The organism is Bacteroides fragilis (assembly GCF_019583405.1).
GTDB classification, from domain to species: Bacteria; Bacteroidota; Bacteroidia; order Bacteroidales; family Bacteroidaceae; genus Bacteroides; species Bacteroides fragilis_B.
This window is the reverse complement of the sequence record NZ_SZUU01000004.1, coordinates 1-57,671: the sequence shown is the minus strand read 5'-3', so window position 1 is coordinate 57,671 and position 57,671 is coordinate 1. Positions and strand designations below refer to the sequence as shown.

Here is a 57,671-nt window from a genome sequence, read left to right as displayed (position 1 = left end):
CGTATCAACTCCCCCCGAAGGAAAAACATATAATTTACTTACTGAAATTATAGGCAACAACTGCTCAAAACGCTTTTGAAAATAATTTGAAGGAAGAACTATTAATTTCGATTTCTTCAATAAAGGAATAACCATTTTTTGTAAATATGAAGCTAAACTCGACTGAGTTAACAAGTCTTCGCCATGTACATTAAAAACCAACGGCAACGAACGAAAAAAGTCTACTATTCTCAAAGGGATAGCTGCATGTGTGATCAAATGTACATATACATAATCATATCGTACAAAAAGGAGTCGAAATATAATGCAAACATAAAAGACAAAATATTTCAAGCACTTTTCACAGAGTCCATTGCTACGTCCAGCTATTACAATCCGTTCAACGTTCCAAGAAGGAGCAAACTCCTTCAAACCATCCACAAAATCCTTAACAAAAGTTCCAAAAACAGGATCCTTCAACGAAGGATACATATTAGAAATAACAAGAATCTTTCTCATTTATTTTTTATCTTATAATATTGCAAAGAATTCATCACGGCGATAAAAAAATTAGCAGTACCTGAATAGATAATATGCCCTGATATACAAGATGCTGAAAACAACAAGACATTAGTAAAAAATACAACTTTAGCAAAAGGATATTCAGCATTTTTATAATAAACAAGGCTACGAATCAGAACATAGGCATAAAAACTATAAACAATAGCAACCCCTAGTATTCCATAATTAAGTAGTGTATCATAGAAATCTCTTTCAACAGTAACACCACCTCCCATACCTAATAATAAAACCTCCCATGGAGAATTGTAAAACATTTCCTTATTTAGATCCCAAAAATAATCACGACCACTATATATAACTGCATTCAAATCTCCTTCTTCTAAAATATAACTCCATCGTTGCAAAGAACCAATATAATCTAATATATAATATATCATATATATTACTATAAATACAATGATACAACTAAAGAAGATCTTAACTAACTTATGTTTCATCCCGGCTTTATGTGACTGATACAGTCTTGGAATAACCAGCAAAGATATAAATATAGATATTAAACCTGTTTTTGTACCAATCAGTACCCCAACAAGTAAAGAACAAAAACATAAAAGGACATACTTCCAGGTTACTTTTTTGCTCTTTATGAATGAAAAAAAGAGTATTAAAGGGACTAATAGCAAAACTACTCCTGATAAATCGTTTCCTGCATAAAAAAAGCCTCGATAGGTGAAAGTGCCTCCATATTGTTTATATCCGACCCCTAACGGCCCTAAAGCGATATTAATAAAAATAATAGCAAAACTGAAATATATAATTGACTTAATACGATGAAAAATATAATTAGACGGAAATATACGGAAAAGCCTTACGAAATAGATAAAATATATAATAGTAACTACAAACTTCATCAAATGAGTAAATGACTCACCTATAAAGAAATTTTGTATATCATAAAAAAAAGTATAATGAAAAAGTAAAATTGCAATATATCCACAAATAACATATGCGACTTTTACAAAAAAAATATTATTGAACAGACGACATAAAATTAATATTAATAATACATTTTTCACCAATAAAGAAACGGGTATATTAATTCCATTCTCTAAAAAATATCCATTTACACAATCAAATAATAAGAGATAAGTTGATAAAAGGAATATCATCCTATCGGCAAATGAAAACAGAATATAATCCTCCTTATTTGTCATTTACAATTTTCTTTGTTTGCCAATGCATAACCCAATAAGCCAATCCCCAAAATAAAATAGTAGTTATAGGCAAACCATAAAGTCCCATAATTCTTAAAAAGAAACTTGCAGTAGAAGTTATTAGTGCACACGATATTAAACTTGTGATTAAAAGGATATTTATTCTATTACAAGCCTTTGGAATTATACTAGCAGAATTAAATAACATAAAAAAAAGTGTACTGATTCCTAATAGTAAATACATAACAAAAGAGGTACTATACTCATCACTAGCTATAATCTTCAAAAAGAAATTACCTAAAAAGCACAATAACACACAGAACAAAACAAAAACACAAACAATAACTTTCACATTGTAATAATAAGTTTTTCGACACCATCCGAAGTCTCTTCGATAAATAGCAGCGGCATAACTTCCCCACAAAGGATTAAAAACACTCTGAAATATTGCAACTCCCAATGTATATAACTTAGTGTACATACTATAATCTGCGGCAATTTTAACTCCAAGAACTGCACTTGCTATTATAGTTCCTGCGTTCTGCAAGAAACTTGAAGATAACTGTAAGCCCATGAACTTCACACCAACTTTAAATAATTCAGCATTACATTTATAAAGATCTTTCCAATGAACCTTAAAACGAAACCATTTATGCCTTAATACAAAATACAGAGTTCCACAAAAAGAAAAAAATGTATTAACAACAAAATATGCCATTGAAATAAATACTATTGAAACATGACACAACGAAAGTATATATATAATTAAAACAGTAAAAATGGCCTGCAAAGAAGTAAATAATGCACTAAAATGTGATTCTTGAAAAGTAAAATATAAAGAATTACCAATAGTAAGAGGGATGGTAAATATAAAAATGATTTGAACCATTATTAAAATTTGGACACCTATAGCCTGTAGTTCAAGATTATTGGTCTTAAACAAAACTTCCAAAGGAATGTATGGGAATAAACATAGTAACAAAATGGTCAATACTACGGCAAGTAACAAAAAGAAGTAGAACACTGAATAAAAGTATTTTTGAGAATTAATACTTTCCCCTTTTTCTTCTACCAATAATAAACTAATCTTATTTCTTAACGCGTTAATAATACCAAAATCTCCTGTAACGACTATAGCTGCTACAGAAGTAATAGCCGCCCATACGCCAAATGCTTCTTTAGAGTAATAGCGTACTAAAATCATAACAACTATTAATCGGCAAATCGCATCTAATCCTGTGGCTCCTAGTACAGAGCACATGCCTTTTAGCAAGTTTTTATTTTGTTCTGTTCTAATAGCATTATGTATATAACGTCCCAATAACATACTGGCATTTTTAAAATATAAATATTTTTTATTGAATAATTAGTAAAAAACGGATATTAACTTTATGGCAACTCTTAATGGAAATTGGCAAATGCGACGTAATAATCTCGGAGAATCTGCAGGTTCTAAGGAGATAGTATCCAATCCATTAATATTATTCAATTCTTTCTTTGAAATGTATCTACCATATATTTCACCAGCTCTACGATAAGTTTGCAGCGTTCTAAATAAAAACGATTCAGGATATTTTTGGGAGATAAACGTACCATACGTTTCAAATTCACTAAACCCTAATAAAACGTTAGAATCTATTGCAGATACTATTTTTTCCCAATAATGATATCCCAAAAGTTCCTCATTAGACTCAATTGTAGCCACTAAATCCTTCATATATTCAACCTTCACCATCATATATTCAGCTATAAAAGAACTTGATATCTCTTTTTTAAAGCCGATCAATCTCATTAAAGTAAAAAAATACGGTTCATGATATTCATCTTTCAGACAAAACAAAACACGTTCTTGTTCAAAAAAAGAAATATGCCTAACTGGAATGGTATCAGCATCCCATATTAGATAATATTCTCTACTATATGACGAGATTGCAAAAGCTATTTTTAAAAATTGCTGGAAATACCATCCACTTTTGCTTAGTAGAAAAGGTTTATGCAAAGACAAATATTTCATCAAGTTATCTTTAGACAAACCTTCAATTAATTCATCTTCATCTATCAAAAAAACATTATTACACTTCTTTAATAAGCGTTTAAAAAAAACAAAATAATTTCTCTTGGTAATCAAATATATTTTATATGCATCAAAAAAGGAAGATATTCTCTCAACAGTTGTTTGCACTATAAAAAGATCCTTTACTCCAACACATATTATAACATCGTATTTTTTTTTCATAAAGTAGCTTTTAAATTAAAAGAATATCCTATATATTTTCTGTCTCACTTTACACAATAAATCTACTTGTTCAGGATTAAGGATATATCCAGCATCTTTACAAGAAACAGTTACGTTTTCCAAAATAATATCATTCATTTTAGCGAATATATTAAACTCATTCAAGACCTTTTTCTTTTCTTCTAAAATCACAGAAAGCTTATTTTGATAATAATTGCCTTTAATATATAAATTAATTTTTTGTGCAGTTAAATCAACAGAAGACATATCTATTTCTTCATAAGCAGCTTCTGAAAAATAATTAGATAAGTCAGGAGCTCCCCAATAAAAAGGGAAAGCTTCACATAAATAGGCATCAGCAATCTTCTCGGTCCAATATCCTTTTTCTCGACAGTTCTCGAAAGCCAACACGTACTTATATTTTGAATAGATATCATATTTATCTATAACAAAATCAAAGCCTTCACCATAAATATCCAAAAGATCTGGTATTATTGATTTTAATTTCAATAAAAAATCCAATCGCTGACGATGTCCTCGAGTCAATGTTTTATTTGAAGTAATCACCGCAACTTTATTCTTTTTATCACAAGTTACTCTTTGTTGTAAAGTATCATAATCTAAGAAATTGTCTTTATCCCAAGCTTTTAAATCAAAATCAAATTTAGAGCCTACCATCCACGGCAATAATGGAAATGAAGAAATGGTATTTCCTTTATAACGAGAAAAATTTCTAAATGAAACAATATTACCAAATTGATTAATATATTTAGAGCTATATAACTTAACAGAAGCCGGCTCACAAATACATAAAAAAGTATTTTCTTTTCCACATTTAACAGGAATATCCTCTAAAATAGAATCAATGACAAATAAACAATCACAGTCTTCACTACCCGAGTTTAAGATAAACTCACAATTCCCCCATTTAGGAATTTGCTTGGGAAAATGTTTTATTAAAGGGTGGGTAGTAGCACTATATACTGCAACTTTCCAAATCTGTTCCATAACTCTAAACTATATATAAAAATTCCGTTAACTCTTTTTCTATCTTCAGAACATCTGCAAAATAACATTTCTCATATTTCCATAATTGAACATTTTTTCTCGAAATATCCGGATTAAAAAACTGCATTTTCTTTGTATGTCTTCCTCTATTTACTCCTACAAAATCACATAATTGGGCACTTGTATTATCATAATCAAAAATACCATCCTCAAATTTCACTCTTAAAATAGACGAATGATCTTCTATTAAGTCTCTTTCTTTATCCCTTAAACGATGGAAACGATATAGCTTAATAAATTTATCAACATCTTCTGGAATCCATCCTTCATGCCAATATTTCTTATTCAATAGGTATAAATCTCTGGGGTCTCTATCCACAACCACAACCTTCAAATTATCAATGAATATCATGTAATCTTCTATATTTGTAGGAGGTACCAGTCTGTCTAATACCAGATGTGTACATTCATTAGAATCATCAACAATATCAAAAATTTTATTATATAACTTTCTTGTTTCCTGTAAAAACAACGATGAATCAACAGAAAGTCTCATAGACTGCCTAATTGTTCTATCAACATATTCATAATCACCGTTAAATTTTACAATTTTATTTAGATTTCTCTGTATTATGTTAGGAAGATAATACAAAAGAATTTTTTTTATATATGGTTCACGCCTTACATGCTCAGGCCAAAATCCATTCCAGTCAACCTCTGTAATTGCAGAGATATAATCTTTTAACAAAGGATATATATCACATCCCAATGTATTTTTATACGATTTACGAATATCACTACACAATTTATCAAAACGATCAAAAGATTCAGCTATATGGAAACCGCTATAATGACTTATATTATGATATAAATCATAAATACCATCAACGTCATAACTCAATGTAAACTCAAAATCTCCTGTTGATTTTACATTTTCAAATTCTTTAAAAAAATCTGTAATAAAGGAAGAGCCTGTTCCTCCATGTCCTGTACAAGTTACAATTTGCCGCATTTCATTTTTTCTCTAAGAATAATACACCCTAACAATTTGAAAACATACATATACTTTCTATGTTTAAGAAAGATTTTAAGACAATTGACGAATCTCTTTTTCGAAATTAAATCATCGGAATTTCTAACCAAATTATTAATCCAACAATAAAGATTCATTAATTTAAAATTAACTAAAGGACGATCGTGAGGAGATATTCTCATCTTTTGACGTACATAATTTATCAATTTTATTCTTTGAAAATAATCGTTAAATTGGCTTACTTGCCCATCATGATAATAATAATCCATATATGGTTTTGTAATAATAGCTAAATTCCCCAGATCAAAAGCATCTAAAAGAAAAGCAACATCACAATATTTTCCACCTTTATCTTCTGCAAATCTCATATTATCAGCAATAGATTTTGAATATATGTAAGACGGAAAGGGAGGAATCCAATTTCCTACTGCATACATCTGAAAAAGTTCTTTAGCTTCTTTCAATCGCATTATTTTCTCTTTTCCCTTATACTTAGAATAACATATTCTACCTTTTTTTATAATTCTTGCATTTGTGGCAATAAAAGCTAATGAATGATCCTTTTTTATTATGTTAAGCATTGTCCTAATCATATCAGGATGCATTACATCATCATCATGAAATATCATAAAATATTCACTACGGACTTCTGACAAAACTTTATTCCAGTGTTCTATTAAACCATATTCTCTTTCTCTTTTCCGATAAATAATATTAGATTGATTTAAATATAGAGATTCTACCATTTCTTTCGTTTCATTGTTTGTAGAGTTATCAGAAACAATGATTGGAAAATTAGAGATGGTCTGATTTAGTACAGAATTTAATGCCAGTTTTAATAAATGAGGACGATTACGAGTAATCAAAAACAATGAAAAAGTATCCATATCTTATTTCAGTATATATTGGATTGTATCTTCTGGTTTGTATAACTGATCAGTGTATGCAATCACAATAAATGGAACACTATCTATATTTATAAACTCATGTGCTATATGTGGAGGGACAAACACGGTAACAGGCTCTTGATCATTCAAATAAATTTCCTTTTTTTCATTAGTCCGAATATCTTCAAGTTTTAAAACAGCACTTCCCTCAACCAAAGTAAACCATTCAATCGCTCTATTATGATAATGTCCTCCACGAGATTCCCCTGATATGGCACTCACGATGTATATTTCACCTGTATAATTAGGTAATGAATTTTCTTTTCCATCAATTATCTTTAAAAACCATCCCCTATTATCTGAAATTTTTTTTCGAGAGATTATCTTGATTTTAGATTCTATATTTATACTACTCATGATATATATCTGTTATCTTAATTATAGGAGAATAATGTATAGCCTTGTAAAGTTTGGCATCATTCAATGAGAGTGATAATATATCATTGTCTCTTCTTAATTCTTTCCCAAACATGTGTTCATCTACATCTACACAAAAAGCATTGAAAAGTTCTTCTATGAATTCCCTTATTGTAGCTGTCTGACCACCACCAATATTGTATATTCCACTTACTACTTCACCTTCAATACATTTAAAAATAGCCTCTATCACTTCTTCTATAAACACATACTGTCGAATCTGAGAACCAGAAGAAAACCGAGGTTGCTCAACTTTATTACATTTTTTTCTCTCTCTCAGATAATTAACAACATAAGGTAATAATCTTGTTCCAACTTCATCTCTTGAGAAGAGATTAGGTAAAACAAAGTGATATTTTCTAAAAACGAAATTTGCATTATGTATATAATGTGTAAAAAGCCGTTTAGAAAGGACATAATCATTAGTTACAGGAAGACAAGAATGCAAAAGTTCATCTTCATTAAATGATTTATACATTTCATCATTACATCCAATCTCCATATAAGTTCCAAAAGATACAAAAGTCCCCAGATAATTATGCTCATTCAATAATAAACAGAGTTTTATAGGTACCAGCAAATTCATTGTATACATTGTATTTGCCGCTATTGGCACTGCTGCTTGTACACCCGCTCCCGCTGCATATATAATAACATCTGAATCTAATAACTCCGTAATACAAATGGCATCCTCTAAAAGATTTTTCCTTATAAATACATCAGGAGTAAATGCTACAGGAGAACTCTTACCGATAACCTGAATAAAATAGCCAACTTTTTTCAAAACAGTTCCAATGCTATTCGAAAGCATTCCACTTCCTCCTCCTATAATAGTTATTTTCATCGGATATACTTTTCTATTTGCTCCACACAAACTTTATACATTTCTTCTTTTTGATATCTTTTATACCAATCTACAGTCAATCTTACTGTTTGATCAATATTCATTCTTGGCTCCCAGCCCAGTTGGAATTTCACTTTAGAAATATCCAGCATTAATAAATCAGCCTCATGTAAAGCATTCGGGTCAGACAAATCCCTTAATTCACCACATCCAAAACTCTCCACGACTCTACTAGCAACATCCCATACGGTAGAAATAGATTCTGCTCTAGGACCAAAATTCCAACCTTCACAATATTGAGTCGGCTCATCCCACATTTTCTGTGCAAGAAGCATATATCCACTCAGAGGTTCAAGTACATGTTGCCAAGGGCGAATTGCTTTAGGACTTCGAATATCAACAGTCTTTCCTGATTCTAACGCTTTTATACAATCTGGAATTATGCGGTCTAATGCCCAATCACCACCACCAATTACATTTCCTGCACGTACACTAGCGATGCTTTTACCATGCTTCTTGTACTGTTTAGGATGAAAAAAAGAGCGACGCCAGGAAGCAATCGCTATTTCAGCAGCTCCTTTACTACTTGAATAAGGATCGTATCCCCCCATCGGTTCATTTTCACGATATCCCCAAATTTGTTCTTTATTCTCATAACATTTGTCCGTAGTTATCATTACTCCTACTTTAACACTATTTGTTACGCGAATGGCTTCAAGTATATGAATCGTTCCCATTACATTTGTTTCATATGTTTCAACAGGAATATTATAACTGAGACGTACCAATGGTTGGGCTGCCAAATGGAAGACTATTTCAGGTTGGTATTCTTGAAAGATACCTTTCATACTTTCGCCATCACAAATATCGGCACGAATATCCGCCTTAATTTTTTGTCCTATACCAGAAAGAACATAGTTATCTCGTTCTGTAATAGGATCCAAACTGACACCTACCACTTCAGCACCTAATTCGTATAACCAAATAGAAAGCCATGAACCTTTGAAACCAGTATGGCCGGTAACAAGAACCCGTTTTCCTCTATAGAAGTTATTAAATACATCTACACTCATATACTACCAAACTTTCCAAGGGGCTTTCCCATTATTCCACATTTCATTCAGTTCTATATTATCCCTTAACATATCCATCGGCTTCCAAAAGCCACAGTGTTTATAAGCATACATTTTACCATCGCGGGCAATCGATTCTAACGGCTGTTTTTCAAAGACGATAGAATCATCATTAGCAGGTATATAATCAAAGACTTTTGGTTCACAAACGAAAAAGCCTGCATTTATCCAGTTTCCATCACCATCCGGTTTTTCCAAGAATGATTTCACCATATTCGTCTCACTAGATATATCTAATAAGCCAAATTTTCCGTGAGGTTTATAAGCTGTAAGAGAAAGAATTGCTTTTGATTCTTTGTGCACTTTTATCGTATCAGATATATCAAGATCTGCAACACCATCACCATAAGTCAACAAAAAACATTCATTTCCTACATATTTCTGGATGCGTTTTACACGTCCTCCAGTCATTGTATTCACCCCAGTATCTACCATAGTTACTTTCCAGTTCTCTGAATGATTATCTAAAATAGTAGTACTATTATTAGATAGATCAACTGTCATATCACAATTATGACGAAAATAGTTCGCAAAATATTCTTTTATGACATATTGTTTATAGCCACAGCAAATAATAAATTCATTAATACCATAATAACTATAAATTTTCATAATATGCCAAAGTATTGGCTTTCCCCCAATTTCCACCATTGGCTTAGGTATCAAATTAGTAGCCTCACTTAAACGAGAACCGAACCCTCCTGCTAAAATAACAGCTTTCATAGATTAGTAATATTTTTATAAGAAAAAAATGCCTCTTTCATCACCTCAAAGAACCTCTCAATATCCTCCACATCAATCTCTCCCAACGCACAAAGCCGGAATGTATTCGTTGTGGAAATCTTACCCGGGTAGATCGTAAAGCCACGTTCATAGCAGTAATCATGAACCTTATCAAAATCCCAGAGGGGATCATCAGGATACAATACAGAAACAACAAGACCCGACTGCCATTCACGTTTGATCGCATACTGAAGACCAAGCTCTTGCAAACCTTTATGGATGGCTTCAAAGACCCGCTTGTGACGGGCGAATTTAGCCTCTTCACCTACTGCAAAATATTCATCAAGAGCCTGACGGGCAGCGTAAACGGTTTGAACAGGAGGAGTAAAATGCATCTCACCAGTCTTCTCAAAGTAATCGTATTGTAAATAGAGGTTACAATAGTAGGAGCGTTTCGGATAATCTCTTGAAGAACGTATCAGGGATTCATCACCTATGATAAAGGAAAGACCCGTCATGGCCTGAAGGCCTTTCTGAGCCGAAGCCATACAAAAGTCAACATTATCCTTCCCGATATCAAAAGGAATCATACCCAGGGAGGAAGTGGTGTCGACAACAAAAACGGCACCGTGCGCATGGGCTATTTTTCCGATCTCACGAATGGGATTCAAGATACCCGTACCCGTTTCATGGTGCGTGGTATAGACCAAAGCGATGTCCGGATTGTCGGAAAGCGTCTTTTCGATTACCGACAGGTCGGGAAGTTCGTAAACGGAAAACTTCAAATCGATATGGGGAAGACCGTAATATTCACAGACTTCCACCGCACGGGTGCTGTAGGCACCGTTATTGACCACCAGAACTTTCTTATCCGCAGGAAGAAGAGAGTTCAGGCAGATATCGATATTGATCGTACCCGAACCGCAAAACAGGACGGCCGTATGTTTGGAGAGGTCTCCATGCGCAACGCGGACCAGGTCGTCACGTAACTGTTTCATCATACCCGCAAACTCTTTCTCACGCGGACAGATATCGGGAACAACCTGCGCCAGCTTCACCGTATCCGTCGTGGTGGCGGGACCCGGATTCAAAAGGATCTTTCTTTCGATATTCATGAATGCGTATCTTTTAAAAATGCCATAAAATGCTCTTTATTCTCTATCGGAGTAGTCGTAGGACGACCCAGATCATCACGCGAATCGATCCGGACCTTAATTTCAAGAAGAACCGGGCCGGACAGGCCGGACAGCTTCTCAAGAGCACATGAAAGCCCTTCCTTGTCGAAGGCAGTCAGTACATGCGCATAACCGCAACCTTTCGCTATCGAGGCGATATCCAGTCGGAAACCGAGCGTGGGTTGACCGCCGACAGATTCATGGGCACCGTTGTTGAAAAGGACGTGCCTGTAATTCTTGGGAGAGAGGTCGCCGATATTGCTGACAGCGCCCATATGCATGATAAAGGCACCGTCACCGTCAAGACAGTAGACACGGCGGTCAGGCTTCTCAAGGGCAATCCCCAGGGCGATGGAAGAACTGTGACCCATGGAACCCACAGTTAGGAAATCCCTTGCGTGCCCCTGCCCTTTCGATTCACGGTACTCGAAAAGCTCACGGGAGAGCTTACCCGTGGTGGAAACCACAATGTCATTGTCCCCGAGGTGGTCGACAACCTGCATTAGCGCCTCCTCACGGGACAGAGGATAGTCATTCAAGGCTTCCTGACGCAGTTTATATTTTCCAAACGTATCTTTACGGATGACAATCGCATGGGGAATCGACCGGCTCTTAGCCGAGACAACCGCGTCATGGATCTGCGCCAGGGCCTCGTCTTCATCCGTATCCAGAATTACAAAAGGAATTTTCATGGCTTTCAGAAGATCAAGGGTAACCTCGCCCTGCTTCTTATGCTGGGGTTCGTCTTTCGTGCCGGGCTCACCGCGCCAGCCGACCAGCAAAAGAAGAGGAAGGCTGTACACTTTCTCGTCCGCAAGGGACAAGAGGGGATTCACCGTATTTCCCAGACCGGAGTTCTGCATATAAACCACAGGAACGTTGCCAGAAGCCATATAATAACCGCAGGCAATGCCCACCGCGGAACCTTCATTGGCGGCGATGATATGCTTACCACGCGGGGCATGATCCGTGATATAGGCGCAAATATTCTTCAAAAGGGAATCGGGAACACCCGTAAAGAAGTCAACACCGTGATGAAGGAACGTATCGTATATCTTTTCTACACTTACCATAACCGTCTGATTTATTTAGTGCCCGGAATCAATTCCAGAATTTCCTTGATAGGCATACAAAGCGGACGGACCTCCTCGGCGCGCTCGTTTTCAAGGATGGTCCTGGCCACGTTCATCATGGCCGGGTAAGCGGCACGGAGAAGGTGGTTGGCGTAAATGACTACGTTGGCACCCCATGCGTGAAGTTCGGATTCGTGCACATGGTCATAAGTCGTCGGAACAACAACAATGGGAACATGGGCGTATTCTTTGCGGAAAGTCCGGCAGAACTCACGGATATCCTCACCCGACTTATCCTTGCTGTGGATCATGATGCCGTCCGCACCAGCCTGTACATAGGCATAAGCACGTTCGAGGGCATCACTCATGGGTTTGCCGGCAATAAGGCTTTCGATACGCGCGATGATCATAAAGTCACCGGTGACCTGGGCATTCTTCCCTGCTCTGATCTTATCGCAGAAACCCTCGATACTATCCTGAGTCTGGATAGCGTCAGTACCAAAAAGAGAATTCTTCTTCAGACCGACTTTATCTTCAATGATTACCGCAGAAATGCCGTGACGTTCCAGAGTGCGCACAGTAAAGACAAAGTGTTCGATCTTGCCACCCGTGTCACCATCAAAAATAATAGGCTTGGTGGTACATTCAAGGATATTGTTCAGATCCTGTAAACGGGTGGTAAGGTCGACCGCTTCAATATCCGGTTTACCCTTACTCGTGGAGTCGGTCAGACTGCTGGACCACATGCCGTCAAAGACCTCGCGCTTATCACCCTTCTGGACTTCAAGATTCTCAATAATCAGACCGCAAAGGCCGTCGTGGGCCTCCAGGATACGGACCACAGGCTTGGCCTGGATCAGGCGGCGGAGGGACTTAAGACGTACGTCAGGGGTAGTCCCGATCGCCTTGATATCCTTGTCGAGCGAGGAGGAGTTGATGCCCCGGGTATAAGGGATCTCAATAACCTTGCCCCCCTGAGCGTTCATCACCTCAAAAACCTGTTCGCGCACCTCGCGCAACGGGCCCGTTTTCCAGTCGTCACCGTGGATGATATAGTCAGGCTTGAGTTTTTCCAGATTCGGAACATAGCTCCAATCCTCCTGGGGAACAACTTCGCAAACCCCTTTGATATTCTCAACAACCTCCTTACGCTGATCATAGGTAAGGTAAGGGAGGCGTTTGTGTTCGGCGATGGCCTTGTCCGTCAGCAGACCGACGATGACATCACCGTATTTAGTAGCTTCATGAATAATATGGATCAGCCCCGGATGCATGATATCCGCGGTCATACCGACATAGATTTTCTTGTTCATATATGGAAAAGATTTGTTTTTAACAATAGCGGATGATGTGCTCCTCAGCATACGAAAGGTCGGCTTCATCATCGATTTCATACCATTTAAGCCCCTCCACCCTGAGCACACGGACAGGGGAAACGGAACGGGACATGCGGAGCAGTTCGTATTCGTAACCCAGTTTAGGCTGGGACTTCAGGATGGTCGCATAATCGGCGCACATCCGGCGGTAGAAAGTATTGGAAAGTTTGTGGATGCCGACCAGCTCGCCTTTTGCCTCAAGGGCGTCCTTGTCTACCGAACAGGAAGTAAGGATGTGATTGCAGTCATATTCCACATAATACTGATCCTGGAACTTGGTCAGAGAGGAGACAAGCATCACATCCGGGAATTCGTCATCCAGCAGCGAAAGGATGGCCTTGCGTTCAAAAACAAGGTCCGATTCAAGCAGCAGGAAACTGTCATCGCCTATCACGTCACGCGTATTGTACAGAGTGTACATACTGTTAGTATCGGCATAGCGGGGACTGAAACAGGTCTCTATCTGGGGGAAATCCGCCTGAAGGGCTTCATAAGCCTCTTTTTTATAACCCGTACCGAGGATGATACGTTCGATACCGCAGGAAAGAAGGGTTTCGATAGAGCGGATAATCATAGGTTTTCCACCAACCTCCACAAAACCTTTGGGCACAAGCTCGGTATAATGCCCGAAGCGGGTACCAAGACCGGCAGCCATGATCATTGCTGTTTTAATCATGAATTTCAGAGGGAATTAATATAAGTGAATTCAATTGTTGCTTGAAATAACAGTAAATCGCAAAAATCGACAGGACAGAAACAAATCCTGAAAAAAGGGCAGTACGCATCAGCATGACAGTCCAGGAAATGTCAGCAGAAACGAAGTTCTTGACCATAAACACACCCGTAGTGCCCAGATAGCCGAAAGAATCGGCCAAATAAATAATAAAAACAGCTGTACTAACCACCCTAAGGGAAGCAATCAGACGTTCTATCAGGTAAGTGAAAGGAATATACCCCATATACAGACCAAGACCGGAAAGAATCATCCACCAAATAGGAGAAAGAAAACCGTACACATAAAGCAATGTGGAAAAAACCATTAAGGAACCGCCTGTGACGGCAATGCAATAAATGATATTAAGAGCCAAACGGTTATTACGGACAAACACAATCAGGAACATCAGTACAAGGACAAAAACGGCAATGGGAACCTCTGTCTGAGTAAAGATCATTGCACCCTCAATATGGAGCTCCTTCCAAATATCGGCAGCGAAAGAGTCACGAAGTTCACGGAACACGGTCAGGGCACCGTAAAAAACAACCAGCATGCAGATTCCCCAAAAGAATTGCCTCAAAAATTTACGCCTGTCCTTACCATCCATCGGAGCACGTTTGGTACGCTGTATGATATCTTGCTCATTGGGAGGCGGGATCTGATTGAGAAGCCAACTGCAAAGCAACATAACAGGGTATACCAACAAACCGGTGGTAAAAGGCATCCAATATTCCGACACATGCAAATTATCCATCACGAATTGTCCCAAGGTTTTCACCAAACCGGAAGAGACTATCAAAGCAACGCTCAGCCCGACATTCAATATTTCACTGATACGACGGCCTTCGATATAGCTAAAAATGACACCCCAGATCATACCCAGGGGAAGACCGCTCAGAAAAATAGAACACACCTTCAAAGGAACCGGAAGAAGTGCAAAACCCAACAAAGCCACTTCGGAGAAAGTAAGCAGCCCTATTATATAATAGATGCGGTGACCCGCTTTCATCGAAGACAGAATACGAACACCGATGAACTTGGAAAGGGCGTAGCCGATAATCTCAGAAAGGACATACAGGATTTTGACATCGAATCCCCAAAGAATCTCACCTTCATAAATGGCTGCGGTAAATGGCTTACGGTAGGCATAGGCACAAGTATAAACCAGAAAAATCAAAACGCTGGCATAGAGAGCCAAAACGTAAAGCGGAGAACGGGAAAGAAGGGAACGAATCATTCGTGTAGTTCGCTGTACGGATAAGGATTAGCTTCCAAACTCTTTAAATGCTCCACCATCTCAAACTCTTCCCTCGTCAATTCCCGCTCCTTCCAACCGTCTATTATTGCGTGTGCCTCCGCTGCCAGCTCTTCGTCAAAGACCTCGGCGTAACAGGCTACCAACAAACGGCATTTCAAAAGCGAGGCGGGAAGTGTATCCAAGATATCCCAACTACGATCGAGAACCGACTGGATTTTATCTTCCTTATCACCGTGATTATAAATGGTAGCATTATAGCCGGTCAACAAAGCGATACAAAGAGAAGCTTCCTCTTCAAGAGTACGTCCGTGTGAACCGAAAAGATGCTCACAACGATGATACACATCCGTATTTAACTGACGGAAACGGTCGGAGTAGATGGGTTCGCCATCCAGACCTAAATGGAGAAGTTCGTGCGAAACAGCGCACAAAGAATCGATTTCTGATTGCAAAGACAACATGGTGATTTATTTACGTATTGGAATATGCACCACAGAGGGCACAGAGTTCACTGAGTTTTTAATTCTTTATTAGTTCGATTAAAGAGGGATGAATGAAAGCAGTGGCAACTGCCATAACCCCCTGGATGGAAACCACCACACGGCGGTCACCTTTGATACGGACAAACTCACCCTCGACACCCTCAAAGATGCCACCGGTGACACGGACACGGTCTCCCTTCTTCATGGAAACGGCGGAAGGGTCCAGATAAACAACCTGTTCATCGTAATTACCGGCAACAGCAATAAAACTACGCATCTGGACTTCAGGAATGGTAATGGGCTGACGAGTCTCACGGTCCATGATATAACGAATAGGAAGAGAAGAGCCGACAGTGGATTTCATTTCGTCAACCTCACTGCGGGTGGCATAAACAAAAACCAGGTTGTGAACAACAGGAACCAGTTTGCGGATCTTACGCTCACCACGGAATACGTATTCGTAGCGCATGGGAAGAAAATTCTTCACTCCACGGGAGTCCAGGTATTCCTTAAAGGCAAGCTCACGGCTATAGGTGATACGAAGGGCGTACCAGGATTTATCAATGCTGTTGTTCACGAAAGGATATGATTGGGGGACACCGGGGTAGTGAAATACCTTCCGGTCAAGTTTGCTAATTCTATTATTTGCCTTGCAGCGTATATCATTTCATCAGGTACTCCCCTATCGCAGAAGAGACGGTTTGAAAAGGGATTCAGAGCAAAAAAGACCATCTTCATAAAGAAGCAGGGAATTTTTGATCTTAGATTTTGTAAACAAGCGTATTATGAAGCAGAAATGTTTCAATAGACGTTCGTTTAAAAACACATGATTTTTGTATATAAATCAGAAGAGGGCAGAAAACAAAATCAGACAGATAATAAGCCGTTTTTTATTAATTCATAAACACCTATTGCTTAGCATATTAAGACAACGATCAAAAGAGCAAAATCATTTTTTTTATTAAACATTTTGTAGTTCTAAAAATACCCTCTATCTTTGCGTTCAATTAAACGAACGTTTATTGAAACACTTATCTTTTTAGCCAATACAACATTGTATATCAAATAATTAAATTATAGAAGAGTATTCATTTCCCCTTTAATTTCACATTTACTTGTTCACTGACAGATTCCTTTCTACCTTTGCAACATATTAACTTCATTTAAATATTAACTAAATAAATCATCCAATGAAGGAAGAAAATGTATTATCTCAAGTCATGAACAAAAGTGTAAAAAAACGCCAATAAGAAAACACAATCAGCTATAACAGAAATAGTTATAGAAACAAGAGGAAGAAAAAAGGGAGTACCGATACAAGGGATTATCTCCAACAATGAAGGGATCATAAAAGCGTTGATAAGATCCTATATCATAGATGCAAAGCTACAAAACATCAATACATGTCAGGCTTCACTAACACGCTACATTTATGAAAAAGAGCTCTTCGGAAAACTCAGAGACGGAGTATTTAAACCACTGGATTATAGCACAATCAAGACTTATATAAATAACCTGTGGAAAGAGGTAGAAAAGGAAAATACGAAACCGAAGATCAAGCGCCGAAATACATACAATGAATTTTATTGAACCGGAGTACGTCCAGACCGACTTATCTTTGAGGCAACAATCTATTTATTAACCTTTTAAATCATAGGAATATGAAAAAGAGAAAAAGACATGCCTCACAAAGCGAATCACTGAGACTGAAATGGAAAAGACGCATCATCTTCGAAAAAGGATACACAGAGTCCTGTGCAGAATGGATGGCGGAACGATTGGAAGCGTTATTAGATCATATGCTATACGGGCATGCGACGGTGGCTTACCGAAAACAGGACGGAAGTTTCCGGATGGTAAAGGCAACACTGATCCACTACGAGACGGAGTTCCGCAAAAAGTACGATCCGATGGCTGTGGAAGGTGCCGTAGTCTACTGGAATGTGGACGAACAGCGGTGGACAACGTTTCAGGTGGAGAACTTTATGGAATGGAGACCGACAGTATAGATCGAACACCACAGATTACACGGATTTTCACAGATGAATTATTTATATTTTGAGGAATCAAGTGAAAACGTCTTTGGGAATCCGGGGTAATTCGGTATAAAAGTATTACGGATAAAAAAACAACTAATCTAAAAAAACAATGGCAATAGCATACGACGGAATCAACTATTTCCCGGTAGGCGTAAACTTCATGGAAGAGAACGCAATGGAAGTGATAGAGGCAAAATACGGAATAAAGGGGGCGGCAATCGTACTGAAGCTGCTTTGTAAAATATACAAGGAGGGATACTTCATCCGTTGGGATGAAGAACAGTGCCTGATCTTTGCCAACAAGGCGGGAAGGGAAGTGCAGGTAGCTGAGGTACAGGGGATCATCGAAATTCTCTTCATCAAAGGAATATTGGACAGAAACAGTTATCTGGAAAACGGAATACTGACTTCGGCAAACATACAGAAGGTATGGATGGAGGCGACAAAGCGAAGAAAAAGGGATCTGAAAGCATTACCCTATCTGCTGGTGAAAGACTTGACTCAGCAGGAAGATGAAGCGGCGGAAGGTGAAAATGTAACCGTTAATCCGGGAAATGTAGTACATGATGTAGCCGTTAACGCAAAAAATGCATGCAATTCCGGACAAAGTAAAGTAAAAGAAAATAAAGCAGAGGAAAATAAAGAATTTCCCCCCTCAGCTCCCCCCAAGGGGAAGGAGGAAGAAAGGAAGGAGGATTCTGCTTCTCTCCCGATACCGGGATACGCTTTCAATACGATGACGCACAATTATCCGGGACTGACGGACACACTAAAAAGATTGGGAATAAACGAAGTGAGCGAAGTAAACGCCATTCTCAGGCTGTCGGACTATGGAAGAAAGGGAACAACGGTGTGGCGGCTGATTGCCAACACTTGCTGGAGTGACATTGGGGCGAAAGGAAGGTATCTGATTGCGGCACTGAATAAGGCAAAAAGGAAATAAACGGATAGTGCAAGATCTCTGTTTATAGTTGATAAAAAAGCAAGTATATCAGTTATAGCCCGCAAAGACCTTCAGTAAGGCTAAGAAGTGAAGATCGAACTTAACAAACTGAAAAACAAGATATTCAAAGTACAAAATATCTGTCAGTAAAAGCTTTGTTTTAACACAGAGTTAAAGTTCGTTTTTCGTCTGCAAATAACAAATTCTTTAAATGCAAAAGACTTGTTATTTGCAGACAAGAACAAAACCATCGGAAAATGGCATTAACAATGTTAACGGGCAAAAGGCATAAGATATCCTCTCCCACTGTACATAGTTATATTGTTATTTACCTCTTCCAGCAGATGCAATCCGCCAGATGATCATTAATAAATCCGGAGGCCTGCAAGTGGGCGTAACAAATCGTAGTTCCGAAGAATTTAAATCCCCGTTTTTTCATATCCTTGCTCATGGCATCAGATTCGGGAGATGATACCGGAATCTCACTTAATGACTGAAAACTGTTGACTATTGGTTTTCTGTCGGGAAAGAATGACAGTGTATAGTTATAAAAACTACCGAACTCCTTTTGTACGGCGAGAAATGACCTTGCATTTGTGATTGTCGATTTGATTTTCAGACGGTTTTTCACAATGCCATCAAAGTGCATCAACCGTTCAACATCTTCATCGGTCATTTGTGCCACCGACTCAGCATCGAAATTGCAAAAGGCTTTGCGATACCCCTCACGCTTCTTAAGGATGGTTATCCAACTCAAGCCGGCCTGAGCACTCTCCAATACAAGAAACTCAAACAGCGTCTTGTCATCGGTCACCAATTTTCCCCACTCTTGATCATGGTACTTCACATACAGTTCGTCACTCCCGCACCAACCGCAACGTCCGTTTATTATATCTTGCATAATTATGATAGTTATAGTACAATACAAACTTACAGAAATCTCTGGAATAAACAAACCATATTTGTGATATTTACAAATTGAAACTGGCAAGTTGAACCTGCGAAATTTGAATTATATACTTTGCGTGTTATCCTCCAACTCCCGACTGAGTTTGCTTTCCAACTCTTCAATGGAAGGCAACCCTGACTTAATATCTTTGGGCAACGCTTTCCCCAATTCATAATCGGAAATGCCTATCGGCTTATGCACATCACGCAGGGCGTATTCCGCCATGATGCGGTTCTTGTTCTGGCAAAGGAGCAACCCGATGGTCTGGTTGTCTCCTGCCCGGCAAAGGATGTCATCCACCGCCGAACAATAGAAGTTCAACTTACCGATATATTCGGGTTGGAACTCTCCCCGCTTCAATTCCACAACTAAATACCTGTGCATAAATGCGTTGTACATCAATATATCGATATAAAAGTCATTGCCGGACACCTCTATGTGGTATTGTCTGCCCATGAAGGCAAACCCGGCTCCCATCTCGACAAGGAACTTCTCGATATGTTTTACCAAGCCCAACTCCACATCCCGTTCGTCATACTCGTCCGTGAATGTAAACATATCGAAGATGTAGGGGTCTTTCAATGTCTCTTTCACTTGCTTGGCTTGAATTTCGGGGAGAGTGGTATCGAAGTTATGAGCCAGTGCCCCGTGGGCATGGTAGTAATCCTGATTGATGGCTTCAATCAGAAAATTGCGCCCCCAACCATTTTTCAGACTTTGAATCATATACCAGTTACGTGCTTTGAGGTCTTTTACTTTTTGCATCAATACGATGTTGTGCGACCAACTCAAATGCGTGACAGGAAGGCATAAAGGAACATCATCCAAATACGAAACAGGCTGTTTCGTATTTGTAAGTTGCTGGTTATACTCATTGTAGATCACTTCTCGTTTCCAAGGCGTATGAATGCCCGGACATCCCACCCATATCGGTATAAAAGCCTCGAAGTCCCGGTAATATCTTTCTAAAATGTGCGCAAATAGTATTTTGTATCTCAGACAATGGCAATTATTTTTTTCAGTATATACCCCTCACTTCCGGTTTTTTTCGTACTTTTACAGCTTGTTGGAAAGTTATGCACTTCCGGCATCTGAGAACAGATAAAAAGAAAAAACAATATATAAAATGAATCACAAATGGAATTATCGACCCATTACACAAGAACAGGCAGAGACAAGCCGGGCACTGGCTCAGGAACTGGGTATTAGCCCGGTCCTGGGACAACTTTTGGTGCAAAGGGGAATTACAAAGGCACAGGATGCCAAGAAATTCTTCCGTCCACAATTGCCCGATTTGCATGATCCATTCCTGATGAAGGATATGGACATAGCAGTGGAACGCCTGAACATGGCAATGGGAAAGAAAGAGCGCATTCTGATTTATGGAGATTACGATGTGGACGGTACCACCGCTGTGGCACTGGTCTACAAGTTCATTCAACAGTTCTACTCGAACCTTGACTATTACATCCCCGACCGTTACAACGAAGGATACGGAATTTCCAAAAAAGGAGTTGACTATGCCGCAGAGACAGGAGTAGGACTTATCATTGTGCTGGACTGCGGAATTAAAGCAGTGGAGGAGATTACGTATGCCAAAGAGAAGGGAATTGACTTCATCATCTGCGACCATCATGTACCGGACGATGTATTGCCGCCGGCCGTTGCCATTCTGAATGCCAAACGACTGGATAATACATACCCATACACCCATCTTTCGGGATGTGGCGTGGGGTTCAAATTCATGCAGGCTTTTGCCATCAGTAACGGCATCGAGTTTCATCATCTGATTCCGTTGCTCGACCTGACCGCTGTAAGCATTGCATCGGATATTGTACCGATCATGGGCGAAAACCGTATCTTAGCCTATCATGGACTGAAACAGCTGAACAGCAATCCGAGCGTAGGGCTGAAAGCGATTATCGATGTATGCGGATTATCGGAGAAAGAAATTACGGTGAGCGACATTGTATTCAAAATAGGTCCGCGTATCAACGCTTCCGGACGTATACAGAACGGGAAAGAGGCTGTAGACCTGTTGATTGAGAAGGATTTCTCGGCAGCACTTGAGAAAGCCGGACAAATCAACCAATACAATGAAACCCGGAAGGATCTGGATAAAAGCATGACGGAAGAGGCCAATAAGATTGTAGCCGAGCTGGAAGGATTAGTGGATCGCCGTTCGATAGTGCTTTACAATGAAGACTGGCATAAAGGAGTGATCGGAATCGTAGCCTCACGGTTGACAGAAATTTACTACCGTCCGGCAGTGGTATTGACGCGGACAGATGACATGGCGACAGGTTCGGCACGTTCGGTATCCGGCTTCGATGTTTACAAAGCTATCGAGCATTGCCGCGACTTGCTCGAAAACTTCGGAGGGCATACCTATGCTGCCGGACTCTCGATGAAAGTGGAAAATGTACAGGCATTCACCGAACGATTCGAAAGTTTCGTGTCGGAACACATACTGCCTGAACAGACCAGTGCAGTGATCGACATCGATGCCGAAATAGACTTTAAAGACATCACTCCGAAATTCTTTAATGAATTGAAGCGATTCAACCCGTTCGGTCCCGACAACCAGAAACCAGTGTTCTGCACACACCACGTGTACGATTATGGAACAAGCAAAGTGGTCGGACGCGATCAGGAACATATCAAGCTGGAACTGGTAGATAACAAATCGAACAACGTGATGAACGGAATCGCTTTCGGACAAAGTTCGCACGTAAGATACATCAAAACCAAACGCTCATTTGATATCTGCTACACCATTGAGGAGAACACCCACAAACGAGGGGAAGTACAGTTGCAGATTGAAGATATCATGCCGATAGAGTGACTTACCAAGAGATTTTAAAACAATACTGGGGTTATGATTCCTTCCGCGATTTGCAGGAGGACATCATAACCAGCATTGGCAATGGCAAAGACACACTGGGACTGATGCCCACCGGAGGCGGAAAGTCAATCACCTTTCAGGTTCCTGCCCTTGCCAAAGAGGGATTGTGCATTGTCATCACTCCACTGATCGCCTTAATGAAAGATCAGGTGCAGAACCTGAAAAAACGCGGAATCAAAGCGGTAGCCATCTATTCCGGAATGACACGGCAAGAGATTGTAGTGGCATTAGAGAACTGTATCTTCGGAGACTATAAGTTTCTCTATATCTCTCCCGAACGGCTGGATACGGAAATTTTCCGGGCCAAACTCCGGTCAATGAAAATCAGCATGATCACCGTGGACGAAAGCCATTGCATCTCGCAATGGGGATATGACTTTCGTCCGGCCTACCTGAAAATAGCAGATATCAGAGAACTGGTGCCGGATGCTCCGGTGCTGGCACTGACCGCTACCGCCACCCCCGAAGTGGTGAAAGACATACAGGAACGTCTCCACTTCCGCCGGGAAAATGTATTCCGTATGAGTTTCGAACGGAAAAACTTGGCATACATTGTCCGCTCCACCGATAATAAAAACGGAGAATTGCTTCACATCCTGAACCGGATACAGGGCAGTGCAATCGTATACGTACGCAGTCGGCGGAAAACCAAAGAGACCACCGAGCTACTGGTAAATGAAGGAATCACTGCCGACTTTTATCATGCAGGATTAGACAATGCAACCAAAGATCTCCGCCAGAAACGATGGCAAAACGGTGAGAGCCGGGTGATAGTAGCCACCAATGCGTTTGGTATGGGTATTGACAAACCGGATGTACGCATCGTGATCCATCTGGACCTCCCCGACTCCCCCGAAGCTTATTTCCAGGAAGCCGGACGAGCAGGGCGTGACGGTCAGAAAGCATACGCAGTCATACTCTACGCAAAATCGGATAAAACGACACTCAACAAACGCATTGCGGATACTTTCCCGGATAAGGATTATATAAAAGATGTGTACGAACATCTGCAATACCACTATCAAATGGCGATGGGCGACGGACTGGGATGCATGTATGACTTCAGTCTGGAAGAGTTTTGCCGCAAATTCAAATACTTCCCCGTACCTGCCGACAGTGCTCTGAAGATACTCACACAGGCCGGATACCTGGAATATACCGACGAACAGGACAATGCTTCACGAATCATCTTCACGATCCGCCGGGATGAGTTGTATAAACTCCGCGAGATGGGTGAGCCTGCGGAGAAACTGATACAGATGATCCTTCGCTCCTACACGGGTGTTTTTACAGATTACGCCTACATCAGCGAACAAACGCTGTCGGTACGCACAGGACTGACCCGGCAGCAGATTTACGACTTGCTGGTGATGCTGAGCAAGCGCCGTATCGTCGACTACATTCCGCATAAAAAGACACCTTACATTATATATACGCGCGAACGGGTAGATTTGCATTATCTGCAGATTCCCCGGGCGGTATACGAAGAAAGGAAAGAGCGCTACGAGAAACGTATTCATGCCATGGTGGAGTATGTTACTTCAGAGAATGTCTGCCGCAGCCGGATGTTGCTCCGCTACTTCGGAGAGAAGAACGAACACAACTGCGGACAATGTGATGTCTGCCTCAGCCACCGCACACAACCGGACGTGCCACAAAGCAGCTTCGACGAATTAAAGGAACAAATAACGACCCTGCTGAAAGAACACCCGATGACTCCGGCAGAGATAGCTTCGCACATAAATACAGATAAAGAACAGTTGGGCGAAGTGGTACGGTTTATGCTGGACGAGGGCTTGCTAAGTTCAGAGAACGGGTTGCTCACCGAAAAAACTTCCTGAAAAGCAGTAAGGGTATGTGATGAAATTACTACATTTGCAACCAAACTAAAAAAACATCGATCATGCCAAACTTCTTTAAATCTTTTTTCTCAGGTAAAACAGAAAACCCTGAGGGGGAAAAACAGAAAAACGCCAAAAAGAACTTTGAGATATTTAAATATGACGGCCTGCGTGCTCAACGTATGGGACGCCCGGACTATGCCATTAAATGCTTCAACGAAGCTCTGGCCATCGAAGAGGATTTCGAAACACTGAACTATCTGAGCCAGATTTACATGCAGACCGGAGAGTTCGTGAAAGCACATGAACTGCTGGAACGTATGATTGCATTGGAACCGGAACTGACGAGCACGTACCTGACGCTGGCCAATCTGTGCTTCATGCAAGAAAATTATCAGGAAATGGCCGATGCTGCCCAGAAGGCCATCGCATTGGAAGAGGGTAACGCAATGGCACACTACCTGTTAGGTAAAGCCAATCATGGATTGGATAACGGAATAATGACCATTGCCCATCTGACAAAGGCCATTGTGCTGAAAGATGATTTCACGGAAGCCCGGCTGCTTCGTGCCGAAGCACTGTACAAAATGCAGCAATTCGCAGAGGCTATGGAAGATATTGAAGCCATACTTGCGCAGAATCCGGACGAAGAAGCTGCCCTCCTGTTACGTGGCAAAATAAAAGAAGCCACCGGAAAGCAGGAAGAAGCCGAAAACGATTACCTCAGTGTGACGGAAATGAACCCTTTCAACGAACAAGCTTACCTATATCTGGGACAACTATTTATCACACAGAAGAAATTGACAGCTGCTATTGAGTTGTTTGACGAAGCTATCGAGCTGAATCCGAACTTTGCTGCGGCCTACCACGAAAGAGGACGTGCCAAACTGCTGAACGGTGACAAAGAAGGCTCAGTAGAAGATATGAAGAAATCGCTGGAACTGAACCCGAAAGAGGGGGAGAACCTGAACGGACAGTTCAATAATCAGCAGGCAGAGACTACTCCAAACGTATTGGGATTGTAATCCGCCCGCTGCATAGGACGGTTTAATACTGCAAAAGCAAGAAAACATGAAAAAAAAGTGGCTTTTTGCTTGCATTTAAAAGAAAAGTATTACTTTTGTCCCCTGAAACAAAGAAATAAAGCAAAACGTTATGAACGTATTCACTTTTACATATTACTTCTTTTTTTACTTTTACTTTAGCCAGAAAGTAGAGCGGGAGTTTGTATGTATCAAGTGACAGGGTGCTTAAGAACTGAGATTAAGAGAAACTAATAATATGAATCCCGCTCCGACATGGACGCGGGATTTTTTTATACCATATACTCAATTAGGAATGAAAAGAATAGCAATTCAAGGAACACTGGGCTCGTATCACGATATAGCCGCACACAAGTACTTCGAAGGAGAAGAGATAGAATTAATCTGTTGCGCCAACTTTGAAGATGTGTTTGCTGCCATCCGGAAAGATAGTCAGACAATCGGGATGCTGGCCATTGAAAACACGATTGCAGGAAGCCTGCTGCACAACAACGAACTGTTGCGCCAAAGCGGCACGCAAATTATCGGCGAATACAAATTACGCATTTCGCACAGCTTCGTTTGCCTGCCCGAAGAGGACTGGAATGACATCACCGAAGTGAACTCACACCCGATCGCCCTGATGCAATGCCGGGAATTCCTGAACCAACACCCGCGTATCAAAGTGGTAGAAGCCGAAGATACAGCCTTGAGTGCTGAAATCATCAAACGGGAAAACCTGAAAGGACATGCCGCCATCTGTTCCCGTGCCGCCGCCGAACGGTACGGAATGAAAGTACTACAAGAAGGCATAGAAACGAACAAACACAATTTCACCCGTTTTCTGGTAGTGGCAGATCCATGGCAGGTGGACGAGATACGAAAACAAAACACCGTTCTCAACAAAGCAAACATCGTTTTCACTCTCCCCCACTCCGAAGGAAGCCTCTCACAGGTTCTGTCTATCTTATCTTTTTATAATATCAACTTAACAAAAATACAATCGCTCCCTATCATCGGACGGGAATGGGAATACCAGTTCTACGTAGATGTGGCTTTCAACGATTATCTGAGATACAAACAATCGATTACAGCAATCACTCCATTGACGAAAGAACTTAAAATATTAGGCGAATATGCAGAAGGAAAATCAAACGTATAAGGTAGCGCCGGCCGACAGACTGGGCGGTGTAAGCGAATACTACTTTTCGAAGAAACTGAAAGAAGTGGCACGGATGAATGCAGAAGGTAAAGACGTAATCAGCCTGGGAATCGGAAGCCCGGACATGCCCCCTTCGGAGCAGACCATCGAAACGCTGTGTAACAATGCTCACGACCCGAACGGACACGGCTATCAACCGTATGTGGGCATACCGGAACTTCGCAAGGGTTTTGCCGACTGGTATAAACGCTGGTATGGAGTGGAACTGAATCCGGCAACAGAAATTCAGCCGCTGATCGGATCGAAAGAAGGCATCTTGCACGTGACACTCGCTTTTGTCAATCCGGGCGAACAGGTACTGGTACCCAATCCGGGATATCCCACCTACACTTCGTTAAGCAAAATACTGGGTGCCGAGGTGGTGAACTATAACCTCAAAGAAGAGGACGGATGGATGCCGGACTTCGATGAACTGGAAAAGATGGATCTGAGCCGCGTGAAACTGATGTGGACCAACTATCCGAATATGCCGACCGGTGCCAATGCCACACCGGAACTTTACGAACGCCTGGTGGAGTTTGCCCGCCGCAAGAACATCGTGATTGTGAACGACAATCCGTACAGCTTTATCCTGAACGATAAGCCGATCAGTATCCTGAGTGTGCCGGGTGCCAAAGAATGCTGTATCGAATTCAACTCTATGAGTAAAAGTCACAATATGCCGGGATGGCGTATCGGTATGTTAGCTTCGAACGCAGAGTTTGTACAATGGATTCTGAAGGTGAAAAGCAACATCGACAGCGGAATGTTCCGTGCCATGCAACTGGCAGCTGCCAAAGCACTCGAAGCGGATTCGACCTGGTACGAAGGCAACAATATAAACTATCGGAACCGTCGCCACCTGGCCGGAGAGATTATGAAAACGTTAGGATGCACGTACGACGAAAAGCAGGTGGGCATGTTTCTCTGGGGAAAAATCCCCGCAAGTTGCGCCGATGTAGAAGAACTGACAGAGAAAGTGCTACAGGAGGCATGCGTCTTCATCACTCCGGGATTTATTTTCGGAAGCAACGGAGCGAGATACATCCGCATCTCTCTCTGCTGCAAAGACGCCAAGTTGGCAGAAGCACTGGAAAGAATCAAATTAATAATGAAATAACAACTAAACGAATTAGATCGATATGGAACTCGAATCAATCTTATTGCCGGGTGTGGAAGATAAACGCCCGATGGTGATAGCCGGCCCTTGCAGTGCCGAAACAGAAGAGCAAGTAATGTCAACCGCCACACAACTGGCAGCCAAAGGAGTAAAAATCTTCCGTGCGGGAATCTGGAAACCGCGCACCAAACCGGGAGGTTTCGAAGGTATCGGCGTAGAAGGCCTCGCCTGGCTGAAAGAGGTGAAGAAAGAGACCGGCATGTACGTATCTACCGAAGTGGCTACAGCCAAGCACGTATACGAATGCCTGAAAGCGGGCATCGACGTGTTGTGGGTAGGTGCCCGTACCACCGCCAATCCGTTTGCCGTACAGGAAATAGCAGACGCACTGAAAGGTGTAGACATCCCTGTGCTGGTGAAGAACCCGGTAAATCCGGATCTGGAATTATGGATCGGTGCTCTGGAACGTATCAACAACGCCGGACTGAAACGTCTGGGAGCCATTCATCGCGGCTTCAGCAGCTACGACAAGAAGCTATACCGCAACCTGCCGCAATGGCACATTCCTATCGAGTTGCGCCGCCGCATCCCCGAACTGCCTATCTTCTGCGACCCGAGCCACATCGGAGGAAAGCGCGAACTGGTAGCTCCTCTCTGCCAGCAGGCTATGGACCTGAACTTTGACGGATTGATTGTAGAAAGCCATTGCAACCCGGACTGTGCATGGAGCGACGCTTCACAACAAGTAACTCCGGACGTACTGGACTACATCCTCAACCTGCTCGTCATCCGTAAAGAGACACAGACAACGGAGAACCTGAACGTACTGCGTAAACAGATTGACGAATGCGATGATAACATCATACAGGAATTGGCAAAACGTATGCGCGTAGCACGCGAAATCGGTACTTACAAAAAAGAACACGACATCACAGTGCTTCAGACCGGACGTTATAACGAGATTCTTGAGAAACGCGGTGCTCAGGGCGAACAGTGCGGCATGAGTGCAGAGTTTGTGAAAGTGATCTTCGAAGCCATCCACGAAGAATCGGTTCGTCAACAGATGGAGATTATCAATAAATAGCAAATCATTCATATTATGCGAATTCTAATTTTGGGAGCCGGCAAGATGGGCTCCTTCTTTACTGACATACTAAGTTTCCAGCACGAGACGGCCGTGTTCGACGTCAACCCGCATCAGCTTCGGTTTGTGTACAACACGTATCGCTTCACAACATTGGAGGAGATCAAGGAGTTCGAACCGGAACTGGTGATCAATGCTGCCACAGTGAAGTATACGCTGGACGCTTTCCGCAAAATTCTGCCTGTTTTGCCCAAAGACTGTATCCTGAGTGATATCGCTTCGGTGAAAACCGGACTGAAGAAGTTCTACGAAGAAAGCGGATTCCGTTATGTCTCCACTCACCCGATGTTCGGCCCTACTTTTGCCAGCCTGAGCAATCTGAGCAGCGAAAGCGCCATCATCATCAGTGAGAGCGATCATTTGGGGAAAGTATTCTTTAAAGACTTATACAACAGCCTGAACCTGAATATTTTTGAGTATACCTTCGACGAGCATGATGAAACAGTGGCTTACTCCTTGTCCATCCCGTTTGTTTCGACGTTTGTTTTCGCAGCTGTTATGAAACATCAGGAGGCACCGGGAACCACATTCAAGAAGCACATGGCTATTGCAAAAGGGCTTTTGAGCGAAGATGATTACTTATTGCAGGAAATCCTGTTCAATCCGCGCACACCGTCACAGGTAGAGAACATCCGCACAGAGCTGAAACAACTGCTTGAGATCATCACCAACAAAGATGCGGAGGGAATGAAAAAGTACCTGACGAAGATACGGGAAAAGATTAAATAAGGAGCCGTGCCAAAACTCTTTTTACCACAGATTACACGGATTATCACAGAATAAGAATATGGATAGTCAATAACTTAAAAATCACTCTATGTTACTCTGTGTCCTCTGTGGTGGGTTCGACACACGCTCAAATTTACATCTAAATGTGATTGAGGGGGGCAGGAAGAGAGAATTAACTCTTCTTGCTCCCCTTCTTACTTTTTTTACGTTAAGGGCAATAGCTACTGTTGTATTCTAAAAAGACGTTCCATAATAAGTTTAGGTTAGTTCCGTGATTAAACAATTTATCCAATTCTTGAAATACCATATCTGAAGTTTCAATGCAGTCGCCACCGTCGGAATAATATACCACACGACTTTCTATCTCGTTTTTCTCATTTAATATGAGATGCTTAACAGCCACATACGTATTGGAGCCATACTCTATGGAATAAATACCTATATTCAAAATCTTCTTATCCGATAAGCGTTCTATTTCAGCCTGTAACCACGTGGGATTTCCAACACCGCCAAGCATCACTCCGGTTATTTTAAGCTCTTTATCTCCCAATCGATTGGTCCATAACAAAACAGACTCGGAATTATCATATGCTTTCCGAACCTTTTCGGAAGTTACCTTGGCACCAGTACTTGTATAATACTCAATATTTTGCACAACTTTGTCACCCAATATTCCGGCATATTGAACGGCAACATATATATTGTTTTTATACTTGTAAGAATAGGCACTCATTATCAATTGAAGATAGTAAGAGCTGCTTCCGGATTCCTTACGAACAATATCATTTACTTTATCTTGTAACCAAGCCGGTTTGTTTTCACTGCTCCAATTTTCATAACAACCACCATCGGCATCCTCATTACTACATGCCATAACAAGCGTAATGCCTACCATTAAACAAAACAAATACTTTTTCATAATCATCAATTATTTGTGCGAATCAACAGTTGAATAGAGCAAACTACTACCTTTTTCAACCTTCTATTCTTCTTCATCCTCTTTCGGTCTTATTTTCCACGTTCCGGTGGCCTTGTCATAAAACTCGGTTGTGTATACATAGCCTTTTCCCTTATCGAAATGACTTTCATACCGTTCGAAAGGCACCCAATCTTTTTTATCAAAGTCCCATGTGTAGTGGGTTTCATCCGAATAATCGAAAGGCAAATCCATGCGCTTGACTTTTTTTGTATAACCGGCAAAAATATCAAATTCGTTTAGCGTATTATATCTTTCCTTTACCTTGATACTGTCTCCTTTGGTATATTCTATATCTGCCCAGTCGTTTTCCCATTTGTTTTTATCCCGGTTCCACTTAAGGGTGCTTTCCGATGTAGAGTCTGCCGCAGCATAGGATTTATATAAACGGTTAGGGATGCGCACCTCATTTTTCCAATAATAAGTGGTTTCTTGTTTCTCATTCGGAAGGTATGCAAACTCCGATGCCTTCTCCGGCATCCACTTGCTCTTCCAATAACGAAACGATTCCGACGTTTCTATAGGATAAGGTTCATAAACAGTTTTATTCTGTATGCTGTCATTCTCATCGTAAGAGATGGTATAATAAGTACGCTTCTCCCAATCTTTCTGATAATCATCGTCCCAAACATACTTCTTTTCGGATGTTATCTTCCCACTGGGAGAGTACGTCCATACAGTTTTATACTGCCCCACCCAATGGTCCTTACTCCAATCGTAACTTATCTCCGAAAGCACACGCCCCTTATCATCATAAGTCCACTCCATATTATCGCAGCCATTCCAACCCTCCCCGTAAGAGTTTTGATAGTATTGTGACTGGATTTTATTGCCCCATTCATCGTAATCATATACATACTTCGTCCATTGTTCCCAATCGTTTTTCTCTTCATCCCAATCATAAGAAAGAGTCAGGACAAGTCGGTCTTTCTCGTTATAGGTCTTCACATACTTTTCTTTGTCCTCCAATTCACCTTTATAATAGGAGTCTGTTTGTGACATGGCTACCTTTCCGGTAGGCGTATACTTCAACCGGGCAGTCCGCTGATTAACGAACTTTCCGGCTTCCTTGTTCCATAGATAATAATCAATTCTCTGTGTTCCGTCATCCGTATAAGTTACATCATACATCAACCCTCCGCCTCCAAGCATGCTCTTTATACTCTCCAATCCTGCCATGCTTTCCAAAGCTTCCGGGTTTATCACTTTGTGTACAGAGGTGCGTTGTCGGTTGTCATACTTATATTCGGCATGCAACACGGAAGCCGTGTCGGCAACCGAAACATCCACCCCGCAGATTCTTCCTTCGGAGTCCAGCCTGATGTTTTGCCGCATATAAGGGCGGTTATCTTTGTCTTCATACATATAGGTGTATTCACAACCGGAGCGGGAATATTTAATACATACATATTGCCTTTGCACGAGCAACTCATCTTTAAGTTCATCATCCTCCACGAGAATTCCTATCGTGCCATCGGCAGACTCTATCCTCTCACCTATTCTCCAATAAGATTCGGTCATTATCAAAACAGGCTTCTCTTTCTTATAGGTGATAGCACTTCTGCCTACAAGATTCAAAGTACCGTTAGTTGCCCTGTATGTCCGTGAGGAATCAGGCATATCGTTCACGTTCAAACAATTCACCACCGCAAAGGTATCGCATTTGGTAGTACCGAGATCCAAACGCATGGTAGTAGTAAATACACTATCCTTTCTTTCCGCCTCATCAAAATAATGCAGGCTTTTTGCCATCAACTTCGGATAGTCATTGTCATTTGTCAGCTTCTTGTGCTGCCACACCTGCTCTTCTTTCAGCCTACCATTGGCATAAATGTATTTTTTCTCCTGAAACGTTTCCCAATCGTTGTCATATTTATCCCACATGCCTATAACCACTTTTTCGGGTTTACCGTCCTGATTATTGACATGGTGAAGACGCAACACATGCCCTAATGCATAATAATCGATAGTTCCGTCTGCCTTATAGTGAGGATCGAGCAGGTTGGACAAATAGTGATAGCCCTCTGTCATTTGAAATATATCGGGAGCAAATTGAGCGCGTATAGCAGATACCGGAAGTACTGATAAAAGAACAAACAGTATCAGACTGCGAAACAGGAATAGGTTACGTAATTGGTTTGTTATTTTCTTCTGCATAAAGAATTATATTGTAGTTTGTACAAAGATAAATCTTTTTTAGAAAGGGCAAGAACCTGTTCTAATTTTCTTCAATGATAATCTTATCTCGACGATTTTAACTATTTCCCTGAATGCCTCTTGATGTCCCTAAGGTATACCGATCAGGAAGAAGCAAAATGTCAAAATGATAATAAGAAACGCTCAGTTTTCATTCTTTAGTCCCGAGGGAAAGGCAAGAAGGAAAAAACGGCTCTAATTCATTTTTCCTCCGATCCGATTGATCGCATTTATCGATATAAGAAGCATATTGAGCAGAAAAGAGCTCTTCCTGTATCATATTATCCACTCAGGAGTGACGAGAGTACCTTTCTGGCAGAAAAGGAAGTTCCGGGACGGGCAAGCAACCAGAGAGAAAAACAGGGAAAACCAGGATCTTAAACGGAACAATATATGTAATTATGAAAAACATATAGAGATATTTGAAAAAGAAGTAATCATTTTCGGAAAATGCTTACGTCTTTCGGAGCAAATGCAACCGTCTTTTTCGGAAAACAAAGGCTCTTTTCACCCCGGACAAAGGCTCTGTCCCCTCAAAAGCCCGGCTCTCCAACCGAAAAAGCCCGCCGATTTCCTTTTTCTTCCTCCCGTTGGATCAAAAACAATCGGGCATCCGCCAGACAAAAGCCTTATTGGCTGACTTTTTAATGCAAAACAATCCGTATTTGCGACATAAAGCAAATATCCGATAAATCGGCACGGCTTGCCGAATCCACTGAAAAGCCATTTGATTATCCAAGAAATATCACGTACATTTGCATCCGCAAGGAGATAAAACAATGATAGACCAGGCAACCATAGACCGTATACTCGATGCCGCACAAATCGTAGAAGTGGTTTCGGATTTCGTCACGCTGCGCAAACGCGGTGTGAACTACGTGGGACTTTGCCCTTTCCATAACGAGAAAACACCCTCGTTCAGCGTGTCTCCCTCAAAGGGACTTTGCAAATGCTTCAGTTGCGGTAAGGGCGGCAACGCGGTGCACTTTATCATGGAGCACGAACAGATGTCCTACCCCGAAGCACTCCGCTATCTGGCCAAGAAATATAATATAGAAATCAAGGAACGGGAGCTGACCAATGAAGAGAAAGAGGTGCAGAGCAACCGAGAAAGTATGTTCATTGTCAACAACTTCGCCCGCGACTATTTCCAGAACATCCTGAAAAACCACGTAGACGGACGCAGCATCGGACTGGCTTACTTCCGCCAGCGAGGCTTCCGTGATGATATTATCGACAAATTCCAACTGGGGTTCAGCACCGAAGGGCGTGACGCTCTGGCACAGGAGGCGATGCGCAAAGGCTTCAAAAAAGAGTTTCTCGTAAAGACGGGGCTTTGCTATGAGACGGATGACCATAAACTGCGTGACCGCTTCTGGGGACGCGTCATGTTCCCGGTCCACACGCTTTCGGGCAAAGTGGTTGCGTTCGGCGGGCGTGTGCTCAGTACGGAAAACAAGAAACTCGCCAAGTATGTTAACTCTCCGGAGTCGGAAATTTATCATAAAAGCAACGAACTTTACGGCATCTACTTTGCCAAACAGGCCATCGTAAAGCAGGACCGCTGCTTCCTTGTGGAAGGATATACAGACGTGATCTCGATGCACCAGTCGGGGGTGGAAAACGTAGTGGCCTCTTCCGGTACGTCCCTGACACCGGGACAGATCCGGCTGATTCACCGTTTCACCAACAATATCACCGTGCTCTATGACGGCGACATGGCGGGAATCAAAGCGTCGATCCGGGGTATAGACATGTTGCTCGAAGAGGGAATGAACATCAAAGTATGCCTCTTGCCCGACGGTGACGACCCGGACTCTTTTGCAAGGAAACACAACGCTACGGAATTCCAGAACTTTATACAGGAACACGAAACGGACTTTATACGTTTCAAGGCACAACTCCTGATGGAGGATGCGGGCAAAGATCCGATGAAACGGGCGGAACTGATAAACGACATCGTACGCAGCATCGCGGTCATTCCGGAAGCCATCGTCAGGGATGTTTATATCAAAGAGTGCGGACAGTTATTGCGGATAGAAGACAAACTGTTGGTTTCGGAAGTGGCCAAGCGCCGTGAACTTCAGGCCGAGAAAGGGAATAAACCGGCCGTCGCCAACCATGCTCCGGTACCGGAAGCAGGCGAGATACCCCCTCCATTTCCGCCGGAAGAGGCAGAAATCGATACCTACCAGTCGTTTATCCCCCAGGAGGGCAAAGAGGGACAGGAGTTCTACAAATACGAACGCCTTATCATCCAGATGATCATCCGCTACGGCGAAAGGGTGATGTGCAACCTAACGGATGAAGAGGGGAACGAAGTACCGGTCACAGTGGTGGAGTATGTCATCAACGACCTGAAAGAAGACGAACTGGCTTTCCATAACCCGCTGCACCGCCGTATCCTCTCGGAAGCCGCCGAACATATCCGCAAACAGGAGTTCGCCTCCGAACGTTTCTTTGTGGCGCACCCCGATCCGGCTATCAGCACAATAGCCACCGAACTGGCAAGCGACCGGTATCAACTGAGTAAATATCACTCGAAAACACAAAAGCTGGTAACGGACGAAGAGCGTTTGTACGAGATGGTCCCGATGCTGATGATCAACTTCAAGAATGCCATCGTGGCAGAAGAACTGAAACACATCATGTATGCGCTGCAAGATCCTGCGATAGCCAATGACAACGCTCAATGTGACGCCGTCATGCAACGGTATAAGGAGATGAAGGAAATACAGAACTTGATGGCCAAACGCCTGGGCGACCGGGTGGTGTTGCGCTGACCACATCCGGTTATGCACCGTCATCGCTTTCTTAAAGAAGCGGATACACATACAGTTTGTAACAAAAAAGAGGGTGCGTCGAAAAAATGTGAGTCTCGACACACCCTCTTGATGTATCAGTAAACCTTCACTTGTCAGAAGTAGACAAAGGGCTTCAGTTCATTTCCTTGCTTATCTACCGGATAAAGAGCTCCTTCCTTTACCAACTGATCAGACATTTTCCGGATCATCTCTTTACACTTATCGGGATACGCAGAAGATAGTTCATTCCTTTCTTCAGGATCATCCTTCAGATTGTAAAGCAGAGCCTTCGGTTGTTGCGGGGTCTCGGGAAGATAATAATAAATCAGTTTCCAGTCCCCCATACGATATGTCGTAAAGTAGTTGCCACGGTGAGCATGCGGAAAGTGCATCAAGAAAGACTCGGGACGCCTCCGGTTTACCTTACCGCTTAATTGCTTTTTGAGGTCGAATCCATCTATCGCATAGCCCTGAGGAGCTTTACATCCGGCCACGGCCAGCACTGTCGGATAAATATCCATTATTGTCCCCAACTGTGTCTGCATACCTCCCGCTTCAATCGGTAAACGCTTCTGCACTTTACTCTCTTTCTCAGGCTTTGCCCATCCCGCAATAAAAGGAACACGCATGCCTCCCTCGAACTCCGTACCTTTTTTCCCTCTCAACGGAGCAGAAGAGCCATATCCGCATTCATCGCCCAGAGGGGCGTCGCCACCATTATCTCCTAAAAAGAAGATCAAGGTATTTTCGGCAATTCCCAACTTCTCAAGTTGGTCCATAATATCCCCCAAGGATTTATCCATGCCTTCTATTAAAGTAGCAAACGCCCTTGCCTGTTCGCTCTTATCCGGATCGGTATACCGTGACAAAAAGCGTTTATCTGCCTGAAAAGGCGCATGGACCGCATAATGAGCCATATTCAGATAAAAAGGACGCTTTTCTTCTACCGCCTTGGTTATCTCCCGGTTCGCTTCTATCGTCAGAGCCTCACTTAGAAAGATGTCCGTCCCATGATACTTTTCCAGGTCGGGAACCGCCCTTGCCTTTTGCCCCTTGATATGCCCATATCCCCATTCGCCATAATAGCTGCCGGGATGTCCTATGCCGGAACCGGCGATATTTACATCAAAACCAAGATGCAGCGGATTCTCTCCTTCGCTACCCATACAACCAAAATGTGCCTTTCCGACATGGATGGTTTTATACCCGGCCTGCTGCAAAACTTTCGGCATAGTGGGCATATCTTCCCTGAGACCTTTCCAGTTCCATTCGGGTGGCCCGAAAGGAGTCCGGTTATTACTTTCGGCATTAATCCAGTTGGTGACACCGTGCCTTGTCGCATTTTGTCCGGTCATAATTGAAGCTCTGGAAGGGGAACTTACACTTTGCGCATAAAAAGTAGAAAAACAAATACCTTGTTTAGCCAGTCTTTCCATATTCGGAGTATGATACCAGTCATTCAGGGGATGGCGCGTCGGCTGCCCATTTTCATCTGTCAGAAAGGGGACGGAAGTATCCATCAGTCCCATATCATCAACCAGAAAAACAATAATATTCGGACGTTCCTGAGCCACTCCGCAAATGGAATATGCCAAGCCGCCTAACACACAAATTTCTTTAAAAGCTCGATTTGTTTTCATTACATACTTTTTTATTTATGGAATATATCCTCGATATCAGTCATCCGGCCTCACCACCCCGGGTTCTGCTCTAATGCCGGATTCAATGATACCTCACGAAGCGGCAATGGGAAGAGATAGTGTTTCGAAACATCAAATGTACGACTTTCAGCTTTCTGCACCAACAAAAAGCCGTTCTTATCCAAAGTTACGTCTTTTCCCGGTATAGTTGTCGGATAGAGCGCCGAGTCAAACTTCGCACCCAAGATGGCTACCGGTAATTCCGATTCGGCTGTTTTCCAGCGGATAATGTCATCGTAACGGAACGATTCGGCAGCCAGTTCCACCCTGCGTTCCCGGCGGATCTCTTCGCGCATGCTCAAACCGTGCTGTTCTACAAAAGCATTGGTCAAGGCAGGCAATTGGTCGGGATGACCTTCGAAACGGGCACGGAGCCGGTTGACGGAAAGGTTCAGGTCGGCATCCGAGATCTTATCTTCCAGTTCAAAACAGGCCTCAGCATAGATAAGCAACACTTCGGCATAACGAATCAGTATTTCATCAATCCGCGACTTCATATTCGAGTAAGATTCTTCGTCACCATACTTCTTGAACATGTATCCGGTACGTGTCTGGCTCGAAAGGTTGGGTACAAACGGTTTTCCCAAGAACGGATCTCCCGGTTTCCAAAGAGTAAGTGCCATACGCGGGTCGCGGTTCTCAAACTCCTTACCGGCAGGCAGATATTCTACTTTATAAGCAGACTTCTCCACAGGAAGCCCGTCTTTACAGAGAAATGCATCGGCCAGCACTTTGGTAGGGGTGTGAGAGGGATCGGCTATCGTAGCGCGGATACGGGAATTGTATGTATCAGCCTCAGCAGAATAACGATATGAAAGAATGTGCTCGTCTGAGTCTTCTCCGGGCAGCAGGAACAGATCGCGGTAATCTTTATACAAAGAATATTCTTTCGTGTCAATCAGCCGTTTACTGGCTTCTTTGGCTATCTGAAGATATTTCTTATACTCTCCGTCACCGTGGAACTTATTTCTCGTGCCGCAATAGAGCGCCACACGGGCAAGCATTGCCTGGGCGGCTCCCTTGGTCAGTCGTCCCACGTCGGTAGACAATTTGCTTTTCAGCGGAATGTGGGTCTCCGCAAATTCAAGGTCTTCGATGATACCTGCAATCACTTGTTCTTTAGGAGTGCGGGGGCCCATCAATTCTTCCGAGTCCATATCGAGCGTGCTCAGTACATAGGGAACATCGCCAAAACGCTTCACTAAATTAAAATAGAAATAGGCTCTGAAGAACCGGGCTTCACCGGCATAACGGTTCTTGACGGCATCCGAAACTTCGGCATTCTGATAATTCTCCAGAAAATTATTGGCATTCCGGATTTGCTTATACGCCGCAGTCCAGATAGCATCTGTATTGCCCGGACTCTGAGTTCCCGAACTGACTTGATTGCTCACGTTAGCAAAACCGTCCGCACTCTGGTTATCTAATGTATACGAACGATTCATATTCTGATAAAACACATTGGTGGCCAGTCTCAAATCGCTTTCCGACTTCCAGAAGCTGGCAGGTGAAAGATTGGTTTTAGGTTCCCGATCCAGGAAATCGCTACAGCCACACAATACGATTGCAGTCAGCAACCAAAGATATATAGTTTTCATCTTCATAATTCAAGAATTAAAATGTCACGTTTAGTCCAAATGAAAAGTTTCTCATGATAGGATATACATATCCGTCTACATTAGACAGCTCCGGATCGAAGTTATCGTTCAGTTTGCTATACTCACAAAGGTTATCGCCGCTAAAATAGACTCTCAAGCGCTGGATACCCCATGATTTGGTCAGTTTCGGATCTATCGTATATCCCAGTTGCAGATTTTTCAGACGTACGTAAGCCGCATTCTGCAACCAGTGGTCGGAAATCTGATAGTTATGATTGGCCCCGGCATAATAGCGCGGAAAGGCTGCATTCGGATTCTCCGGAGTCCAATAGTCATTGTGCATCTTATAGGAGAAGTTATTCCAAGTAGCATAATAGGGATTCATCACCTCACTCGACAAATAAAAATTTCTTTTGCCTACACCCTGGAACAGTATTCCCAGATCGAACCCTTTCCATGCCGCAGTCAGATTCAATCCAAAGGTGTACCGCGGAGTGGTGGTGCCCAGATATTCCAGATCGTTAGGAGCTGAAATCTTTCCATCTCCGTCTTTATCAACATACTTAATATCACCTACACCGGTAATAGATTTATTATAAGCAGCCGAATTCTTAACTTCCTCTTCAGACGTGAAATATCCGTCGGTGCGGTATCCGAAGATTGACCCCAGAGAATATCCCTGAACTTTCTGATTGACACCGGCCACAAATCCGTTATACTCCACTCCGTAATCGACGAGCTTATCTTTCTGATCGGATAAGTTGAAACGGGCACTATAGGAAAAGTCTTTAATCCGGTCTTGCCAGCCTACGGTCACTTCCCAACCCTTCACTTCAAGTTCTCCATAATTGCCGGTAGGCACATCGACTCCAATCACACTCGGAACCTCGACATTGACCAGCATGTCCTTGTTCCGTTTGATGAAATATTCTCCGGTCACTGTCAGACGGTTTCTGAGAAACGCCATGTCTACCGCAAAATTATTCATTTCTACCGTTTCCCAGGTTCTTGTCTCCGATGGTAGTTTGGAAATGACGGCCCACTGTCCGAGTTCCGACTTAAACGGATAGTACCCCTTAATATTATAACTGGCAATATGGTCATACATTCCTAACCCGTTCTGGTTTCCCAACTGTCCCCAGGAAACACGGAGCTTCAGGTTATCGAAAATGCGCTGATTCTTCATGAACTTCTCTTCCGTAATTCGCCAGCCGACCGAAGCGGAAGGAAATACGCCCCATCTGTGCTTTTTTGAAAAACGTGAAGAAGCGTCCGCACGGAAGTTGGCCTCAACCAGATATTTGGAAGCAAACGCATAATTCATACGCATGAATCCTGAAACCAATGCCCATTCATTTTCATCGGCACCATTCGACCATCCGTCCGTATCACCCAGATTAAGCGCAGGCAGTTCATTTCCTATGATATTGGTACGTTTTCCCTGAAGATCTTCATACAGATTCTCTTCTGCCGACCATCCTCCAAGAACATTAATATCGTGTTTTCCAAATACACCTTTGTATTCGGCAATCAGTTGCCCGGTCAGATATTGTCGATGGGAATTGTTCTGCGTTACAGAGTTCGGGCTTTTTTGTCCAAAAGCAGTCGAGATTAAACCTTCCACACCATATTTTCCATAAGCTCTACGCCATTCCTTTTTTTGTCCGTCAAGAATATTCGCACCTCCGACGGCCCGTAGAGAAAGACCTTTCACCGGTTTATACTCTAAAGTAAATACTCCTTCAATCCGTTGATTACGGGTACGCCCTTCACCGCCTTCTTTCAAGGCCTGAATCGGATTCAACTGCATTCGGTGGCGGGAATAATTCCCATTCGGATCATAAATAGGCATATTGGGACCAGCCTGTATAAAAGTGATATAAGGAATTGACCACGAACCTTCGGCAGCATGATAGAGGTTTACTCCCCGTGAATAGCTGATACGGCTATCAAACGACAGCTTGTTCTTTATTAATTCAACACTGATATTTGAGCGGAGATTAATACGGTCATAATTGTCAGGACCATATTCAGAAAACATTCCATTCTGATCAAGCCAGCCGATGGAAAAGAGATACTTCAAACGATCAGATGCTTTCGAAATAGTTAAGTTATGGGTCTGCTGAAAACTATGATCCATCATCAAACCAATCCAGTCCACATCCGAAGTATATATCCACTCTTTACCGTTAGGAATAGCAATGGTATTGGGATCTTTAATAGCATCAATTGCTTTCTGTGAAAAAGGAGCGGCCAATCCGGCATTGGCAAATGCAACGTTGGATAATGATGCATGATCCAATCCCGTATTGCTTTCAGGTAAACGCGTAGGAGAATTAAAAGAAAAATTACCGGTATACTCTACCTTCACCTTCTCCGAAGCCCCCTTTTTAGTAGTCACCAATACCACTCCCTCGGCAGCACGTGCACCATAAATAGCAGCAGAAGCGGCATCTTTCAATATTGAAATGGTTTCAATATCCTGTGGATTTACCACATTAATATCTCCCGGCATACCGTCGATAATCACTAAAGCACCGGCGCTATTGATGGAAGTGTTCCCACGTATCTTGAAAGAGGCAAACTCTCCGGGCTTTCCGGTACCCGAACTGACAGTCAGCCCCGATACTGTTCCCTGAAGTGCATCCGTGGCACTACGGATGGGACGGTTTTCAATGACATCCGACTCGATGGTCTCAACAGCACCTGTCAGGTTTACTTTCTTCTGCGTACCGTAACCCACGACAACAACTTCGTCCAGCAACTCGGCATCTTCTTTCATCTTTATCTTCAGAGTCTTGCCGGGAATCACTTTGACTTCTTGTTTGGCATATCCGATATACGAGATGACAAGTATGGCTCCCGGAGATACATCCAACGAAAAGCCGCCGTTGAGATCTGTTATAATTCCGTTGGTAGTGCCCTTCTCAAGTATACTGGCACCTATGATGGGCTCACCCGCCATGTCGGTAATCTTCCCTTTCACCGGAATTTTGTCTTCCTGCTGTACGATTATCGTATTCCGGGGACTGTGCTTGTCGGACAAGATGATGTGTGTTCCTTCCATCTCGTACAAGACTTGATTTCCAAGCAGCTGATTCAGGACCTCCGATACGGGTTTCTCTGAAACATGGATTGATGCGTGTCTTTTCACATCGACAGCATTCGAGTACATAAACAGGTAATCTGTCTGACGTTCTATCTCATTCAGTATTTCCTCTAAAGGGACATTCGTTTTTTTAATGGACACTCTTGCATTCTGAGAATTGACAGTACCTGCCATGGCACCGAATACACAAAAGAAAAGTAAGAATGTAGTGACTCTCATAGTTTTAAATAATGGTTTGATTGACGAATTTTTAGGTACATAAAAATCCGTGCAACGAGTATTTTTCATATCTTTGCTTTATAAATTCATTTAATATTTTTCTTTTTCAGGTAAAAGAAGAATGTTTCTCCTTTAGGCTGGTAGGTATTGCAGTACTTACCGGCCTTTTGTTTCAATCAGATTTAAGCGGTATTCTTCATAGGCAGTATTCTTATTAAAGGTTCAACAATTTATTTAATGGTAAATGTATTCTTCTCATCATCCCGGACGTACTTAAAGTTCACGTCCCTCTGCAAAACACGTAATGCATATTCTATTCCGTCGGACAAGCGGAACTTGACAGTAAGTACCGGATTGTCTACTTTGGCGGCATCAAATCCTATCCCGACACCATAATACTTTTCAAACTCTCGCAGTATTTCAGTAAACCGTTTACTCTTAAAACAAATCAGTCCTTCACGCCAACGGTAAGTATCAAAATCAGTAATTTTTTCGACAGTCATTTTGCCCCCTTTAAGTACGGCTTTGTACGAAGGACGCAGCGTTAACTGGGAATTGCCTGCTTTCACACGGACACTTCCCTCTATCAAGGCTGTCTCAAACTCCTTGGTACCCGAATAGGCTTCTACATAAAACCGGGTGCCGAGTACTTCAATCTGTTCTTTTTCGGAAGTATGTACCACAAAGGGTTTCTTTGCATCATGCGTTACCTCAAAATAGGCTTCGCCGTCTATCTCTACGTCACGTCTTTTATCTGCAAAGTTTTGCGGATACTCAATTCGGGTATTGGAGTTAAGCCAGACACGGCTACCGTCGGGAAGAGTGATGTTCGCCATCTGTCCCTTCAAAGTGCTGACCACACTTCTCGATTCTGTTTGGGAGGGTCGGTTAAGCCAAAAATACGTTGTCCCCAAGGCAATCAGCAGAACAGCCGCCACCTTCAGGCATTCAAAACCGATTCTACGGATCATCCGTCGTCGCCCGGCCTGCTTTTGGACAGAAACGGCCCGCTCCTTCAGAATAATCGTATCGAAGAATTTCCTCTCCCGAAGATATTCCTTCCAGTTTTCTTCAGAAGCTTCAATATACTGGCGGATCTTCTTTTCTTCTTCAGGACCGGCATCCCCGTTAAAGTAGCGATATAATATTTCTTTTTCTATTTTCATAGGTCTGTTTTTATCTGCATTCATCTTAATAACACGCAAACAGATTACCTCCCTAGTAAAAAAGTTCTTTTTTTATGGGCAGTACCTTCTTCAGATACCCGGAATACATTTTTCTGAATGTTTTTTTAAGTGAGGAAGTCATATAAGAAAGGGAACAAGACCAGATAGTCCTTCAGAGCTACACGAAGCTCTTTGGTGGCTTTGGAGATATGAAATTCAACGCCTTTTACAGTCATTCCCATTATCTCGGCTATTTCTTTGTGGGATTTATTTTCGTAACGGCTCAGAACAAAAATCCGGGCGGTATTGGCGGACAGACGGGAAATCACATGATCGATAATGTTCTGCACCTCTCCGGCAAATAAAGCACTGGGTTCACAGGCATCCAAAGTGGCGATACGATTGGACAACTCCCATTCTGAATGAGAACTGACGCGATCGGACACTTCATTGACCAATTGTAAATGGCGGAGATGATTAAGGCACTTATTCTTTACGACCGTAAGGACATAGGCAGAAGGATTGATCTCAGAAGAGATCTTAAGACGGTTTTCCCAATAGGACATTAAAGCCTCCATAACGATATCTTCGGCTACGATCTCGTCACGCGTATAAGTCCATGCAAACCGGATAAACCGTTGCTGATTCTCGGAAAAGAATTTATTGAACCGGATTAAGTCACTGGAATTGGAGGGCATACGCTGGAAATACAAATTAATTCATTCAGCGCAAAAATAAAAAACAAAAGCTATATAAACAAACTTAAATACTAATAAATTCAGCGCGATTGCCCCTATATACCAATAATATACTACACCAGACTTATCTCTGACGAATCAGATTCATAAACTCTTCGCGGGTTTTAGCCTGGTTGAAAGCACCTGTAAAATCGGAAGTAGTAGTTACAGAATTTTGTTTCTCAACACCACGCATCTGCATACACATGTGTTTGGCTTCAACGACAACCATCACTCCCAATGGATTGAGGGTTTCCTGAATGCACTCTTTAATCTGGAGCGTCATGCGCTCCTGCACTTGCAACCGGTGAGAGAAAATATCTACCACCCGGGCTATCTTGCTAAGTCCGGTGATATAACCGTTAGGAATATAAGCCACATGCGCTTTGCCGTAGAAAGGCAGCATGTGATGTTCGCAAAGAGAGAAGAAATCGATATCTTTCACAATCACCATCTGGCTGTATTCTTCCTGAAACTTAGCCGAACGAAGCACTTCATGCGGATCCATGTGATAACCTTTGGTCAGAGTCAACATAGCTTTAGCAACACGTTCGGGGGTCTTCAGTAAACCTTCCCGTTCGGCATCCTCACCTAAAAGAGTGATAATACTGCGATAATGCTTCTTTAAATCCTCCAAAGCCGGAGAGTTGATTTCTTCTTTTTCTAACATAATTACAGAGGGATATTGATTTGATCTTTAACAATAGAGACTTCCTTAAACACACCGGTTGCTTTCAGCTTGCGCATCATGGCATCAGCTTCTTCGATACTACGAAAATCGCCTACCCTGCACAACCAGCGTGGAGGATTGAAAGGGGTATAAACAGAAAGTTCCGGAAAATACTCCTTCACCCGAGAGCCTACGTTGTGCGCCTCGTTCTTGGCCTGACGAGTATTATTACCGGCATAAATCTGTATCCGATATCCGGAAGACTTGAGTATCTTCTGCTCACCGGTACTGAGAGGAACACTACCTAATAAAGCTGCAATACGCGGATCTTGATGAATGGTCACTTTCCCTTGCCCCGGCACGTTACGTTCCAGGCTCTTCACAATATTGCTTTGAGCCTGCACACCTGCCGCAAAAACCAATAGTAAAAACAGTAAGCTCAGTTTCTTCATAAGCTTGTCAATTGAGGAATGGAGAACTGAAAATTGAGAATGGATTGATTGACATAACCAACATCCCCAACTTCCAGTTCTTAATCTTTTAATTAATTGAATGCATCAATGATACCTTTGAAATCGGCAACCTTCAAAGCAGCACCACCGATCAAGCCACCGTCAACATCCGGGTTGGCAAACAGTTCTTTTGCATTAGAAGGTTTACAGCTACCACCGTAAAGGATAGAAGTGTTGTCGGCAATTTCTTTTCCATATTTTCCGGCTACAGCAGAACGGATAAATGCATGGATTTCCTGTGCCTGGTCAGGAGTAGCAGTTTTACCTGTACCGATAGCCCAAACCGGTTCGTAAGCCAAAACGATCTTAGCAAAGTCTTCTGCAGAAAGATCGAATACAGATTCTAACTGAGCAGCAACCACTTCGTTCTGTTTGTTAGCTTCGCGTTCTTCCAGAACTTCACCGATACAGAAAATAGGAGTCAAACCGTTAGCCAAAGCCAATTTCACTTTGTCTTTCAGGATTTCAACTGTTTCACCGTAGTAAGCACGACGTTCTGAGTGACCCAGGATGACATATTTAGCACCTGTAGAAGCAACCATAGCGGCTGAAACTTCACCTGTGTAAGCACCTGATTCTTTATCAGCGCAGTTTTCAGCACCAACACCAATCTTGGCAGCATCTACAAGAGGAGTTACAGAAGCAAGGTGGATAAACGGAGTACAGATGATAACATCACAGTTAGGCTTTTCGTTAGCCAATGCTTCATTCAGTTCTTTTGCAAGAGCAATACCCTCCTGGAGGGTTTTGTTCATTTTCCAGTTTCCTGCAACAATGTTTTTTCTCATTTTGTTTTTTATTAAAAGGGTTAATAAATTTACGATTCAATTATTCATTCTTCTGCGTTTCAGAAGAGACTTGTGAATTTCCGGCAGCTTTGTCAGCAGCTTTTTTACGTTTCTTTTCAAGACGCTTCACAACCAGAATATCAACTCCCAAAACCATCAATAAAGGGATAGCAAACCAAAGGAGTACATAACCGATAGTATGCACATCGCTCTCTTGTTTCTGTTTTCCCAGTTCAAGGTTTTCCAGTTTGTCAGTCAGGGCATATTCATCAGGCAATTCACTATCACTCCATTTATTTAAAATGGTACCTTCTTTAATCAGCATCAGTCCCGGATTGGAACGTATCATCGTTTTCAACGTAATATCATCCATCAGGCAGAACGGATATTCCGCTCCGGTTTTATCTTTCCATTGTTCTATCTGATAATCCAGCGAAGAGGTCAGGCAGTAAAAGCCATAACCATGCTCTACCGCATAATCATAAATCTCATTTATCAGATCGATGTTACTGTCATCTGCCTCTTCAATCCGATGGGCTACCAATAAGAATGTATAGTTTTTATCTGCCAGTACTTTATCTGTAATATCTTCACCCGTTTCAAGATTAGTCATCGAAAAATCATGGATAGATGGTTCATAACCTTTCTCTTTCACAATGGTCCGTGTTTCAATGAATTTCCAGGTACTATCGGGATAATTTTCCAACGAGAACTCTTTCTTTTCACCATTCTTCTCCAACACGAAAACACTCTCGTAAACCGTCGGCTTTGCCCCTGCCGGGATACTCATGTTTTCCGGAATATTCTTCCCTATCTTATAAGGACGAAAATCCAGTATCGGCAAGTTGCCCAGACAATAGAACGAAAGCGCAAACACAAACAGGAAAGTATATAGAGATACGAGCCATTCCATCTTAGCACTGATAAAACGGATCATCTGATGCTTCCACCGGAAAACGGAAATTGCCGCAATCAGCAGAATAACATTTTTCCAAAATGTTTGCCAGTTTGTCAATACCCAGGCGTCACCGAAACAACCACAATCGGATACCGGATTAGCCAATGCCAAATACAGAGTAAGAGGAGTCATACAGATCATCAGCAACAAAGCCAACCAGGTAGCGGTTGTTTTCCGGATACCAAAAAACAGAAACACACCTACCGAAAACTCGACAGCTGACAAAACAATACCCGCCAACAAAGGAAAAAAGGCCGGAAACCACGTTCCCATCCCGAAAGCATCCAGATAATCTTGTATCTTATATTCCGATCCCAACGGATCGACTGCTTTCACGAATCCTGAAAAGATAAACACCCCTGCCAGCACGAAGCGGCACAGATTGGTCCATACTTTCTGAATAATATGTAGCTCCTTATCCTTCAAATTCTATCTTAATCAATCCGAAAACAGAATAGTTAATCATATCCATGTAATTAGCGTCAATGCCCTCTGATACCAATGTCTGACCGGCAAGACTCTCTATCTGCTTGGTACGATAAATCTTCATCAGTATCAAATCAGTATACGAGCTAACGCGCATACTGCGCCATGCCTCATCATAATCATGATTCTTGGCAAGCATCAATTCCAATGCTTCCTTTGCATACTTATCGTACAAAGCCAATGCTTCATCTACTGTTATATCAGCCGACTCTGCATATCCGAGTTCCAATTGTATCAACCCGATAATACCATAGTTGACAATAGCAATAAACTCGGAACGGATTCCTTCGTCGACAAGAGTCACCCCTTTTACTTCAATACTACGAATACGGTTGGCTTTGATAAATATCTGATCTGTTACGGAAGCAGGACGCAGAATACGCCATGCAGGACCGTAATCATGCAGTTTCTTAGAGAATAGGTCACGGCATAATGCTATGACATGTTCAAATTGTTGCCTGGTATCTTTCATTTCCTTACAAATAGTGTGCAAAGGTAACAATAATTAAAGAAAAATGAAAAGAGGGCACTCTAAATTATATTAAAGTGCCCTCTTCCGTCTATGTAGTATAACTATTATGAACAGCGCAATACTTGACCCGGACGAAGTGTTGTCTTCGTGGTAATACGGTTCAACTTGCAAAGTGTGCTAACTGAAACACCGCGCAGTTTAGCGATTCTGGACAAACTGTCGCCTTTCTTAACCTTGTAATATCTGATTTCGCCGTCCGATGCTATATTAGTATCATGTGAACCGGCTTTGTTACGTTCGTAACCTCTTGTTTTTCTGAATGTATATGTATCGGCAACGATATCCTGTTTCGGGAAGTCGAACATTAATGCAGGATTGATGGCAATACCCAGGAAACGGGTCTCAAAATGCAAGTGAGATCCCGTTGAACGTCCGGTATTTCCTCCCAATGCAATGGGTTCACCGGCTTTTACCAATTGGTTCTCTTCTACAAGCTGTTTGGATAAGTGACCATATACGGTTTCCAGTCCATTGTCGTGACGAATAACGACATATTTACCATAACCTCTACGTTCATACTTCACAATACGCACCTTTCCGTCGAAAGCAGCTACAATGGTATCTCCAATGTTCACTTTGATGTCGAGTCCATTATGCATTCTTCTCCAACGTGGCCCGAATGGAGAAGTGATGCGGGTACTGGGAGTAGGCATGTGGAAACCAGTGAGATCGATTGTATAGGAATCGGGAATTACAGCATCCTTTCCGTAAGCATGTACGTACTGGTTGTTCCAATTAGGATACAGACTCAGTGCAGGATATTCAGACTGTTCCGCACGAATCTGTTTCTGCAATGCTAATGAATCTACACTTTTTAATTTTCTGTCAATCGGTGCCTGACGGGCAATCAAATCCTGAGAAAAGGAATTCAGGCTGATCATAGCCGCAGCGGCAATCATTACTGTTTTAATGCAATTGAAATTCATTCGTCTTATTTAATTCAATTCAGTCAATATTCGTCATTTGCATACAGGTAGTCGAAAGTAGCCTGTCTGTAATCGAATATTTCTTCCGGTTTAAAGAATCTGTTTAATTCAATAACTGCGGTTTCCGGCGAATCAGAGGTATGAACAATGTTTTCTTGAAAACTCATACTATAATCTCCGCGAATGGTCCCCGGTGCCGCCAGACGTCCGTTAGTTGGTCCTGCCAATGTACGAACGGCTTGAATAGCATCCACACCTTCAAAACAACAAACGATAACGGGAGCCGTCATCATAGAATCTTTCACTCGCTGAAAGAATGGTTTCGAACTAAGATGTGAATAATGCTCACTTAACACTTCATCTGTCAACTGCACCATTTTCATTCCTGCCAAACGCAATCCTTTACGCTCAAAACGACGAGTAATCTCGCCAACCAATCCTCGCTGAAGAGTACAAGGTTTCAGAATGACCAATGTTTTTTCCATCATAACGTACAGTTTCAAAAGGTTAAAGTGCTCATTTATTTTAAAATTCCTCCAAAGATAGCATTTCTAAGCGAAACGGCAGGTATCCTCTTAACTATTTTTCATAAAGACAAATAGCAGAATTAAAGAAATATTTCTCTAAACCTCCATAAACAGAGGGAATAAAGAGAAATATGTTATGCAACATGTTTATGTAAAAAAGCTACATGTTTAACCGTTTTTCAGCTAATGGCAGCCCAGTTAACATTCGTCTTGCGCAATGCTTTCAGCTGCCGCCATAGAATTTCATTCTCCGGCAACACGCCGCCCGGATCGGCATCCGTTATTTCTTCTGCAATATTACGCACGTATTGCAAGAGTTGACCGTCACGGGCAATATCCGCAATCTTTAAGTCGAAAGCAATACCACTTTGCTGTGTACCCTCCAGGTCACCTGGACCCCGGAGTTTAAGATCGGCTTCGGCTATTTCAAATCCGTCATTGGTACGTACCATTATTTCTAGACGTTTCCGGGTCTCTTCAGTCAGCTTATAGGTGGTGACCAGAATGCAATATGATTGGTCGGCTCCACGCCCTACCCGGCCACGCAACTGATGTAACTGTGAAAGTCCGAAGCGTTCGGCATTTTCGATAATCATCACCGAAGCGTTAGGCACATTCACTCCTACTTCAATCACTGTAGTAGCTACCATAATCTGCGCTTCACCCGAAATAAAAAGTTGCATCTGCGCATCTTTCTCGGCAGGTTTCATTTTGCCATGCACTTTACAAACCTTACAGTCGGGAAACTCCTCACAAATCTGCAAATACCCTTCTTCAAGATTTTTCAAATCAATCTTTTCACTCTCCTTAATCAAGGGGTATACAATATAAATCTGGCGCCCTTCTTCGATTTGTTTACGCACCGAACGATATAAACTTTCTCTCCGGTTATCAAACTGGTGAATAGTAGAGATCGGCTTACGTCCGGGAGGCAATTCATCTATGACAGAGACATCCAAATCACCATAAAGTGTCATTGCCAGCGTACGTGGAATCGGAGTAGCAGTCATAACCAATACATGGGGCGGCTGAATACTCTTGCTCCACAGTCTGGCACGCTGTGCCACACCAAAGCGGTGTTGTTCGTCAATTACGGCCAATCCTAAAGAAGCAAAATTTACAGTATCTTCAATAACGGCGTGAGTACCGATCAATATATGTACATCTCCGGTCAGGAGTCCCGCAAGGATAGCTTCCCGTTTCTTTCCTTTCACCGAACCTGTCAGGAGTTCCACCCGCACATCCATTCCAAACAACAACTCTTTGACCGTATCATAATGTTGGTTAGCCAAAATCTCAGTAGGTGCCATCATACAAGCCTGAAAACCATTATCAAGGGCAATCAGCATACTCATCAAGGCCACCAGTGTTTTCCCACTTCCCACATCCCCCTGCAACAGACGATTCATTTGCTTTCCGCAACCGATGTCCTGCCGGATTTCTCTCAAAACCCGCTTTTGAGCCCCGGTCAGTTCGAAAGGAAGATTCTTAGAATAAAATGTATTGAAGATTTCACCGACTGTTTCGAAAACATAACCGCGGTATTTACGTTGCCGGTCTTTGGCATATCTCAGAATATTGAGCTGTACATAAAAGAGCTCTTCGAACTTAAGACGATATTCCGCCTTCCTCAACAGCTCCGGATTAGAAGGAAAATGAATATTCCGTAAAGCTTCCGTTAAAGGCATCAGATGATGGTCGGCAATTAGTTTAGGTGAAAGTGTCTCGGGCAAAGGCTCCTGAATCTGTCCGATAATGGTTGCCATCATCTTTTCAATGGCATGGGAGTTGAGAAAGCTACGTTTCATCTTCTCCGTTGTATTATAATAAGGTTGGAGTCCCATTGATGACAATTTCAAATCAGCGGGATTATCTATATCGGGATGGGCTACGTTAATTCTTCCGTTAAACACGGTCGGCTTACCAAAGATAATATATTCTTCGTGAAGTTTATACTTACCTGTGACATACTTTATACCCTGAAACCACACGAGGTCAACGACTCCTGTACCATCCGAGAAATGTGCTAATAATCTTCTCTGCCGCCCTTCACCAAAAGTTTCAAAGCCAAGTATCTTTCCCTTCAACTGTATATACGGCATATTACCATCTATTTCATGAATGTAATAGATGCGACTCCGGTCTACATATTTATAAGGAAAATAATAGAGCAGATCATGCAATGAATAAATCTCCAACTCTTTATTCAGAACCGCAGCTTTTTGCGGACCAACACCGGATAAGTACTTTATGTCTCGTGTAGCTAAATCGAACATTACAACAAGGCTGAAGCTACTTTCAAATCAAATGGAGTAGTTATTTTTATATTTTCACGGTTTCCCTCCACCAGATGGACAGGAACTCCCATAGCCTCTACCACGGAGGCATCATCAGTAAAAAAGGGAGTAAACTCTTGTTCATAAGCTCTTCTCAGTAAATCGGCATCGAATACCTGGGGAGTTTGAACCAGTTTATAATCATTACGGTTTACAGTCTCACTGCCTGATCCTGTGAGATGGCGCACGGTTTCTACAACATCGATGGCAGGAATTACGGCTTTTCGCACAGCAGCTTCCCGGAAACAACGGGCAATCACTTCCTGCGATACGAAAGGACGAACACCGTCATGCACCCCCACCATACCACCGATACCGTTTATCAAAGCCAATCCGTTTTTAACCGAGTGGAAACGGGTTTCACCTCCATCGGCAATTTCATGCCTGATGTTAAATCCATGCGTTTCACACAGTTCCCGCCAAAACCCCTGCTGTTCCCGGGGCAATACGAGAATAAGCTGCATTCTCTTATCGAATCGATGAAAAGCTTCCAACGTATGCATCAATACAGGCTTTCCGCCAATGGGAAGAAACTGTTTGGGAAGTTCACTTCCCATGCGGAGTCCCTTCCCCCCGGCTACAATCAAAGCAGTCCGATACATAGGCTTAACGTCTTACGCACATGGCCTCTACCAGCTCGTTTACTTTTTCCTTGCCTAACAATGTATCTACAATAGTCAATGCAAATTCCATCGCAGCACCCGGTCCCATACCGGTAATGATGTTACCATCTCTGACAACCGGCTCGTTAGTACACTCCGCACCTTCCAGGTACTGTTCGAAGCTGGGATAACAGGTTACTCTGCGACCTCTCAGAAGTCCCAGTTTTCCAAGTACCATCGGGGCGGCACAAATAGCGGCAATAGGCTTGTTTTTCTCCGCAAAGCTAAGAATTAACTTACGCAACCCTTCATGTTTGTCCAGAGTGGCAGCACCCGGCATTCCTCCCGGCAAAAACAGCAACTCAGCATCAAAGAAATCACAATTCTCAAAATTCTTATCGCAAAGCACAGATACATCATGCGCACCGACTACAATCTCGTCTGGCGTAACAGATACAATTTCTACATCTAAACCAGCGCGTCTCAATGTATCAATTGTAGTAAGCGCTTCAATTTCTTCAAATCCGTCTGCGAAAAATGCATAAACTGTTCCCATAATCTATATCATTTAGATGTTATAAACTCAAAGCCCACCTTTCTAAAAACACGGTACTTTAAGCATTAATTATTTCAAATTAAAATAATAAGTAATCGTTCCTGTCTGGTTGTTCACTCCGTTTACGGCATTAAAACGTGCTTTTTTAGCCGCATCTTCAGCAGCTTTACGCAAAGTCGAATTTACCGTGTTAGTCAATCGGTTGATACTGGTAGCAATCACATGACCAGCTGGATTCACGGTAATAGAAACAACTACTCGCCCCTCTTCCTGAACGTTGTATACGGGACGGGGCAAACCTCCCTCTCCTATAGAACGTCCGCCAAGATTAAATGTTCCATATCCCCCGACTCCGGACTTTGCCCCGGTCGACGAATTGCCATCTTTACTTCCTTCTACTCCTTCACCCGAAGTAGCACTACCTTTGCTTCCCCCCATCTGCGAGCCTTTACCAAAGGCACCAGCTACTCGTTTACTGGCAGCTTCTGCAGCGGCCTTGCGCTCACGCTCTGCCCTTTCTTCAGCAAGTTTTTTAGCTTCGGCAGCCTTTTCTTCGGCTGTTTTTTCAGGCTTCTTCTCTACTTTCAGCTTCTCCTTCTTAGGCTCGACCTTGGGTTTTATAGCAACCGTTTCTTCTTCGGTCTGCGTAATCATTTCCTGTTCGGCTTCCACTTCGGGTACGGGTTGCGGAGCTGGCACTTCTTCAGGCATTACTTCCACGTCCACCATAGTGGAGGGATCATAATTTCCATAAGCCGCATCCACATTTCCCATCATCACCGGTACACCGCCGGCTTCTTCGTCCGGACGTGGAACAGCAAAACTTACCAGAATCAAAAGAGCGATAATAGCCACATGCACCAACAATGCACCCAACGCCCCTATATATTCACTCTTTCTTTTTATGTTCATTTCTTCCTTGTTTCCGGCGGGCGGGTAGCCAGCACCATTTTAAAATGATTCTCATTCGCGATATTCAGCACCTTAACGATCTCACGGTAAGGCACAGTTTCATCCGCATAGAGAGCAACATACATCTCAGGTTCTTTATCCGCACAGCTTTGCAGGAATGGAGTCAATTCCTCCAAGCCTAAAGCATGCTCTTTTTCATTACCGAACGCTGCATAATAGTTCAAGTCCTTATCAATGATAACTCTTGTCAACGGTTTAGCCGAAGTTTGCTGTTTGCCCTGTGGCAATAACACTTTAATCGCATTGGGCGACACAACAGTTGAAGTTATCATAAAAAAGATAAGCAACAGGAATATGACGTCCGTCATAGATGCCATACTAAAGTTGGGTGATATTTTTGCTCGACGCTTTAATGCCATAAAATAATTCTTCAATATGCCAATATGTCAATGTGCCAATTGGCTACGCACTCTATTTTATCTCAGCACCTTATTTCTGTGCAGGTTCATTAAGCAGGTCCATAAACTCCATGGTTCTGGACTCCATCTTATTAACCACTCTGTCTACCAGCATCACCAGATAGTTGTAAGCAAACATAGCAATAATACCGACAATCAGACCACCTACGGTAGTAATCATAGCCTCATAAATACCTCCTGAAAGCAGTGTGATATCAATATTACCGCTTCCGGCATTTGCCATTTCATAAAAAGCCCGCACCATACCGGTTACTGTACCCAGGAAACCGAGCATCGGAGCACCACCTGAAATAGTAGCCATCACAGTCAGCCCTTTTTCCAACTTAGCCACCTCAATATTTCCCACATTCTCAATAGCAACCTGTACGTCATTCACCGGACGTCCCAGACGGCTAATCCCTTTTTCGATCATACGGGCGGAAGGGGTATTCATCGTTCGGCAATAATTAATAGCCGACTTAATCTCACCACTATGAATATAGTCTTTGATCTTCTCCATAAACATCGGATCTTCCTTACCGGCTTTTCGGATCACATAGTTACGTTCAAACAGGATGTAGAAACAAACTACAGACAGTACTCCCAAAACAATCATAATCCATCCACCCTTAATAGCCATATCAAGCATATTCATTTCAGCCGGAGCAGATACAGGAGTCAGTACAGGGTTGGCCGATGCAACGGAATCAGCCAGGTTGATAGCCACTTGGGCTAATAGTAGCATTGCATTCATTAGCGAAGACAGTTTTTATATTCCTGAATGGTACGTTCCAATCCCAGATACAGCGCATCACTTATTAAAGCATGACCGATAGAGACCTCGTCCAGCCAGGGTATGTTTTTATAAAAGTAATTCAGATTCAATAAACTCAAGTCGTGACCGGCGTTCAGACCAATTCCCAACCGGCGGGCCACTTTAGCAGCTTCAACAAAAGGAGCAACAGCCACTGCCGGATCTTTCGGATAAGCAGTAGCATAAGGTTCGGTATATAGCTCTACACGGTCGGCACCTGCTTTTGCCGCATACTCAATCATTTCCGCATCGGCTGCCACAAATACAGATGTACGGATACCTGCCCCGTTAAACTCGTCCAAAACTTCCGTCAGAAAATCAAAATTAGCCTTTGTATCCCATCCTGAATTAGAAGTTATCTGAGAAGGATCGTCCGGCACTAAAGTCACCTGATGAGGTTTCACCTTCAACACCAAATCAATAAACTCCGGAGAAGGATATCCTTCAATATTAAATTCAGTCCGAAGCAACGGACGCAAATCATACACATCCGAACGACGGATATGACGTTCATCCGGACGTGGGTGAACCGTTATGCCGTCAGCACCGAAACTCTCACAATCCAACGCCACCTTAACCACGTTCGGAACATTTCCCCCACGGGCATTCCGAAGGGTAGCCACTTTGTTTATGTTCACACTTAATTTAGTCATAGTTCTATGTCTTAATATAATACGGACCTTTTACCCATATGTTTTGCGCAAAAGTACAAATATTAGCGATAAGATAACAGCAATACCGAAAAAAAATCCCAAATTTGCGACACACTAGAAACTTTTATCAACATGAAATTTGCCATTTTCGGAAATACATACCAAGCCAAGAAGTCTTCACATGCTGCTACTTTGTTCAATTTGCTCGAAAAACATGGAGCAGAAATCTGTGTATGCAGAGAATTTCATCGTTTCCTGAAATCCGACTTAAAACTGAACGTCAAGGCGGATAATTTGTTCGATGAAGACTATTTTGATGCAGACATGGTGATCAGTATCGGCGGAGATGGTACTTTTCTAAAAGCGGCACGACGGGTAGGTAACAAAGGAATCCCTATTTTGGGTATCAATACCGGACGATTAGGATTCTTAGCAGATGTATCCCCGGAAGAAATGGAAGAAACGATTGAAGAAATCTACCAGAACCATTATACAGTTGAAGAACGGAGTGTACTCCAATTGCTTTGTGACGACAAACATTTGCAAGATTCACCTTATGCGCTCAATGAAATAGCCGTATTAAAACGGGACAGTTCATCCATGATCAGTATCCGTACTGCTATTAACGGAGCACACCTCACGACTTACCAGGCTGACGGGCTCATTATCGCCACTCCAACAGGTTCCACTGCATATTCATTAAGCGTAGGTGGTCCTATCATTGTTCCCCACTCCAAAACCATCGCAATTACTCCGGTTGCTCCACACAGTTTAAACGTAAGGCCTATAGTGATCTGTGATGACTGGGAAATCACTTTAGATGTAGAAAGTCGTAGCCACAATTTCCTGGTTGCAATTGACGGCAGTAGCGAAACCTGTAAGGAAACAACCCGCCTCACAATCCGGAGAGCTGACTATAGCATTAAAGTAGTAAAACGCTTTAATCACATCTTTTTCGACACTCTTCGCACTAAAATGATGTGGGGAGCTGACAGCAGAGTATAATATTTCATTTATCACTAATAACAGGGAGGCTTTTCTCATAGCCTCCTTGACTTTCGCCATTAGGGTTCTGTCCCACACAGCTTCTTTTAACCAGAAACATTCCGAATAAAGCTGATAAAATGATTGACAGGGGATGTTGTTTATCCGGAAGAGTAAAGTTCTTTATTTATAAACGAGTGCATCAGTTCGGTTGTTATCCTCCCTCCTTCTTTTCCTACGTCTATAAACAAGTCATCCCCTCGTGTCTTCTGACCCAAGGGGATGAACTCTCTGAAAAAAACGGCGACTACCTACTCTCCCACTGTTACGCAGTACCATCGGCGTGATCAGGCTTAACTTCTCTGTTCGGAATGGGAAGAGGTGGAACCCTGATGCTATAGTCACCTGAATAAGGCAGACATAA

The 57,671-nt window shown here is 42.3% G+C and carries 51 protein-coding genes, 1 rRNA gene and 1 pseudogene (1 of these 53 running past the window's edge); 11 read left to right on the top strand and 42 right to left on the bottom strand.

Annotated features, from left to right (window positions below):
* The 18 genes in view from FDF36_RS10355 to updY are tightly spaced (at most 58 nt apart) and all read right to left on the bottom strand, a layout consistent with a single transcriptional unit that may run on beyond the window.
* A protein-coding gene (locus tag FDF36_RS10355; RefSeq protein ID WP_050550859.1) for a glycosyltransferase family 4 protein crosses the window boundary here: on the bottom strand, nucleotides 1-498 show its 5' portion. The gene continues 570 nt to the left of window position 1, outside the view; 498 of the gene's 1,068 nt are visible here — the first part of the coding sequence; its start codon is at nucleotides 496-498; its stop codon lies off the left edge, out of view.
* Entirely contained in the window at nucleotides 495-1,715 is a 1,221-nt protein-coding gene (locus FDF36_RS10350; RefSeq protein ID WP_220391283.1) for an O-antigen ligase family protein, read from the bottom strand. Before FDF36_RS10350 ends, FDF36_RS10355 begins: the two co-directional genes overlap by 4 nt.
* Nucleotides 1,705-3,042: a lipopolysaccharide biosynthesis protein gene (locus tag FDF36_RS10345; RefSeq protein ID WP_032543141.1), complete on the bottom strand. Its 1,338-nt coding sequence runs from the start codon at nucleotides 3,040-3,042 to the stop codon at nucleotides 1,705-1,707. Before FDF36_RS10345 ends, FDF36_RS10350 begins: the two co-directional genes overlap by 11 nt.
* A 39-nt stretch (nucleotides 3,043-3,081) precedes the next feature.
* A complete protein-coding gene (locus FDF36_RS10340) occupies nucleotides 3,082-3,951 on the bottom strand; it encodes a DUF6492 family protein (RefSeq protein ID WP_220391282.1) in 870 nt (289 codons plus the stop codon).
* Between the two features lie 15 nt (nucleotides 3,952-3,966).
* Nucleotides 3,967-4,959, bottom strand: a complete 993-nt coding sequence (locus FDF36_RS10335) for a glycosyltransferase family 10 domain-containing protein (RefSeq protein ID WP_220391281.1) — start codon at nucleotides 4,957-4,959, stop codon at nucleotides 3,967-3,969.
* A gap of 4 nt (nucleotides 4,960-4,963) precedes the next feature.
* Complete coding sequence (locus tag FDF36_RS10330; RefSeq protein WP_032577989.1) at nucleotides 4,964-5,971, bottom strand: hypothetical protein; 1,008 nt, start codon at nucleotides 5,969-5,971, stop codon at nucleotides 4,964-4,966.
* Complete coding sequence (locus tag FDF36_RS10325; RefSeq protein ID WP_080720268.1) at nucleotides 5,956-6,879, bottom strand: glycosyltransferase family 2 protein; 924 nt, start codon at nucleotides 6,877-6,879, stop codon at nucleotides 5,956-5,958. Before FDF36_RS10325 ends, FDF36_RS10330 begins: the two co-directional genes overlap by 16 nt.
* A 3-nt stretch (nucleotides 6,880-6,882) precedes the next feature.
* A complete protein-coding gene (locus FDF36_RS10320) occupies nucleotides 6,883-7,296 on the bottom strand; it encodes a polysaccharide biosynthesis C-terminal domain-containing protein (RefSeq protein WP_032543144.1) in 414 nt (137 codons plus the stop codon).
* On the bottom strand, nucleotides 7,289-8,200 hold the full coding sequence (locus FDF36_RS10315) for an NAD-dependent epimerase/dehydratase family protein (RefSeq protein ID WP_032541228.1): 912 nt from the start codon (nucleotides 8,198-8,200) through the stop codon (nucleotides 7,289-7,291). Before FDF36_RS10315 ends, FDF36_RS10320 begins: the two co-directional genes overlap by 8 nt.
* Complete coding sequence (gene rfbG / locus FDF36_RS10310) at nucleotides 8,197-9,273, bottom strand: CDP-glucose 4,6-dehydratase (RefSeq protein WP_032541229.1); 1,077 nt, start codon at nucleotides 9,271-9,273, stop codon at nucleotides 8,197-8,199. Before rfbG ends, FDF36_RS10315 begins: the two co-directional genes overlap by 4 nt.
* 3 nt (nucleotides 9,274-9,276) lie before the next feature.
* A complete protein-coding gene (gene rfbF, locus FDF36_RS10305) occupies nucleotides 9,277-10,056 on the bottom strand; it encodes a glucose-1-phosphate cytidylyltransferase (protein ID WP_220391280.1) in 780 nt (259 codons plus the stop codon).
* Nucleotides 10,053-11,171, bottom strand: a complete 1,119-nt coding sequence (locus tag FDF36_RS10300) for a 2-aminoethylphosphonate aminotransferase (RefSeq protein WP_220391279.1) — start codon at nucleotides 11,169-11,171, stop codon at nucleotides 10,053-10,055. The genes rfbF and FDF36_RS10300 overlap by 4 nt, the downstream gene beginning before the upstream one ends.
* Entirely contained in the window at nucleotides 11,168-12,304 is a 1,137-nt protein-coding gene (aepY, locus tag FDF36_RS10295) for a phosphonopyruvate decarboxylase (protein WP_022012859.1), read from the bottom strand. The genes FDF36_RS10300 and aepY overlap by 4 nt, the downstream gene beginning before the upstream one ends.
* A gap of 11 nt (nucleotides 12,305-12,315) precedes the next feature.
* Nucleotides 12,316-13,617, bottom strand: coding sequence for a phosphoenolpyruvate mutase (gene aepX, locus FDF36_RS10290; RefSeq protein ID WP_032529698.1), 1,302 nt, complete (start codon nucleotides 13,615-13,617; stop codon nucleotides 12,316-12,318).
* A gap of 19 nt (nucleotides 13,618-13,636) precedes the next feature.
* Nucleotides 13,637-14,356, bottom strand: a complete 720-nt coding sequence (locus FDF36_RS10285) for a phosphocholine cytidylyltransferase family protein (protein ID WP_220391278.1) — start codon at nucleotides 14,354-14,356, stop codon at nucleotides 13,637-13,639.
* Complete coding sequence (locus FDF36_RS10280) at nucleotides 14,349-15,632, bottom strand: DUF5690 family protein (RefSeq protein WP_220391277.1); 1,284 nt, start codon at nucleotides 15,630-15,632, stop codon at nucleotides 14,349-14,351. Before FDF36_RS10280 ends, FDF36_RS10285 begins: the two co-directional genes overlap by 8 nt.
* Complete coding sequence (locus FDF36_RS10275) at nucleotides 15,629-16,114, bottom strand: UpxZ family transcription anti-terminator antagonist (protein ID WP_220391276.1); 486 nt, start codon at nucleotides 16,112-16,114, stop codon at nucleotides 15,629-15,631. The genes FDF36_RS10280 and FDF36_RS10275 overlap by 4 nt, the downstream gene beginning before the upstream one ends.
* Before the next feature lie 58 nt (nucleotides 16,115-16,172).
* On the bottom strand, nucleotides 16,173-16,712 hold the full coding sequence (updY, locus tag FDF36_RS10270; RefSeq protein WP_220391275.1) for a capsular polysaccharide transcription antiterminator UpdY: 540 nt from the start codon (nucleotides 16,710-16,712) through the stop codon (nucleotides 16,173-16,175).
* A gap of 1,084 nt (nucleotides 16,713-17,796) precedes the next feature.
* Here updY and FDF36_RS10265 point away from each other — a divergent pair.
* Both FDF36_RS10265 and FDF36_RS10260 read left to right on the top strand, forming a co-directional pair.
* A complete protein-coding gene (locus FDF36_RS10265) occupies nucleotides 17,797-18,144 on the top strand; it encodes an SH3 beta-barrel fold-containing protein (protein WP_005781572.1) in 348 nt (115 codons plus the stop codon).
* 139 nt (nucleotides 18,145-18,283) lie between these two features.
* The gene (locus tag FDF36_RS10260; protein WP_220391274.1) at nucleotides 18,284-19,117 is read left to right on the top strand and encodes a DUF4373 domain-containing protein; all 834 of its coding nucleotides are present in this window, start codon (nucleotides 18,284-18,286) and stop codon (nucleotides 19,115-19,117) included.
* A gap of 328 nt (nucleotides 19,118-19,445) precedes the next feature.
* Here the strand turns inward: FDF36_RS10260 and FDF36_RS10255 are convergent, their stop codons facing one another.
* On the bottom strand, nucleotides 19,446-20,018 hold the full coding sequence (locus FDF36_RS10255; protein ID WP_220391273.1) for a DNA-3-methyladenine glycosylase I: 573 nt from the start codon (nucleotides 20,016-20,018) through the stop codon (nucleotides 19,446-19,448).
* 111 nt (nucleotides 20,019-20,129) lie between these two features.
* Nucleotides 20,130-20,945: pseudogene (locus tag FDF36_RS10250) on the bottom strand (PDDEXK nuclease domain-containing protein); the annotation flags it as partial.
* Between the two features lie 247 nt (nucleotides 20,946-21,192).
* On the opposite strand from FDF36_RS10250, the gene recJ reads away from it, so the two are divergent.
* From recJ to FDF36_RS10215, 7 genes are all read left to right on the top strand, one after another.
* Nucleotides 21,193-22,911, top strand: coding sequence for a single-stranded-DNA-specific exonuclease RecJ (gene recJ, locus FDF36_RS10245; RefSeq protein WP_005808615.1), 1,719 nt, complete (start codon nucleotides 21,193-21,195; stop codon nucleotides 22,909-22,911).
* Nucleotides 22,908-24,812 carry a RecQ family ATP-dependent DNA helicase gene (locus tag FDF36_RS10240; RefSeq protein ID WP_032541139.1) on the top strand — a complete coding sequence of 635 codons (1,905 nt, stop codon included), beginning with the start codon at nucleotides 22,908-22,910 and terminating at the stop codon, nucleotides 24,810-24,812. Before recJ ends, FDF36_RS10240 begins: the two co-directional genes overlap by 4 nt.
* 62 nt (nucleotides 24,813-24,874) lie before the next feature.
* On the top strand, nucleotides 24,875-25,837 hold the full coding sequence (locus FDF36_RS10235) for a tetratricopeptide repeat protein (protein ID WP_220391272.1): 963 nt from the start codon (nucleotides 24,875-24,877) through the stop codon (nucleotides 25,835-25,837).
* A 313-nt stretch (nucleotides 25,838-26,150) separates the two neighbouring features.
* On the top strand, nucleotides 26,151-26,996 hold the full coding sequence (locus FDF36_RS10230; RefSeq protein WP_010993542.1) for a prephenate dehydratase: 846 nt from the start codon (nucleotides 26,151-26,153) through the stop codon (nucleotides 26,994-26,996).
* Nucleotides 26,971-28,155 (top strand): pyridoxal phosphate-dependent aminotransferase, encoded by a 1,185-nt coding sequence (locus FDF36_RS10225; RefSeq protein WP_220391271.1) that lies wholly within the window; start codon nucleotides 26,971-26,973, stop codon nucleotides 28,153-28,155. Before FDF36_RS10230 ends, FDF36_RS10225 begins: the two co-directional genes overlap by 26 nt.
* Before the next feature lie 22 nt (nucleotides 28,156-28,177).
* On the top strand, nucleotides 28,178-29,239 hold the full coding sequence (locus FDF36_RS10220) for a bifunctional 3-deoxy-7-phosphoheptulonate synthase/chorismate mutase type II (RefSeq protein WP_005781590.1): 1,062 nt from the start codon (nucleotides 28,178-28,180) through the stop codon (nucleotides 29,237-29,239).
* A 15-nt stretch (nucleotides 29,240-29,254) separates the two neighbouring features.
* Nucleotides 29,255-30,028, top strand: a complete 774-nt coding sequence (locus FDF36_RS10215) for a prephenate dehydrogenase (RefSeq protein ID WP_005791104.1) — start codon at nucleotides 29,255-29,257, stop codon at nucleotides 30,026-30,028.
* 208 nt (nucleotides 30,029-30,236) lie between these two features.
* Here FDF36_RS10215 and FDF36_RS10210 read toward each other — a convergent pair whose 3' ends face one another.
* Complete coding sequence (locus FDF36_RS10210) at nucleotides 30,237-30,947, bottom strand: hypothetical protein (protein ID WP_193684168.1); 711 nt, start codon at nucleotides 30,945-30,947, stop codon at nucleotides 30,237-30,239.
* 63 nt (nucleotides 30,948-31,010) lie between these two features.
* On the bottom strand, nucleotides 31,011-33,161 hold the full coding sequence (locus tag FDF36_RS10205) for a hypothetical protein (protein WP_220391270.1): 2,151 nt from the start codon (nucleotides 33,159-33,161) through the stop codon (nucleotides 31,011-31,013).
* Between the two features lie 818 nt (nucleotides 33,162-33,979).
* Here FDF36_RS10205 and dnaG point away from each other — a divergent pair.
* Entirely contained in the window at nucleotides 33,980-35,983 is a 2,004-nt protein-coding gene (dnaG, locus tag FDF36_RS10200; RefSeq protein WP_220391269.1) for a DNA primase, read from the top strand.
* A gap of 134 nt (nucleotides 35,984-36,117) precedes the next feature.
* On the opposite strand, the gene FDF36_RS10195 is transcribed toward dnaG, so the two are convergent.
* The 19 genes from FDF36_RS10195 to FDF36_RS10105 all read right to left on the bottom strand — a co-directional run bounded on the left by FDF36_RS10195 (nucleotide 36,118) and on the right by FDF36_RS10105 (nucleotide 56,263).
* Nucleotides 36,118-37,644: a sulfatase gene (locus FDF36_RS10195; protein WP_220391268.1), complete on the bottom strand. Its 1,527-nt coding sequence runs from the start codon at nucleotides 37,642-37,644 to the stop codon at nucleotides 36,118-36,120.
* Between the two features lie 50 nt (nucleotides 37,645-37,694).
* Nucleotides 37,695-39,302, bottom strand: coding sequence for a RagB/SusD family nutrient uptake outer membrane protein (locus FDF36_RS10190; protein WP_032538101.1), 1,608 nt, complete (start codon nucleotides 39,300-39,302; stop codon nucleotides 37,695-37,697).
* A gap of 16 nt (nucleotides 39,303-39,318) precedes the next feature.
* Nucleotides 39,319-42,699, bottom strand: a complete 3,381-nt coding sequence (locus tag FDF36_RS10185) for a TonB-dependent receptor (protein ID WP_220391267.1) — start codon at nucleotides 42,697-42,699, stop codon at nucleotides 39,319-39,321.
* A 161-nt stretch (nucleotides 42,700-42,860) separates the two neighbouring features.
* Nucleotides 42,861-43,796, bottom strand: coding sequence for a FecR family protein (locus tag FDF36_RS10180; protein WP_220391266.1), 936 nt, complete (start codon nucleotides 43,794-43,796; stop codon nucleotides 42,861-42,863).
* A gap of 125 nt (nucleotides 43,797-43,921) precedes the next feature.
* Nucleotides 43,922-44,494 carry an RNA polymerase sigma-70 factor gene (locus tag FDF36_RS10175; protein WP_005781604.1) on the bottom strand — a complete coding sequence of 191 codons (573 nt, stop codon included), beginning with the start codon at nucleotides 44,492-44,494 and terminating at the stop codon, nucleotides 43,922-43,924.
* A gap of 124 nt (nucleotides 44,495-44,618) precedes the next feature.
* Entirely contained in the window at nucleotides 44,619-45,203 is a 585-nt protein-coding gene (folE, locus tag FDF36_RS10170; protein ID WP_005821937.1) for a GTP cyclohydrolase I FolE, read from the bottom strand.
* Between the two features lie 2 nt (nucleotides 45,204-45,205).
* A complete protein-coding gene (locus tag FDF36_RS10165; protein WP_220391265.1) occupies nucleotides 45,206-45,655 on the bottom strand; it encodes an SPOR domain-containing protein in 450 nt (149 codons plus the stop codon).
* A 92-nt stretch (nucleotides 45,656-45,747) separates the two neighbouring features.
* Nucleotides 45,748-46,503, bottom strand: coding sequence for a triose-phosphate isomerase (gene tpiA / locus FDF36_RS10160; RefSeq protein ID WP_005781610.1), 756 nt, complete (start codon nucleotides 46,501-46,503; stop codon nucleotides 45,748-45,750).
* Between the two features lie 40 nt (nucleotides 46,504-46,543).
* Entirely contained in the window at nucleotides 46,544-47,887 is a 1,344-nt protein-coding gene (locus FDF36_RS10155; protein ID WP_220391264.1) for a BT_3928 family protein, read from the bottom strand.
* Nucleotides 47,877-48,419 (bottom strand): DUF1599 domain-containing protein, encoded by a 543-nt coding sequence (locus tag FDF36_RS10150; RefSeq protein ID WP_032536753.1) that lies wholly within the window; start codon nucleotides 48,417-48,419, stop codon nucleotides 47,877-47,879. The genes FDF36_RS10155 and FDF36_RS10150 overlap by 11 nt, the downstream gene beginning before the upstream one ends.
* A gap of 104 nt (nucleotides 48,420-48,523) precedes the next feature.
* Complete coding sequence (locus tag FDF36_RS10145; RefSeq protein ID WP_220391263.1) at nucleotides 48,524-49,405, bottom strand: M23 family metallopeptidase; 882 nt, start codon at nucleotides 49,403-49,405, stop codon at nucleotides 48,524-48,526.
* Nucleotides 49,406-49,428: 23 nt separating this feature from the next.
* Nucleotides 49,429-49,893, bottom strand: a complete 465-nt coding sequence (gene ndk / locus FDF36_RS10140; RefSeq protein ID WP_220391262.1) for a nucleoside-diphosphate kinase — start codon at nucleotides 49,891-49,893, stop codon at nucleotides 49,429-49,431.
* A gap of 218 nt (nucleotides 49,894-50,111) precedes the next feature.
* Nucleotides 50,112-52,208 (bottom strand): ATP-dependent DNA helicase RecG, encoded by a 2,097-nt coding sequence (gene recG / locus FDF36_RS10135; RefSeq protein WP_220391261.1) that lies wholly within the window; start codon nucleotides 52,206-52,208, stop codon nucleotides 50,112-50,114.
* The gene (locus FDF36_RS10130; RefSeq protein ID WP_220391260.1) at nucleotides 52,208-52,870 is read right to left on the bottom strand and encodes a 2-C-methyl-D-erythritol 4-phosphate cytidylyltransferase; all 663 of its coding nucleotides are present in this window, start codon (nucleotides 52,868-52,870) and stop codon (nucleotides 52,208-52,210) included. Before FDF36_RS10130 ends, recG begins: the two co-directional genes overlap by 1 nt.
* Nucleotides 52,871-52,874: 4 nt before the next feature.
* Complete coding sequence (locus FDF36_RS10125) at nucleotides 52,875-53,426, bottom strand: DJ-1 family glyoxalase III (RefSeq protein ID WP_005808664.1); 552 nt, start codon at nucleotides 53,424-53,426, stop codon at nucleotides 52,875-52,877.
* A gap of 69 nt (nucleotides 53,427-53,495) precedes the next feature.
* On the bottom strand, nucleotides 53,496-54,338 hold the full coding sequence (locus FDF36_RS10120) for a cell envelope integrity TolA family protein (RefSeq protein WP_044299971.1): 843 nt from the start codon (nucleotides 54,336-54,338) through the stop codon (nucleotides 53,496-53,498).
* A complete protein-coding gene (locus tag FDF36_RS10115) occupies nucleotides 54,335-54,757 on the bottom strand; it encodes an ExbD/TolR family protein (RefSeq protein WP_005808668.1) in 423 nt (140 codons plus the stop codon). Before FDF36_RS10115 ends, FDF36_RS10120 begins: the two co-directional genes overlap by 4 nt.
* A gap of 70 nt (nucleotides 54,758-54,827) precedes the next feature.
* Complete coding sequence (locus tag FDF36_RS10110) at nucleotides 54,828-55,550, bottom strand: MotA/TolQ/ExbB proton channel family protein (protein ID WP_220391259.1); 723 nt, start codon at nucleotides 55,548-55,550, stop codon at nucleotides 54,828-54,830.
* Nucleotides 55,550-56,263 carry a pyridoxine 5'-phosphate synthase gene (locus tag FDF36_RS10105; RefSeq protein ID WP_005821940.1) on the bottom strand — a complete coding sequence of 238 codons (714 nt, stop codon included), beginning with the start codon at nucleotides 56,261-56,263 and terminating at the stop codon, nucleotides 55,550-55,552. The genes FDF36_RS10110 and FDF36_RS10105 overlap by 1 nt, the downstream gene beginning before the upstream one ends.
* A gap of 132 nt (nucleotides 56,264-56,395) precedes the next feature.
* Between FDF36_RS10105 and FDF36_RS10100 the strand changes: the two genes are divergently transcribed.
* Nucleotides 56,396-57,268 (top strand): NAD kinase, encoded by an 873-nt coding sequence (locus FDF36_RS10100; RefSeq protein ID WP_005781629.1) that lies wholly within the window; start codon nucleotides 56,396-56,398, stop codon nucleotides 57,266-57,268.
* Between the two features lie 277 nt (nucleotides 57,269-57,545).
* On the opposite strand, the gene rrf is transcribed toward FDF36_RS10100, so the two are convergent.
* A 5S ribosomal RNA gene (gene rrf / locus FDF36_RS10095) occupies nucleotides 57,546-57,656 on the bottom strand.
* Between the last annotated feature and the right edge of the window lie 15 nt (nucleotides 57,657-57,671).

Excerpts from the sequence above, each read along its gene's own strand:
- FDF36_RS10265 (WP_005781572.1), top strand. The coding sequence starts at position 17,797 with ATGAAAAAGAGAAAAAGACATGCCTCACAAAGCGAATCACTGAGACTG.
- FDF36_RS10175 (WP_005781604.1), bottom strand. The coding sequence starts at position 44,494 with ATGCCCTCCAATTCCAGTGACTTAATCCGGTTCAATAAATTCTTTTCC.
- FDF36_RS10345 (WP_032543141.1), bottom strand. The coding sequence starts at position 3,042 with ATGTTATTGGGACGTTATATACATAATGCTATTAGAACAGAACAAAAT.
- FDF36_RS10325 (WP_080720268.1), bottom strand. The coding sequence starts at position 6,879 with ATGGATACTTTTTCATTGTTTTTGATTACTCGTAATCGTCCTCATTTA.
- FDF36_RS10320 (WP_032543144.1), bottom strand. The coding sequence starts at position 7,296 with ATGAGTAGTATAAATATAGAATCTAAAATCAAGATAATCTCTCGAAAA.
- FDF36_RS10220 (WP_005781590.1), top strand. The coding sequence starts at position 28,178 with ATGGAACTCGAATCAATCTTATTGCCGGGTGTGGAAGATAAACGCCCG.
- FDF36_RS10125 (WP_005808664.1), bottom strand. The coding sequence starts at position 53,426 with ATGGGAACAGTTTATGCATTTTTCGCAGACGGATTTGAAGAAATTGAA.
- aepX (WP_032529698.1), bottom strand. The coding sequence starts at position 13,617 with ATGAACAAGAAAATCTATGTCGGTATGACCGCGGATATCATGCATCCG.
- FDF36_RS10260 (WP_220391274.1), top strand. The coding sequence starts at position 18,284 with ATGGCAATAGCATACGACGGAATCAACTATTTCCCGGTAGGCGTAAAC.
- recG (WP_220391261.1), bottom strand. The coding sequence starts at position 52,208 with ATGTTCGATTTAGCTACACGAGACATAAAGTACTTATCCGGTGTTGGT.
- FDF36_RS10315 (WP_032541228.1), bottom strand. The coding sequence starts at position 8,200 with ATGAAAATAACTATTATAGGAGGAGGAAGTGGAATGCTTTCGAATAGC.
- FDF36_RS10130 (WP_220391260.1), bottom strand. The coding sequence starts at position 52,870 with ATGTATCGGACTGCTTTGATTGTAGCCGGGGGGAAGGGACTCCGCATG.
- FDF36_RS10215 (WP_005791104.1), top strand. The coding sequence starts at position 29,255 with ATGCGAATTCTAATTTTGGGAGCCGGCAAGATGGGCTCCTTCTTTACT.
- FDF36_RS10285 (WP_220391278.1), bottom strand. The coding sequence starts at position 14,356 with ATGATTAAAACAGCAATGATCATGGCTGCCGGTCTTGGTACCCGCTTC.
- FDF36_RS10350 (WP_220391283.1), bottom strand. The coding sequence starts at position 1,715 with ATGACAAATAAGGAGGATTATATTCTGTTTTCATTTGCCGATAGGATG.
- FDF36_RS10205 (WP_220391270.1), bottom strand. The coding sequence starts at position 33,161 with ATGCAGAAGAAAATAACAAACCAATTACGTAACCTATTCCTGTTTCGC.
- ndk (WP_220391262.1), bottom strand. The coding sequence starts at position 49,893 with ATGATGGAAAAAACATTGGTCATTCTGAAACCTTGTACTCTTCAGCGA.
- FDF36_RS10235 (WP_220391272.1), top strand. The coding sequence starts at position 24,875 with ATGCCAAACTTCTTTAAATCTTTTTTCTCAGGTAAAACAGAAAACCCT.
- dnaG (WP_220391269.1), top strand. The coding sequence starts at position 33,980 with ATGATAGACCAGGCAACCATAGACCGTATACTCGATGCCGCACAAATC.
- FDF36_RS10280 (WP_220391277.1), bottom strand. The coding sequence starts at position 15,632 with ATGATTCGTTCCCTTCTTTCCCGTTCTCCGCTTTACGTTTTGGCTCTC.
- FDF36_RS10330 (WP_032577989.1), bottom strand. The coding sequence starts at position 5,971 with ATGCGGCAAATTGTAACTTGTACAGGACATGGAGGAACAGGCTCTTCC.
- recJ (WP_005808615.1), top strand. The coding sequence starts at position 21,193 with ATGAATCACAAATGGAATTATCGACCCATTACACAAGAACAGGCAGAG.
- FDF36_RS10335 (WP_220391281.1), bottom strand. The coding sequence starts at position 4,959 with ATGGAACAGATTTGGAAAGTTGCAGTATATAGTGCTACTACCCACCCT.
- FDF36_RS10150 (WP_032536753.1), bottom strand. The coding sequence starts at position 48,419 with ATGAAAGATACCAGGCAACAATTTGAACATGTCATAGCATTATGCCGT.
- FDF36_RS10185 (WP_220391267.1), bottom strand. The coding sequence starts at position 42,699 with ATGAAAAATACTCGTTGCACGGATTTTTATGTACCTAAAAATTCGTCA.
- rfbF (WP_220391280.1), bottom strand. The coding sequence starts at position 10,056 with ATGAAAGCTGTTATTTTAGCAGGAGGGTTCGGTTCTCGTTTAAGTGAG.
- FDF36_RS10165 (WP_220391265.1), bottom strand. The coding sequence starts at position 45,655 with ATGAAGAAACTGAGCTTACTGTTTTTACTATTGGTTTTTGCGGCAGGT.
- FDF36_RS10210 (WP_193684168.1), bottom strand. The coding sequence starts at position 30,947 with ATGAAAAAGTATTTGTTTTGTTTAATGGTAGGCATTACGCTTGTTATG.
- FDF36_RS10180 (WP_220391266.1), bottom strand. The coding sequence starts at position 43,796 with ATGAAAATAGAAAAAGAAATATTATATCGCTACTTTAACGGGGATGCC.
- FDF36_RS10110 (WP_220391259.1), bottom strand. The coding sequence starts at position 55,550 with ATGAATGCAATGCTACTATTAGCCCAAGTGGCTATCAACCTGGCTGAT.
- FDF36_RS10105 (WP_005821940.1), bottom strand. The coding sequence starts at position 56,263 with ATGACTAAATTAAGTGTGAACATAAACAAAGTGGCTACCCTTCGGAAT.
- FDF36_RS10145 (WP_220391263.1), bottom strand. The coding sequence starts at position 49,405 with ATGAATTTCAATTGCATTAAAACAGTAATGATTGCCGCTGCGGCTATG.
- FDF36_RS10100 (WP_005781629.1), top strand. The coding sequence starts at position 56,396 with ATGAAATTTGCCATTTTCGGAAATACATACCAAGCCAAGAAGTCTTCA.
- FDF36_RS10275 (WP_220391276.1), bottom strand. The coding sequence starts at position 16,114 with ATGTTGTCTTTGCAATCAGAAATCGATTCTTTGTGCGCTGTTTCGCAC.
- rfbG (WP_032541229.1), bottom strand. The coding sequence starts at position 9,273 with ATGAGTGTAGATGTATTTAATAACTTCTATAGAGGAAAACGGGTTCTT.
- FDF36_RS10115 (WP_005808668.1), bottom strand. The coding sequence starts at position 54,757 with ATGGCATTAAAGCGTCGAGCAAAAATATCACCCAACTTTAGTATGGCA.
- FDF36_RS10230 (WP_010993542.1), top strand. The coding sequence starts at position 26,151 with ATGAAAAGAATAGCAATTCAAGGAACACTGGGCTCGTATCACGATATA.
- folE (WP_005821937.1), bottom strand. The coding sequence starts at position 45,203 with ATGTTAGAAAAAGAAGAAATCAACTCTCCGGCTTTGGAGGATTTAAAG.
- FDF36_RS10195 (WP_220391268.1), bottom strand. The coding sequence starts at position 37,644 with ATGAAAACAAATCGAGCTTTTAAAGAAATTTGTGTGTTAGGCGGCTTG.
- tpiA (WP_005781610.1), bottom strand. The coding sequence starts at position 46,503 with ATGAGAAAAAACATTGTTGCAGGAAACTGGAAAATGAACAAAACCCTC.
- aepY (WP_022012859.1), bottom strand. The coding sequence starts at position 12,304 with ATGGTAAGTGTAGAAAAGATATACGATACGTTCCTTCATCACGGTGTT.
- FDF36_RS10190 (WP_032538101.1), bottom strand. The coding sequence starts at position 39,302 with ATGAAAACTATATATCTTTGGTTGCTGACTGCAATCGTATTGTGTGGC.
- FDF36_RS10300 (WP_220391279.1), bottom strand. The coding sequence starts at position 11,171 with ATGAATATCGAAAGAAAGATCCTTTTGAATCCGGGTCCCGCCACCACG.
- FDF36_RS10255 (WP_220391273.1), bottom strand. The coding sequence starts at position 20,018 with ATGCAAGATATAATAAACGGACGTTGCGGTTGGTGCGGGAGTGACGAA.
- FDF36_RS10340 (WP_220391282.1), bottom strand. The coding sequence starts at position 3,951 with ATGAAAAAAAAATACGATGTTATAATATGTGTTGGAGTAAAGGATCTT.
- FDF36_RS10225 (WP_220391271.1), top strand. The coding sequence starts at position 26,971 with ATGCAGAAGGAAAATCAAACGTATAAGGTAGCGCCGGCCGACAGACTG.
- FDF36_RS10120 (WP_044299971.1), bottom strand. The coding sequence starts at position 54,338 with ATGAACATAAAAAGAAAGAGTGAATATATAGGGGCGTTGGGTGCATTG.